Origin of the sequence: Tessaracoccus coleopterorum (assembly GCF_011174705.1) — a bacterium.
Classification (GTDB): Bacteria; Actinomycetota; Actinomycetes; order Propionibacteriales; family Propionibacteriaceae; genus Arachnia; species Arachnia coleopterorum.
Map to the genome: position 1 here is coordinate 276,787 of NZ_JAANIJ010000001.1, position 54,569 is coordinate 331,355.

General features: G+C 70.2%; 58 protein-coding genes, 25 pseudogenes and 2 riboswitches (2 of these 85 only partly in view). Of the genes and pseudogenes, 27 read left to right on the top strand and 56 right to left on the bottom strand.

Annotated features, from left to right (window positions below):
* A protein-coding gene (locus tag G7085_RS23330; protein ID WP_331715413.1) for an FAD-dependent oxidoreductase crosses the window boundary here: on the bottom strand, window positions 1-77 show its start. The gene continues 949 nt to the left of window position 1, outside the view; 77 of the gene's 1,026 nt are visible here — the first part of the coding sequence; it begins with the start codon at window positions 75-77; the stop codon falls past the left edge of the window.
* 127 nt (window positions 78-204) lie between these two features.
* Window positions 205-462 (bottom strand): annotated as a pseudogene (locus G7085_RS33815) (FAD-dependent oxidoreductase); the annotation flags it as partial.
* A gap of 174 nt (window positions 463-636) precedes the next feature.
* Between G7085_RS33815 and G7085_RS01805 the strand changes: the two are divergent.
* From G7085_RS01805 to G7085_RS23335, 4 genes and pseudogenes are all read left to right on the top strand, one after another.
* Window positions 637-786, top strand: a complete 150-nt coding sequence (locus G7085_RS01805; RefSeq protein ID WP_197509777.1) for a hypothetical protein — start codon at window positions 637-639, stop codon at window positions 784-786.
* A complete protein-coding gene (locus G7085_RS01810; RefSeq protein ID WP_231979131.1) occupies window positions 786-1,025 on the top strand; it encodes a hypothetical protein in 240 nt (79 codons plus the stop codon). The genes G7085_RS01805 and G7085_RS01810 overlap by 1 nt, the downstream gene beginning before the upstream one ends.
* Window positions 1,026-1,102: 77 nt before the next feature.
* Window positions 1,103-1,429, top strand: a pseudogene (locus tag G7085_RS33820) (glutamyl-tRNA reductase); the annotation flags it as partial.
* Between the two features lie 64 nt (window positions 1,430-1,493).
* The gene (locus G7085_RS23335) at window positions 1,494-1,856 is read left to right on the top strand and encodes a glutamyl-tRNA reductase (protein ID WP_331715414.1); all 363 of its coding nucleotides are present in this window, start codon (window positions 1,494-1,496) and stop codon (window positions 1,854-1,856) included.
* Between the two features lie 6 nt (window positions 1,857-1,862).
* On the opposite strand, the pseudogene G7085_RS01820 reads toward G7085_RS23335, so the two are convergent.
* From G7085_RS01820 to G7085_RS23340, 16 genes and pseudogenes are all read right to left on the bottom strand, one after another.
* Window positions 1,863-2,461: pseudogene (locus G7085_RS01820) on the bottom strand (histidine phosphatase family protein).
* 54 nt (window positions 2,462-2,515) lie between these two features.
* A pseudogene (rsfS, locus tag G7085_RS01825) lies at window positions 2,516-2,851 on the bottom strand (ribosome silencing factor); the annotation flags it as partial.
* Window positions 2,852-2,876: 25 nt separating this feature from the next.
* Window positions 2,877-3,441, bottom strand: a pseudogene (gene nadD / locus G7085_RS01830) (nicotinate-nucleotide adenylyltransferase); the annotation flags it as partial.
* Between the two features lie 53 nt (window positions 3,442-3,494).
* Complete coding sequence (locus G7085_RS29085) at window positions 3,495-3,623, bottom strand: hypothetical protein (protein WP_257787354.1); 129 nt, start codon at window positions 3,621-3,623, stop codon at window positions 3,495-3,497.
* Between the two features lie 46 nt (window positions 3,624-3,669).
* Window positions 3,670-4,910: pseudogene (locus G7085_RS01835) on the bottom strand (glutamate-5-semialdehyde dehydrogenase).
* 59 nt (window positions 4,911-4,969) lie between these two features.
* Window positions 4,970-5,566, bottom strand: a complete 597-nt coding sequence (locus G7085_RS01840; RefSeq protein WP_197509780.1) for a PQ-loop domain-containing transporter — start codon at window positions 5,564-5,566, stop codon at window positions 4,970-4,972.
* Window positions 5,567-5,576: 10 nt separating this feature from the next.
* The gene (gene proB, locus G7085_RS01845) at window positions 5,577-6,614 is read right to left on the bottom strand and encodes a glutamate 5-kinase (RefSeq protein ID WP_331715903.1); all 1,038 of its coding nucleotides are present in this window, start codon (window positions 6,612-6,614) and stop codon (window positions 5,577-5,579) included.
* A gap of 81 nt (window positions 6,615-6,695) precedes the next feature.
* A complete protein-coding gene (gene obgE, locus G7085_RS01850) occupies window positions 6,696-8,192 on the bottom strand; it encodes a GTPase ObgE (protein WP_197509781.1) in 1,497 nt (498 codons plus the stop codon).
* 31 nt (window positions 8,193-8,223) lie between these two features.
* Window positions 8,224-8,400: a hypothetical protein gene (locus tag G7085_RS01855; protein ID WP_197509782.1), complete on the bottom strand. Its 177-nt coding sequence runs from the start codon at window positions 8,398-8,400 to the stop codon at window positions 8,224-8,226.
* Window positions 8,397-8,969 (bottom strand): hypothetical protein, encoded by a 573-nt coding sequence (locus G7085_RS01860; protein ID WP_197509783.1) that lies wholly within the window; start codon window positions 8,967-8,969, stop codon window positions 8,397-8,399. Before G7085_RS01860 ends, G7085_RS01855 begins: the two co-directional genes overlap by 4 nt.
* Window positions 8,966-9,640: a hypothetical protein gene (locus G7085_RS01865; protein WP_231979132.1), complete on the bottom strand. Its 675-nt coding sequence runs from the start codon at window positions 9,638-9,640 to the stop codon at window positions 8,966-8,968. The genes G7085_RS01860 and G7085_RS01865 overlap by 4 nt, the downstream gene beginning before the upstream one ends.
* A 15-nt stretch (window positions 9,641-9,655) precedes the next feature.
* A complete protein-coding gene (locus G7085_RS01870; RefSeq protein WP_197509785.1) occupies window positions 9,656-10,156 on the bottom strand; it encodes a SigE family RNA polymerase sigma factor in 501 nt (166 codons plus the stop codon).
* Between the two features lie 122 nt (window positions 10,157-10,278).
* Window positions 10,279-10,533, bottom strand: a complete 255-nt coding sequence (gene rpmA, locus G7085_RS01875) for a 50S ribosomal protein L27 (protein WP_197509786.1) — start codon at window positions 10,531-10,533, stop codon at window positions 10,279-10,281.
* A 10-nt stretch (window positions 10,534-10,543) separates the two neighbouring features.
* The gene (gene rplU / locus G7085_RS01880; protein WP_197509787.1) at window positions 10,544-10,852 is read right to left on the bottom strand and encodes a 50S ribosomal protein L21; all 309 of its coding nucleotides are present in this window, start codon (window positions 10,850-10,852) and stop codon (window positions 10,544-10,546) included.
* Between the two features lie 132 nt (window positions 10,853-10,984).
* Window positions 10,985-12,572 (bottom strand): annotated as a pseudogene (locus G7085_RS01885) (ribonuclease J).
* A 179-nt stretch (window positions 12,573-12,751) separates the two neighbouring features.
* Window positions 12,752-12,964 carry a hypothetical protein gene (locus G7085_RS23340; RefSeq protein ID WP_231979133.1) on the bottom strand — a complete coding sequence of 71 codons (213 nt, stop codon included), beginning with the start codon at window positions 12,962-12,964 and terminating at the stop codon, window positions 12,752-12,754.
* 66 nt (window positions 12,965-13,030) lie between these two features.
* On the opposite strand from G7085_RS23340, the gene G7085_RS23345 reads away from it, so the two are divergent.
* From G7085_RS23345 to G7085_RS31810, 3 genes are all read left to right on the top strand, one after another.
* Window positions 13,031-13,219, top strand: a complete 189-nt coding sequence (locus G7085_RS23345) for a hypothetical protein (protein WP_331715415.1) — start codon at window positions 13,031-13,033, stop codon at window positions 13,217-13,219.
* A gap of 516 nt (window positions 13,220-13,735) precedes the next feature.
* The gene (locus tag G7085_RS01895) at window positions 13,736-13,945 is read left to right on the top strand and encodes a hypothetical protein (protein ID WP_197509788.1); all 210 of its coding nucleotides are present in this window, start codon (window positions 13,736-13,738) and stop codon (window positions 13,943-13,945) included.
* A 55-nt stretch (window positions 13,946-14,000) separates the two neighbouring features.
* Entirely contained in the window at window positions 14,001-15,185 is a 1,185-nt protein-coding gene (locus G7085_RS31810; RefSeq protein ID WP_331715416.1) for an HNH endonuclease signature motif containing protein, read from the top strand.
* Here the strand turns inward: G7085_RS31810 and G7085_RS33825 are convergent.
* From G7085_RS33825 to G7085_RS23360, 5 genes and pseudogenes are all read right to left on the bottom strand, one after another.
* Window positions 15,139-16,129, bottom strand: a pseudogene (locus tag G7085_RS33825) (aldehyde dehydrogenase family protein). The gene G7085_RS31810 and the pseudogene G7085_RS33825 sit on opposite strands and share 47 nt — an antisense overlap.
* Entirely contained in the window at window positions 16,075-16,326 is a 252-nt protein-coding gene (locus G7085_RS31830) for an aldehyde dehydrogenase family protein (RefSeq protein ID WP_331715418.1), read from the bottom strand. The pseudogene G7085_RS33825 and the gene G7085_RS31830 overlap by 55 nt, the downstream one beginning before the upstream one ends.
* 168 nt (window positions 16,327-16,494) lie before the next feature.
* Window positions 16,495-16,842, bottom strand: coding sequence for a zinc-binding dehydrogenase (locus G7085_RS23350; RefSeq protein ID WP_331715419.1), 348 nt, complete (start codon window positions 16,840-16,842; stop codon window positions 16,495-16,497).
* A complete protein-coding gene (locus tag G7085_RS23355; protein WP_231979135.1) occupies window positions 16,839-17,018 on the bottom strand; it encodes a hypothetical protein in 180 nt (59 codons plus the stop codon). Before G7085_RS23355 ends, G7085_RS23350 begins: the two co-directional genes overlap by 4 nt.
* A 50-nt stretch (window positions 17,019-17,068) precedes the next feature.
* On the bottom strand, window positions 17,069-17,617 hold the full coding sequence (locus G7085_RS23360; RefSeq protein WP_231979136.1) for an alcohol dehydrogenase catalytic domain-containing protein: 549 nt from the start codon (window positions 17,615-17,617) through the stop codon (window positions 17,069-17,071).
* Between the two features lie 163 nt (window positions 17,618-17,780).
* Between G7085_RS23360 and G7085_RS01915 the strand changes: the two genes are divergently transcribed.
* Entirely contained in the window at window positions 17,781-17,996 is a 216-nt protein-coding gene (locus G7085_RS01915; RefSeq protein WP_197509789.1) for a hypothetical protein, read from the top strand.
* Window positions 17,997-18,011: 15 nt separating this feature from the next.
* Here G7085_RS01915 and G7085_RS01920 read toward each other — a convergent pair whose 3' ends face one another.
* Entirely contained in the window at window positions 18,012-18,266 is a 255-nt protein-coding gene (locus tag G7085_RS01920) for an MBL fold metallo-hydrolase (RefSeq protein ID WP_197509790.1), read from the bottom strand.
* Between the two features lie 19 nt (window positions 18,267-18,285).
* Complete coding sequence (locus G7085_RS01925; RefSeq protein ID WP_197509791.1) at window positions 18,286-18,609, bottom strand: MBL fold metallo-hydrolase; 324 nt, start codon at window positions 18,607-18,609, stop codon at window positions 18,286-18,288.
* 486 nt (window positions 18,610-19,095) lie between these two features.
* Here G7085_RS01925 and G7085_RS01930 point away from each other — a divergent pair, with 486 nt between their 5' ends.
* From G7085_RS01930 to G7085_RS01940, 3 genes are all read left to right on the top strand, one after another.
* Window positions 19,096-19,725, top strand: a complete 630-nt coding sequence (locus G7085_RS01930; RefSeq protein WP_197509792.1) for a GAF domain-containing protein — start codon at window positions 19,096-19,098, stop codon at window positions 19,723-19,725.
* A gap of 190 nt (window positions 19,726-19,915) precedes the next feature.
* Complete coding sequence (locus G7085_RS01935) at window positions 19,916-20,341, top strand: hypothetical protein (protein ID WP_197509793.1); 426 nt, start codon at window positions 19,916-19,918, stop codon at window positions 20,339-20,341.
* Window positions 20,342-20,505: 164 nt separating this feature from the next.
* Window positions 20,506-20,766 (top strand): helix-turn-helix domain-containing protein, encoded by a 261-nt coding sequence (locus tag G7085_RS01940; protein WP_197509794.1) that lies wholly within the window; start codon window positions 20,506-20,508, stop codon window positions 20,764-20,766.
* 125 nt (window positions 20,767-20,891) lie between these two features.
* Here the strand turns inward: G7085_RS01940 and G7085_RS23365 are convergent, their stop codons facing one another.
* The 11 genes and pseudogenes from G7085_RS23365 to dapB form a co-directional block, all read right to left on the bottom strand.
* Entirely contained in the window at window positions 20,892-21,191 is a 300-nt protein-coding gene (locus G7085_RS23365) for a hypothetical protein (protein WP_231979138.1), read from the bottom strand.
* An 80-nt stretch (window positions 21,192-21,271) separates the two neighbouring features.
* Window positions 21,272-21,421, bottom strand: a pseudogene (locus tag G7085_RS33830) (alpha-L-fucosidase); the annotation flags it as partial.
* A gap of 283 nt (window positions 21,422-21,704) precedes the next feature.
* Window positions 21,705-22,061 (bottom strand): annotated as a pseudogene (locus G7085_RS33835) (alpha-L-fucosidase); the annotation flags it as partial.
* Window positions 22,042-22,179 carry an alpha-L-fucosidase gene (locus G7085_RS33840; protein ID WP_408647165.1) on the bottom strand — a complete coding sequence of 46 codons (138 nt, stop codon included), beginning with the start codon at window positions 22,177-22,179 and terminating at the stop codon, window positions 22,042-22,044. The pseudogene G7085_RS33835 and the gene G7085_RS33840, both read right to left, overlap by 20 nt.
* A 200-nt stretch (window positions 22,180-22,379) precedes the next feature.
* Complete coding sequence (locus G7085_RS01950) at window positions 22,380-22,967, bottom strand: carbohydrate ABC transporter permease (protein ID WP_197509796.1); 588 nt, start codon at window positions 22,965-22,967, stop codon at window positions 22,380-22,382.
* Window positions 22,968-23,093: 126 nt separating this feature from the next.
* Window positions 23,094-23,861 carry a carbohydrate ABC transporter permease gene (locus G7085_RS01955; protein WP_231979139.1) on the bottom strand — a complete coding sequence of 256 codons (768 nt, stop codon included), beginning with the start codon at window positions 23,859-23,861 and terminating at the stop codon, window positions 23,094-23,096.
* A gap of 241 nt (window positions 23,862-24,102) precedes the next feature.
* Window positions 24,103-25,095 (bottom strand): ABC transporter substrate-binding protein, encoded by a 993-nt coding sequence (locus G7085_RS01960; protein ID WP_197509797.1) that lies wholly within the window; start codon window positions 25,093-25,095, stop codon window positions 24,103-24,105.
* Between the two features lie 652 nt (window positions 25,096-25,747).
* Complete coding sequence (locus G7085_RS01965; protein ID WP_197509798.1) at window positions 25,748-26,362, bottom strand: LacI family DNA-binding transcriptional regulator; 615 nt, start codon at window positions 26,360-26,362, stop codon at window positions 25,748-25,750.
* Window positions 26,356-26,580, bottom strand: coding sequence for a type 1 periplasmic-binding domain-containing protein (locus G7085_RS01970; RefSeq protein WP_197509799.1), 225 nt, complete (start codon window positions 26,578-26,580; stop codon window positions 26,356-26,358). The genes G7085_RS01965 and G7085_RS01970 overlap by 7 nt, the downstream gene beginning before the upstream one ends.
* The gene (locus G7085_RS33845) at window positions 26,562-26,771 is read right to left on the bottom strand and encodes a LacI family DNA-binding transcriptional regulator (RefSeq protein ID WP_408647022.1); all 210 of its coding nucleotides are present in this window, start codon (window positions 26,769-26,771) and stop codon (window positions 26,562-26,564) included. Before G7085_RS33845 ends, G7085_RS01970 begins: the two co-directional genes overlap by 19 nt.
* A gap of 244 nt (window positions 26,772-27,015) precedes the next feature.
* Window positions 27,016-27,755 (bottom strand): annotated as a pseudogene (dapB, locus tag G7085_RS01980) (4-hydroxy-tetrahydrodipicolinate reductase).
* 340 nt (window positions 27,756-28,095) lie between these two features.
* Between dapB and G7085_RS29090 the strand changes: the two are divergent.
* The 3 genes and pseudogenes from G7085_RS29090 (at window position 28,096) to G7085_RS31835 (ending at window position 28,799) form a co-directional block, all read left to right on the top strand.
* Entirely contained in the window at window positions 28,096-28,365 is a 270-nt protein-coding gene (locus tag G7085_RS29090) for a cobalt-precorrin-5B (C(1))-methyltransferase (protein WP_331715420.1), read from the top strand.
* A pseudogene (locus G7085_RS29095) lies at window positions 28,316-28,627 on the top strand (cobalt-precorrin-5B (C(1))-methyltransferase); the annotation flags it as partial. The gene G7085_RS29090 and the pseudogene G7085_RS29095, both read left to right, overlap by 50 nt.
* 40 nt (window positions 28,628-28,667) lie before the next feature.
* Entirely contained in the window at window positions 28,668-28,799 is a 132-nt protein-coding gene (locus G7085_RS31835; RefSeq protein WP_331715906.1) for a hypothetical protein, read from the top strand.
* Between the two features lie 415 nt (window positions 28,800-29,214).
* Here G7085_RS31835 and cobA read toward each other — a convergent pair.
* The 3 pseudogenes from cobA to cobO all read right to left on the bottom strand — a co-directional run bounded on the left by cobA (window position 29,215) and on the right by cobO (window position 33,059).
* Window positions 29,215-29,956, bottom strand: a pseudogene (cobA, locus tag G7085_RS01990) (uroporphyrinogen-III C-methyltransferase).
* Window positions 29,941-32,468, bottom strand: a pseudogene (locus G7085_RS36155) (cobyrinate a,c-diamide synthase). The pseudogenes cobA and G7085_RS36155 overlap by 16 nt, the downstream one beginning before the upstream one ends.
* Window positions 32,462-33,059 (bottom strand): annotated as a pseudogene (cobO, locus tag G7085_RS02005) (cob(I)yrinic acid a,c-diamide adenosyltransferase). Before cobO ends, G7085_RS36155 begins: the two co-directional pseudogenes overlap by 7 nt.
* A gap of 23 nt (window positions 33,060-33,082) precedes the next feature.
* Between cobO and G7085_RS31845 the strand changes: the two are divergent.
* Window positions 33,083-33,670: a bifunctional cobalt-precorrin-7 (C(5))-methyltransferase/cobalt-precorrin-6B (C(15))-methyltransferase gene (locus G7085_RS31845; protein WP_197509801.1), complete on the top strand. Its 588-nt coding sequence runs from the start codon at window positions 33,083-33,085 to the stop codon at window positions 33,668-33,670.
* On the opposite strand, the pseudogene G7085_RS02015 reads toward G7085_RS31845, so the two are convergent.
* From G7085_RS02015 to G7085_RS02070, 14 genes and pseudogenes are all read right to left on the bottom strand, one after another.
* Window positions 33,642-34,465 (bottom strand): annotated as a pseudogene (locus G7085_RS02015) (energy-coupling factor ABC transporter ATP-binding protein). The gene G7085_RS31845 and the pseudogene G7085_RS02015 sit on opposite strands and share 29 nt — an antisense overlap.
* Complete coding sequence (cbiQ, locus tag G7085_RS02020; RefSeq protein ID WP_331715421.1) at window positions 34,462-35,082, bottom strand: cobalt ECF transporter T component CbiQ; 621 nt, start codon at window positions 35,080-35,082, stop codon at window positions 34,462-34,464. Before cbiQ ends, G7085_RS02015 begins: the two are co-directional and overlap by 4 nt.
* Window positions 35,083-35,211: 129 nt before the next feature.
* Entirely contained in the window at window positions 35,212-35,406 is a 195-nt protein-coding gene (locus tag G7085_RS02025; RefSeq protein ID WP_197509802.1) for an energy-coupling factor ABC transporter substrate-binding protein, read from the bottom strand.
* A complete protein-coding gene (locus G7085_RS29105; RefSeq protein WP_269451746.1) occupies window positions 35,403-35,537 on the bottom strand; it encodes a hypothetical protein in 135 nt (44 codons plus the stop codon). Before G7085_RS29105 ends, G7085_RS02025 begins: the two co-directional genes overlap by 4 nt.
* Window positions 35,530-36,211: pseudogene (locus tag G7085_RS02030) on the bottom strand (energy-coupling factor ABC transporter permease). The gene G7085_RS29105 and the pseudogene G7085_RS02030 overlap by 8 nt, the downstream one beginning before the upstream one ends.
* 9 nt (window positions 36,212-36,220) lie before the next feature.
* Window positions 36,221-36,356: riboswitch (adenosylcobalamin (AdoCbl) riboswitch) on the bottom strand.
* Window positions 36,357-36,533: 177 nt separating this feature from the next.
* A pseudogene (locus tag G7085_RS02035) lies at window positions 36,534-37,183 on the bottom strand (precorrin-8X methylmutase).
* A pseudogene (locus G7085_RS02040) lies at window positions 37,180-38,401 on the bottom strand (CbiX/SirB N-terminal domain-containing protein). The pseudogenes G7085_RS02035 and G7085_RS02040 overlap by 4 nt, the downstream one beginning before the upstream one ends.
* Window positions 38,398-40,781 (bottom strand): annotated as a pseudogene (gene cobJ, locus G7085_RS31850) (precorrin-3B C(17)-methyltransferase). The pseudogenes G7085_RS02040 and cobJ overlap by 4 nt, the downstream one beginning before the upstream one ends.
* 31 nt (window positions 40,782-40,812) lie before the next feature.
* Window positions 40,813-41,612, bottom strand: a pseudogene (cobM, locus tag G7085_RS02050) (precorrin-4 C(11)-methyltransferase); the annotation flags it as partial.
* Between the two features lie 82 nt (window positions 41,613-41,694).
* Window positions 41,695-42,348 (bottom strand): precorrin-2 C(20)-methyltransferase, encoded by a 654-nt coding sequence (gene cobI, locus G7085_RS02055; RefSeq protein WP_331715422.1) that lies wholly within the window; start codon window positions 42,346-42,348, stop codon window positions 41,695-41,697.
* A gap of 31 nt (window positions 42,349-42,379) precedes the next feature.
* A riboswitch (cobalamin riboswitch) is annotated at window positions 42,380-42,506 on the bottom strand.
* Between the two features lie 186 nt (window positions 42,507-42,692).
* A pseudogene (locus tag G7085_RS02060) lies at window positions 42,693-44,136 on the bottom strand (cobyric acid synthase).
* Window positions 44,133-44,465 (bottom strand): cobalamin biosynthesis protein, encoded by a 333-nt coding sequence (locus G7085_RS29110; RefSeq protein ID WP_269451993.1) that lies wholly within the window; start codon window positions 44,463-44,465, stop codon window positions 44,133-44,135. Before G7085_RS29110 ends, G7085_RS02060 begins: the two are co-directional and overlap by 4 nt.
* Complete coding sequence (locus G7085_RS23430; protein WP_231979145.1) at window positions 44,407-44,955, bottom strand: cobalamin biosynthesis protein; 549 nt, start codon at window positions 44,953-44,955, stop codon at window positions 44,407-44,409. Before G7085_RS23430 ends, G7085_RS29110 begins: the two co-directional genes overlap by 59 nt.
* A 338-nt stretch (window positions 44,956-45,293) precedes the next feature.
* Window positions 45,294-45,857, bottom strand: a complete 564-nt coding sequence (locus G7085_RS02070; protein WP_197509803.1) for a histidine phosphatase family protein — start codon at window positions 45,855-45,857, stop codon at window positions 45,294-45,296.
* 54 nt (window positions 45,858-45,911) lie between these two features.
* Between G7085_RS02070 and G7085_RS23435 the strand changes: the two are divergent.
* Window positions 45,912-46,698, top strand: a pseudogene (locus G7085_RS23435) (cobalt-precorrin-6A reductase).
* A 390-nt stretch (window positions 46,699-47,088) separates the two neighbouring features.
* On the opposite strand, the gene G7085_RS02085 reads toward G7085_RS23435, so the two are convergent.
* Both G7085_RS02085 and G7085_RS02090 read right to left on the bottom strand, forming a co-directional pair.
* Window positions 47,089-49,290, bottom strand: a complete 2,202-nt coding sequence (locus G7085_RS02085) for a polyribonucleotide nucleotidyltransferase (RefSeq protein ID WP_197509806.1) — start codon at window positions 49,288-49,290, stop codon at window positions 47,089-47,091.
* Between the two features lie 215 nt (window positions 49,291-49,505).
* Window positions 49,506-49,994 (bottom strand): hypothetical protein, encoded by a 489-nt coding sequence (locus G7085_RS02090; protein WP_197509807.1) that lies wholly within the window; start codon window positions 49,992-49,994, stop codon window positions 49,506-49,508.
* A gap of 29 nt (window positions 49,995-50,023) precedes the next feature.
* On the opposite strand from G7085_RS02090, the gene G7085_RS02095 reads away from it, so the two are divergent.
* From G7085_RS02095 to G7085_RS02135, 10 genes and pseudogenes are all read left to right on the top strand, one after another.
* On the top strand, window positions 50,024-50,212 hold the full coding sequence (locus tag G7085_RS02095; protein ID WP_197509808.1) for a hypothetical protein: 189 nt from the start codon (window positions 50,024-50,026) through the stop codon (window positions 50,210-50,212).
* A complete protein-coding gene (locus G7085_RS02100) occupies window positions 50,143-50,598 on the top strand; it encodes a proline dehydrogenase family protein (RefSeq protein WP_197509809.1) in 456 nt (151 codons plus the stop codon). The genes G7085_RS02095 and G7085_RS02100 overlap by 70 nt, the downstream gene beginning before the upstream one ends.
* Window positions 50,535-50,720, top strand: a pseudogene (locus tag G7085_RS33855) (proline dehydrogenase family protein); the annotation flags it as partial. The gene G7085_RS02100 and the pseudogene G7085_RS33855, both read left to right, overlap by 64 nt.
* A gap of 158 nt (window positions 50,721-50,878) precedes the next feature.
* Window positions 50,879-51,310 carry an aldehyde dehydrogenase family protein gene (locus G7085_RS29115; protein ID WP_331715423.1) on the top strand — a complete coding sequence of 144 codons (432 nt, stop codon included), beginning with the start codon at window positions 50,879-50,881 and terminating at the stop codon, window positions 51,308-51,310.
* A gap of 49 nt (window positions 51,311-51,359) precedes the next feature.
* Window positions 51,360-51,812: pseudogene (locus tag G7085_RS33860) on the top strand (aldehyde dehydrogenase family protein); the annotation flags it as partial.
* Window positions 51,813-52,029: 217 nt separating this feature from the next.
* A complete protein-coding gene (locus G7085_RS02115) occupies window positions 52,030-52,497 on the top strand; it encodes an aldehyde dehydrogenase family protein (RefSeq protein WP_197509811.1) in 468 nt (155 codons plus the stop codon).
* A 73-nt stretch (window positions 52,498-52,570) separates the two neighbouring features.
* Complete coding sequence (locus G7085_RS02120; protein WP_197509812.1) at window positions 52,571-52,819, top strand: hypothetical protein; 249 nt, start codon at window positions 52,571-52,573, stop codon at window positions 52,817-52,819.
* A 78-nt stretch (window positions 52,820-52,897) separates the two neighbouring features.
* On the top strand, window positions 52,898-53,251 hold the full coding sequence (locus G7085_RS02125) for a hypothetical protein (protein WP_197509813.1): 354 nt from the start codon (window positions 52,898-52,900) through the stop codon (window positions 53,249-53,251).
* Complete coding sequence (locus G7085_RS02130; RefSeq protein WP_197509814.1) at window positions 53,248-53,460, top strand: hypothetical protein; 213 nt, start codon at window positions 53,248-53,250, stop codon at window positions 53,458-53,460. The genes G7085_RS02125 and G7085_RS02130 overlap by 4 nt, the downstream gene beginning before the upstream one ends.
* Window positions 53,436-53,870, top strand: coding sequence for a hypothetical protein (locus G7085_RS02135; RefSeq protein ID WP_197509815.1), 435 nt, complete (start codon window positions 53,436-53,438; stop codon window positions 53,868-53,870). The genes G7085_RS02130 and G7085_RS02135 overlap by 25 nt, the downstream gene beginning before the upstream one ends.
* A gap of 64 nt (window positions 53,871-53,934) precedes the next feature.
* Here the strand turns inward: G7085_RS02135 and rpsO are convergent, their stop codons facing one another.
* On the bottom strand, window positions 53,935-54,198 hold the full coding sequence (rpsO, locus tag G7085_RS02140) for a 30S ribosomal protein S15 (RefSeq protein WP_197512703.1): 264 nt from the start codon (window positions 54,196-54,198) through the stop codon (window positions 53,935-53,937).
* A 223-nt stretch (window positions 54,199-54,421) separates the two neighbouring features.
* Here rpsO and G7085_RS02145 point away from each other — a divergent pair, with 223 nt between their 5' ends.
* Window positions 54,422-54,569: the 5' end (the start) of a GNAT family N-acetyltransferase gene (locus G7085_RS02145; protein ID WP_197509816.1), read on the top strand. Its footprint extends 332 nt past the window's final position; only the first 148 of its 480 coding nucleotides appear in the window; it begins with the start codon at window positions 54,422-54,424; its stop codon lies beyond the right edge, outside the window.

Genomic DNA, 54,569 nt, shown 5'->3' on the forward strand with positions numbered 1-54,569 from the left:
ACGTCGAGGGCCGGATCGTCGGGGCACCCGGGATGCCCATGATGCCGTCGGCGAGGTGGTGTGCCCCGTCCGACCACCAGATGTACGGATCGGTGACGGGCGCGGCCACCTCGAGCCCGAGTTCGGCGCACAGGTCATGGATGGCACCGCCACGGGTGGTGTAGGCCTCGGCGCCGGAGTCGACGCGCAGCCCTGCCACCTCGACCGGTGCGACCATCCCTCCCCATCGGGGGCGGCCTCGCGGACCGTCACCCGGTACCCCTCCCGCGTGAGCCGGAGGGCGGCGAGCAGTCCGGCGACGCCACCGCCGACGACGACGGCCTTCACAGGGCCACCCGGGATGCGGTGGACGCCTGCGGTCCCTGATCGGTGCCCTGCGGGACGCCGCGGTCGTGACTGATCTTGTGTGATGGTGCCGACATCTTCATTCCCCTCATCTCTCGCCTGCCGCGAGGGTCCCACCGGTTGCGACGTCCCGGAGCGACCCGGGCCGGAGCGGCTATGACGCTACCGCTCCGCCCTCAACGCACGTGGATGTCGGGAAGTCTGTTCCCTTGTCCGCTGTGCGCTGAAAATCATGGCTTCATCATGGACGCAACGGGGAGCACGGGGGCCGATGGTTGAATAGTTTTCACAATGACTGTTCGGATCTTCACCATCTCGCACGACCGGCAGGGGCTCGCCGAGGTCGAGCGGGTCAGCGGCCACCTCCCGGGGCTCACCGCGCGGCTGCGCGCGCAGGCCGGGTCGTGGGGTGCATCGTGCTCGGCACGTGCAACCGCGTGATGGCGATCCTCGACACCGACGACGCGGTCGCCACCACCTCCACGATCCTGGCGACGCTGAACGATTGCACGGACGGCGCGGCCGCGTGGGATGTCTTCCTCGGCAACTCGGCGGTGGCGCACCTGTTCCGGGTCGCGGCGGGGCTGGAGTCGATGGTGGTCGGGGAGCGGGAGATCGCGGGTCAACTCCGCCGGGCGCTGGCTGCGGCACAGGAAGCGGGTATGCGTCGCTCCCGTTGACGATCGCCACCGGGGAAGCCTTGAAGACGTCGCGTCGGGTGGCACACGAGACGACGCTGGAGTCGGCCGGGCGCTCCGTGGTCGCCGCCGGGCTCGACCTGATCGATGCCGACTGGCCCCGCCAGGCGGTGCTGGTCGTCGGCACCGGCGCCTACGCGGGCGCGGTGGTGGCTGGCCTGCGCCATCGCGGCGTCACCCGGATCGCGGTGCACTCGGAGAGCGGACGCGCAGCGGCGTTCGCGGAGACCCACGGTACCGATCATGCACCCGGGCTGGCAGAGGGCCTGGCCGGGGTCGACCTGGTGGTGACCTGCAGCGGTCAGGGCTCCCATCTCGTCCCGGTGACGGACGTCACCGCCCCGGTCACGTTCCTTGACCTCTCGCTCAGGCGGGACGTCGACCCCGCCGTGGCGGGCTGCCCGGCGTCACGCTGGTCGATCTGGCCGCCATCCAGGAGGCCGTCGGGGCGTGATCGCCGAGGACACCATGCGTGCCCGGTCCATCGTCAACGAGGGCATCTCGGAGGCGCTCACCCGGCTCCGCGCCCGCGCCGTCGGCCCCGCCGTGGTGGGGTTGCGCGAGAAGGTGCTCTTCCTGGTCGACGAGGAGGTGGCGCGGCTGCCGCAGCGCACCCTCACATCCGATGACGCCGCCGCGGCGCTGCGCAGGCTCGCGACCCGGCTGCTGCACGTGCCCTCCACCCGGGCCCGCCTTGCGGCCGAACAGGACCGCACCGAGGCGTACCTGGAGGCGATGGCGGAGCTGTTCGGGATCGGGCAGGGCGCGGACCTGCCACTGCCGGAACCGGTGGCAGCCGGGCGGGCCGGCTGACCCGGTTCAGTGGCCGACGTTGTGCGACAGCAGGCGCCAGGCGCCATGATGGAAGCCGAGGCTCGAGAAGTGGGCGTTGCCGAGCCCGCCGAGCACCCGGCCGTGGAGCCCGAGGAGGGCGTGCAGCACCCGGTTCAGGAGCAGCCCGTGCGACACGATGAGCACCTGCGCCCCGGCGTGCCGGGCCGCGATCTCCTCGACCGCCGGCAGCCCACGGGCGACGACGTCGGCCAGGGTCTCCCCGGTCGGTGAACGCCGGAAGTCGACCCCGTTCGCGTACTGCGCCTCGTAGCCCGGCATCTCCTCGACGATCTGGTCCCAGGTCAGGCCTGCCCAGCTGCCGACGTTGATCTCCATGAGCCGGGGATCGACCCGGATGTCGGCCTCGGGGCACACAAGCCTGGCGGTCTGCAGCGCCCGCGCGAGCGGCGACGAGTAGACGGCGTCGAACCGGTGCCCTGAGAGCGCCAGCGCCGCGGCCCGGCCTGCTCGATGCCCCTGGCGTTCAGCGGGATGTCGCTGTGGCCCTGGAACCGGTGTTCCCTGTTCCAGTCGGTCTGGCCGTGCCGCAGCACCACCAGGTCGGTCACGGGGTCCTTCGCCATTGCGGCCCTCAGGCCTCCTCGGCCTCTGCGGGGACGTCGATCGCAAGGGGATCTCGGGCAGTCCTTCCATAGCCGCTCGAGGCTGTAGAGGGTGCGCTCCTCCGTGTGCTGGACGTGGACGACGAAGTCGATGTAGTCGAGGAGCACCCAGCGGTTCTCGCGGTCGCCCTCGCGGCGGACGGGCTTGACCTTGATCTTCAGGAGGGCCTCCTCGACACCGTCGACGATGGCGCCGACCTGGCGTTCGTTGCCCGCTGAGGCGATGAGGAACACATCGGTGATGGACAGATGCTCGGACACGTCGAACGCGACGATGTCCTCCGCCAGCTTGTTCGCGGCGGCCTGGGCGGCCACGCCGACGTGCTGGAGGACGGGAGCGGGAACGGTCATGCAAGAACCTTTGAGTCGTGGTGGGGTAGAGCCCACGTTTCGCGATGTACTGGACGATGCCGTCGGGCACCAGATACCAGATGGGTTGCCGGGCGCGGACGCGCTCACGGCAATTGGTCGACGATATCGCAAGCGCGGGCACTTCGAGCAGCGTGACGCTGCCTTCGGGAGGTGCGCGAGGTCATCCTCGGTCATGGGGACGCCCGGCCGGGTGACCCCCACGAAGTGCGCGAGGTTGAACAGTTCCTCGGCCCCACGCCACGTGAGGATCTGCCGGACGGCGTCGGCACCGGTGATGAAGAACAGGTCGGTGTCCGGGCCGCGTTCCTCCCGCAGGTCACGCAGGGTGTCGACGGTGAAGGTGTCGCCGGGGCGCTCGATGTCGACGCGGGAGACCGAGAACCGGGGTTCGAGGCCGTCGCGATCACCGTCATCAGGTACCGGTCCTCCGCCATCGACACGTCCCGGTCGCGCTTCTGCCACGGTACGCCCGTCGGAACGAAGACGACCTCGTCGAGGCCGAACTTCGCAGCCACCTCGGAGGCGGCGACGAGGTGGCCGTGGTGGATCGGGTCGAAGGTGCCACCCATCACGCCCAGCCGGTAGCGGCCGGGGCGACCCGCCCGCGCCAGCGCTGTGGACGTCACTTGGACTGCGGGCGACCGGACCCCATGCCCACGATCCACAGCAGGGCGAACAGCAGGATCCCCAGCACGATGGCACCCATCACCCAGCTGGGCACGAGGGGCGCGGTCTCCAGAAGAAGGCTCATGGCACGCGATCTTAGCAATCCATCGGCGCCGGTAAGGGCCGTTGCCTCAGGCGCGGACCTGGCCCTCTCCCTCGACGACATACTTGGTGCTCGTCATCTCGGGAAGCCCCATCGGCCCACGGGCGTGCAGCTTCTGCGTCGAGATGCCGATCTCGGCGCCGAATCCGAACTCCCCGCCGTCGACGAACCGGCTGGACGTGTTGACCAGCACAGCGGCGGCGTCGACGCCGGCGACGAAGCGGTCGGCGGTGCCGCGGTTGCCGGTGATGATGGTCTCCGAGTGCCCCGTGGTGTGGCTGCGGATGTGCTCGACGGCCTCCTCGAAGGAGTCGACGACGCGCGCGGCCAGGTCGAGCGACAGATACTCCTCGTCATACTCGGTGGCGGTCGCGGGGACGACCAGGTCGGAGTAGCCGCAGGTGGCCTCGTCGCCGTGGATGGTGACACCGGCCCCCGTGAGCGCCGCGATGGCACGGGCAGGAACCCGTCGGCCACCGCGCGGTGGACGAGCAGGGTCTCGGCGGCGTTGCAGACCGACGGGCGCTGCACCTTCGCGTTGAGCAGGATGCCGAGCGCCCGGTCGAGGTCGGCGTCGGCGTCGACGTAGATGTGGCAGTTGCCGGTGCCGGTCTCGATCACCGGCACGGTGGAGCCTTCGACGACCGCCCTGATGAGGCCCGCGCCTCCGCGCGGGATCAGCACGTCGACGAGCCCCCGTGCCCGCATCATGTCGCCGGTGACCTCGCGGCCGCCCTCGACGAGGTGCACCGCGTCGGGCGTCACGCCTGCAGCCTCGAGGCCGCGCCGCATGGCCGCAATGGTGACGCGGTTGGTGTTGAGCGCCGACGACGAGCCGCGCAACAGCGCGGCGTTGCCCGACTTCAGGCAGATGCCCGCCGCATCCGCGGTGACGTTGGGTCGGGCCTCGTAGATGATGCCGACCACACCGAACGGGACCCGGATCTGCGTGACGCGCACGCCGTTGCCGACGCGCCAGCCGCGCACCACGTCGCCGACCGGGTCGGGAAGGGCCGCCAGATCGCGCAGGCCCTGCACCATCCCGGCGATGCGCTCCGGGGTGAGGACGAGGCGGTCGACGATCGACTCCTCGGTGCCCGCGGCGCGCGCCGCTGCCACGTCGACGGCGTTTGCCTCGAGAAGCTGCGGCTCTGCCGCGGCGAGGGCGTCGGCCATCGCCGCGAGGGAGGCGTCCTTCGCGTCCCTGGTGAGGGTCGCGAGTTCGATGGATGCGGTGCGGGCGGCGAGGGCCTGGTCGGCGAAGTCCATGGCCGCGAGTCTATCCGGGACGGTGCGGGGCCCCTGCGCCGTCCGTGCCGTGGCCCGCCTCAGACGGCGAGCGCGACCTTGGCCCGGCGCTGCCTCACCAGGCAGGTGACGAGGTTGATGGAGCCGATGGCGAGCATTGCCGCGGCGCAGATGATCAGGGCCCAGTCGTTGAAGGCGATGCCGTAGACGAACCAGAGGCCCTGCCCCAGCAGGAAGATCGCGAGGAACGGCGCCGAGACACCGGCCGGATCGGCCGTGACCAGCAGGGAGCGCAGCTGTGCGATCTGGCCGACCAGTTGCGGGATGACCACGAGCAGGCCGAACGCGACGGGCCCGAGCCACGCGTCGATCCCGACCAGGATCAGCCCCAGGACAACGGTGACCACGGTCACCCACAGGTATCCCTCCTTCCGGTCGCGCAGCACGAAGACGAGGATCACCAGCGACAGCGTCGCGCCGATGATGTTGGGGTACTGCATCTGCAGCGAGCCGACGAGGAATCCGTGCACGGCCCAGGCCGCGGTGGTGGCGAGGTTGATCTGCCACAGCCGCATCGAGATGCCCGCGCTGGTTCCCGAACGCAGTACCCGCCACATCTGTGGGATGGACGCGGAGATGCCGATGGCTGCGGCGATCCACCCGAAAATGTCAGTCACACACCGGAGCCTACGGACAAGCCGGGCGCACGCCGAATCGTGGGGTTCCGGTCAGGAGAGCACCATGTGGTCGCGGTGGATGACGGGACGCAGGGAGCGGTGCCCGGCCTCGGCGCTCGAGTGGCCGAGCTCGCCTGCCAGTTCGGCGCTGGAGTAGCCGACGAAGCCGCGGCCGACGGGCTGGCCGTCGGGGCCGACGATCTCGACGGGCTCCCCTCGGCGAAGGCACCGCGTGCCTCGGTGATGCCCGCGGCCAGGAGGGACGCCTTCCTGCCGAGCAGCGCCGTCCTCGCCCCTCGTCGATGTGCAGCCAGCCGCGCGGCTCCGCGGCGAACTCCAGCCACAGCAGCCGACGCGGGCGACGCTTCCTGCGGGCCGGGAAGAACGTGCCGACGGCGTCACCGCCGAGGGCGCGCCCGAGGTCGTCGGCGTGCCCGAGCACGACGGAGACACCGGCCTGGGTCGCGATGTCCGCCGCGATGAGTTTGGTGCGCATGCCGCCGGTGCCGACCTTCGAACCGACGCGGGAGGTGTCGACTTCGAGCGCGCCGATGTCGTCGACACGGTCGATCCGGTGGGCCCCCGGAGTGTCCGGGTGCGCCGTGTACAGACCGTCGACGTCGCTCATCAGGAGCAGCGCGTCCGCCCGGACGAGGTGCGCGATCAGGGCCGCCAGCCGGTCGTTGTCCCCGAAGCGGATCTCGTGGGTGGCGACCGTGTCGTTCTCGTTGACGATCGGGATGACGCCGAGGCGGAACAGCCGCGAGATGGTGTTGAGCGCGTTGCGGTAGGTCTTCGGACGCAGCACGTCCTCGACGGTGAGCAGCAGTTGGGCCACCAGGACGCCATGTTCTGCGAACGCATCGGAGTAGGCGCGGACGAGGAGACCCTGCCCGACGGCGGCCGCCGCCTGCTGGGTCTCCAGGTCGCGGGGCCTCCTCCGCAGCCCGAGCGGGGCGATGGCGGCCGCGATGGCGCCGGAGGTGACGAGCACGACGCGCACGCCGCGCTCATGGATGCCTGCGAGCAGCTCGGCGAGCTGCGTGATGCGGGCGGGTCGAGACGGCCCTTTGCGTCGGTGAGCGAGGACGACCCGACCTTGACGACGACGCGCCTGGCGCCTTCGATCTCAGGCCTCATCGTCCTCCGGCTCCTTCTCGTACCCGCTGGCCGCGTAGTCGACGGCCTTTGCCGCGTGGTACTCGGCGTCCATCTTCCTCCGGCGCGACACGGCCGGGCGCTCCGTCTCGAGGCGGACGTCCTCGCCGCGACGGCTCAGGATCTCTGCGCCGATCTCGATCTGCGGGGCGAAGTCGAAGACGACCGCGTCCTCGCCGCCGATGGCCACGGCGTCGCCGGGGCGTGCGCCGATCTCGAGGAGCCTGGTCTCCACCCCGAGCCGGTTGAGCCGGTCGGCGAGGTAGCCGACCGCCTCGGCGTTGGTGAAGTCGGTCTGCCTGATCCACCGCTCGGGCTTCTCGCCGCGGACCCGCCATACGAAGCCGCCCTCACCGTCGCCCTTCTTGACGATGGTGAACTCTTCGACGGACGTCCCCTTGCGGGATGCGACGGGAGCCGGGCGGAGCACCTTGCGGGGCTCGGCCGGCGGCAGCGCGGCTCGGCGCGCGGCGACGATGTCCGCCATGGCGAACTTGAGGGCGCCGAGGCCCTCTCCCGTCTTGGTGGAGATGACGAAGATGGGGTAGCCGAACTTCTCCAGTTCGGGCTTGGCGATCTCGGCGAGTTCGTGGGCGTCGGGCAGGTCGACCTTGTTCAGGGCGATCAGCCGGACGCGGTCCTCGAGACCGCCGTGCGCGGTGAGCTCCGCCTCGATCACCTCCAGGTCCTCGACCGGGTCGCGACCCGGCTCGTAGGTGCCCAGGTCGATCACGTGGATGATGGCCTGGCAGCGCTCGATGTGACGCAGGAAGTCGAAGCCGAGGCCGCGGCCCTCGGAGGCTCCCTCGATGAGGCCCGGCACGTCGGCGACCGTGTAGGTGACGTCGCCCGCCACCACGACGCCCAGGTTGGGCACCAGGGTGGTGAAGGGGTAGTCGGCGATCTTCGGTCTGGCCCGGGAGACGGCCGCCACCAGGGACGACTTGCCCGCCGAGGGGAAGCCCACGAGGCCGACATCGGCGACTACCTTGAGCTCCAGCTGGATCAGGCGGGCCTCGCCCTCCTCGCCGAGGAGCGCGAAGCCGGGTGCCTTGCGCGACGCCGTCGCCAGCGCCGCGTTGCCGAGGCCGCCGCGTCCGCCCTTCGCGACGATCAGCTCGTCGCCGGGGTCGGTGAGGTCGGCCATCAGCTGGCCGGTCTCGGCGTCGGTGACGACCGTGCCCGCAGGGACGGGCAGCACGATCGACTCGCCGCGGGCGCCGTGCTGGAAGTCGCCCTTGCCGGGCTGGCCGTTGGTGGCCTTGCGCATCGACTGGCGGTGGTACTCGACGAGCGTCGAGAGCGAGTCATCGACGCGCAGGGTGATGGATCCACCCTCGCCGCCGTTGCCGCCGTCGGGGCCGCCGAGCGGCTTGAACTTCTCGCGGTGGATGGAGGCGCAGCCGTGCCCGCCGTTGCCGGCCTGGACGGTCAGCTTGACGCGGTCTACGAAGGAAGGAATAGCCATAGCGAGCGTCAGTCTACCGGCCACGCCGGAATCACTCCGGCACGAAGCTCAGGCCGTACTCCTCCAGCGCAATCCTGATGTGGTCGGGCAGGGGCCGGCTGGCTCCGCTTCCCTCCTGGACCAGTCGCCCCGGCAGGGTGCCATCCCAGTAGAGCCGGGTGACCGCCCCGTCGGAATCTGTGAGGACGACGAAGTTCGCACTGTTCATCTGTCCCACTCCTCCCCCGCACCCTCTGCGAACAGCCGGCCGATCTCGCCGGCCAGCGCCGGGTCGAGCTCCGGGCCCTTCGCGGGCAGCGCATCGGGGGGCGCGCAGACGATGCCGCTGACGGCCTTGGCCGGGTCGCCCGTCATGGTGGCGGGGTCGTAGCCGCCGCACACGTCCGGCGGCTGATAGAACGGGGTGACCCGCACCTGGGCGAGCACGCCACTCCACTGCGCGGCGACGTCGTCACCGGCCCGCCAGACCTGTACGCCGTCGGGCTGGTTGACGAACGCCTCACCGTCGTTGCCGAGCACATAGGTGACGGGGTCTCCGAAGCCGTTGACGAGCACGACGTAGGCGGGGCGCAGGCTGGAGGGCTCACCCAACGGGTCCGGGGTGTACGGCTCGAGCGTGGCGGTGGCCAGGTCGCGTACCACCGCGTCGGGCAGCGGCACCGTCACGGTCGGTGCGTCGAGATCGGCAGCGTCGGCCGCGACACCGCACACGACGCCGCGGGTCAGTCCACCGCGGCGGTCGTCGAGGAAGCTCCCGAACCCGTAGGAGTAGTTCATGGCCGCGTCGAGGCTGCGGTTGGCGCAGAGGTCGAGCGCACCGACCGGTGCCGGCGCCGTGGCGCGGGCCTCCTCCCAGAACCCTCGAGGTGGGTGAGGAACCGGGCTCCCCCGCCGATCCGTCCCGCCACGAACTCGCAGTTGACCGTCTCCCCGTCCAGCACCACGGGCCCGTCGGCGTACTCGAGGATGACCGCGTAGGTCAGCCCACCGACGTCGTGGCAGGCGACGGATCCATCGGGGTCCACCTCCGGCATGGCGTTGAAGGCGGCCACGATGCGGTCGACCCCGCTGGTCAGTGGCTCGCGCGGGCCCAGCTGACCGGCGAACGGGTAGGGGTCCTGCGGCCCGCACAGCCAGGCCCGGGTGGCGCCGTCGGGCAGGTCGCCGGAGGGCTCCGCCGCCGTCAGGCGACCCTCCCGCAGGTCGGCGCAGGCCTGGGCCTCGACTCCCGTGTATCCCTCGTCGATCCGCACCGGACCCGACTCGGACGGCGCAGGTGAGGCCACCTGGACCGGGCCCCGAGGAGGGACGCGCTCAACCACACCGCCCGGCCACGACCACCACCCCCAGGGCGCCCGCCACGCCGATCCTGCGGGAGCGCCCCTTCTCCGCACCTCGGGCCCCCAGCCCCCGTCACCGGCGGGGCGGCACCAGTGCGCGCAGATCATCGTGCAGGGACTCGTTCATGGCATGCTCCTCAATTCGGCGACCGCGTCGACGCCACGCAGGGCGGCGAGTCCACGGCGGGTGTGGGAGGCGACCGTGCTGTCCGGCATCCCCAGCAGGCGGGCGGTGTCCACCGCGGTGCGGTCCTCGAAGTAGCGCAACACCAACACGGCCCTCTGTGCCCTCGGCAGGGCCAGCAGCGCACGGCCGAGCTCGGGCGTCAGGTTCACGGCGTCGGTGTGGGCGGCACCATCGTCGCGCACCTCACCGGGCACCTCGGAACGCCAGCTGCGCTTCCTCCACCACGAGATGAAGGTGCGGTAGATCGCCTTGCGCACATAGGCCTCGAAGGCACGGTCCGCATCGAACCGGGGATACTTGGGATAGCACTTCAGCAGCGCACTCTGGACGAGATCCTCCGCGTGGTGGGGGTCCCCGGTCAGCAGCCACGCCGCGGCCCACAGCTCCCCGCCGCGGGCCTCGACAAACCGGTCGAACCGGCTGGCCGCATCCTCCATCGTCGCCTCCATACCTCAACAAACGCGGTGGGTGACATGAACCATTGCACACATGGAAATGGCTGAGGCCCGCACCCGTTCGGGTGCGGGCCTCAGCCGCTCTGCAAAAAAGTTGTTCAGCCTCAGGCGGCGGGAACGATGTTGACGACGCGGCGACCGCGCTTCACACCGAACTCGACGTGTCCCTCGACCAGGGCGAACAGCGTGTCGTCGCCGCCACGACCGACGCCGACGCCGGGGTGGAAGTGGGTGCCACGCTGGCGGACGAGGATCTCGCCCGCGCCGACCAGCTGGCCGCCGTAGCGCTTGACGCCCAGACGCTGAGCGTTTGAATCACGACCGTTGCGCGTCGAGGACGCGCCCTTCTTGTGTGCCATGTCTAACTCCTCAGGCCTTGATGTCGGTGACCTTGACCTGGGTGTACCGCTGGCGGTGCCCCTGGCGCTTCTTGTAACCGGTCTTGTTCTTGTACTTCAGGATCCGGATCTTCGGACCCTTGGTCTGGCCCAGGATCTCGGCGGTGACGGACACCTTGCCGAGGCCCTTGGCATCAGAGGTGATCGTGTCGCCGTCGACCAGCAGCAGCGGCTGCAGGGTGACGGTACCGCCGACCTCTTCGGACACCAGATCGATGTCCAGGACGTCGCCGACAGCAACCTTGTGCTGCCGACCACCGTTGCGCACGATCGCGTACACGACTGACCTACCTTCGTTGTTTCAACTCAAAAAAGCTCAGGGCTACCCGTCCCGATACCCGATTGCACGGGGGCAAAGCACCGATGGACTACTTTACGTGCCAGCGGTAAACCGGTCAAACCGGGGCACCGCTCAGGTGGTGACGACCACCGGCACGATCATGGGCGACGACGCAGCGACTTGGCGATCCACTGGCCGAAGGCCCTGCGCGTCACCTGCTGGAGTCGGTACGGATCGTTGACGCCGTCGCGCATCGCATCCAGGAGCGCGTCCGCAACCCGCTTCTTCGCCTCGTTGAAGACGCTGTCGTCCTCGGCGAGGCCACGGGCCTGGACCTCGGGCCCGGAGACGATCCGCCGGTTGTGGATGTCGACCACGGAGATGACGGAGACGAAGCCCTCCTCGCCGAGGATCCTGCGGTCCATGATCGAGTCGGAGATGTCACCGACGAACGAGCCGTCGACGAAGATGTAGCTCGCGTCGACCGAGCCGACCTTGCGCGCCACCCCGCCCTTCAGGTCGATCACATCGCCGTCACCGGCCACGATGACGCGGTCCTTCGGCACACCCGTCTTCTCGGCGAGCCTGCCGTTTGCGATGAGGTGACGGACCTCGCCGTGGACGGGCATCGCGTTCTTCGGCTTGATGATGTTGTAGCAGTAGAGCAACTCCCCGCCGAGGCGTGACCCGAGACATGCACGAGGGCATTGCCCTTGTGCACGACAGTGGCGCCCAGCTTTGCGAGCCCGTTGACGACGCGGTAGACGGAGTTCTCGTTGCCGGGGATGAGCGAGCTGGCCAGCAGCACGGTGTCGCCCGGGCCGACCTCCACCACGGGGTGCTCCTTGTTGGCGATGCGGCTCAGCGCGGCCATCGGCTCTCCCTGCGAGCCGGTCGAGACGATGACCACCTCGTTGTCGGCGTACCTGTCGATCTCCTTGAGCTCGATGAGCGTGCCGGCCGGCACCTTGAGGTAGCCGAGATCGCGCGCCGTCGCCATGTTGCGCACCATGGAGCGGCCGACGTAGACGACCTTCCTGTTGTGCTTGACGGCCATGTTCAGCACCTGCTGGACGCGGTGCACGTGCGAGGCGAAGCAGGCGACGATCAGCTTGCCTCCGGCCGCGTCGAAGACGCGGGCGATGGCCGGCTCGACGTCGACCTCGGGGGTGGTGAAGCCGGGCACCTCGGCGTTGGTGGAGTCGGCCATGAACAGGTCGACGCCCTCCTCACCGAGGCGGGCGAAGCCGCGCAGGTCGGTGATGCGGCCGTCGAGCGGCAGCTGGTCCATCTTGAAGTCGCCCGTGTGCAGGACTGTTCCCGCATCGGTGCGGATCGCGACGGCGAGCGCATCCGGGATGGAGTGGTTGACCGCGAGGAACTCGAACTCGTAGTTGCCGACCTCGAGGATCTCGCCCTCCTCGACGGCGTCGAGCTTGAAGTCACGGATGCGGTGCTCGCGCAGCTTCGCGGCCAGGAAGGCAAGCGTCAGCTTGGAGCCGAAGACGGGGATGTCGCTGCGGCGCTTGAGAAGGTACGGCACTGCGCCGATGTGGTCCTCGTGCCCGTGGGTGAGGACCAGCGCGACGATGTCGTCCATGCGGCCGTCGAGGTAGTCGAGCGCGGGGAGGATCAGGTCGACACCGGGGTGGTTGTCCTCCGGGAACAGGACGCCGCAGTCGACGAGCGCGATCTGCCCGTCGATCTCGAATGCGGTCATGTTGCGCCCGACGTCACCCAGTCCGCCGAGCGGTACGACGCGCAGAGTTCCGGGGGCGAGCTTGGGGGCATGTTGGCGTCGGTCATGGACCCTAGGCTAATGGATACGATGGGCGCCATGTCCGTCACAGACACCGTGCGCCTGGCCCTGCCCTCCGAAGCCGTCGACCTCGCCCGCATTCAGCGGCGCGTGTGGTCGGAGTCGGCCGACCTGGCCGACGCCGTGCAGGCGACCGGGGCCGACGAGGCCTCCCGCGCCTGGCATGACGCGATCGTGCGTCCACCGCTGGCGCACTTCCGGGTGCTGGTCGCGATCGGGGAGGTCGGCGTCGTCGGGTTCGCCGTCACCGGCCCGAGCGGGGATCCGGACGCCGGGGAGCTGACCGGCGCCATCGGTGAGTTCATCATCGACCCCGGGCGAGGCGGCACGGGCACGGCTCGCGCCTGCTCAACGCCGCCGTGGACACGCTGCGCACCGACGGCTACGAGATGGCGACCATGTGGGTGCCCACCACCAACGACGCGATGCGCGGATTCCTCACCGGCAGTGGCTGGGGCCCCGACGGGGCGCACCAGGAGGTCGGGATCGACGAGGAGGGCACACACCTGAAGCTGGTGCGGCTGCACAGCGACATCAGCCACCGCTGACCCCCGCCGCTCGCCGCATCGGAGGAGCCGCCGGGAGGAGATTCAGGTCCGGCCGGCCGCAATCGGTGGCCTCCGTTCCCACACGCCCGGCCCTGGCCACGGACGCTCCTGCGCGCCACCCGCCGCAGGCGACCGGCCTCGAGGGACGGCCGGCATCGACGCCGGAACCGCCGTGGCGCGCCCGAGAGCATCCGATCGACCCTGGCAAATAATCGAATTGCCGGATCCAGGGCTGAATCACACATGTGACGGCGATTGCTCTCGATCCACGCGTGCGCGTCTGAATGTACAACGGGTTGGCATGGGGTGATGCTGCATCGAACAACACCGGAAAATGTGAAGAAATATGGTCTCGGGGTCTTGAATAGCGTTTGATTAGGGCTATGCTTGGGGGATGGAGGACGTGGTGGTCGTCGAGCGGGTGGGGGTCTTTCGGCCCACGCCGCGGACATCGCCGCGTGGGCCGACCACCTCCCCGACCGGGAATGCGCCGAGGCTGCCGACTCGATCGCGCAGATGATGGACCAACTCGCCGGGCTGCGCCTCTCCCTTCTGCATCGCGCCAGCCTGAGTGCCCCGCCCGCCGTGTTCAACGCGGTCACCCATGTCCATGAGACGAACAAGGTCACCCGCCGCGAGGCCCTGGCCCAGTGCAGACTCTCCGGGGAACTCGCGGACCGGTTCCCGTTGATCGGGCTCGCGTTGCGCGACGGGTCATGTCGTTGACGCAGGTGCAGGCCGTGGTGAGGGTGCTGCGACACTCACTGCTGGGGTCGATGATGTGGTCCGGGCGCAGGAGTTGTTGATCGCGCATGCGGACAAGTTCGACCCCGTCGACCTGGCCGAGATGGCCCGCCGGGTCGCCGAACTGCTGGATCCGGAGGCCGCGGAGGAGCGGGAGGCCGAACGCCTCGACCGCGAGGATCGGATCGCCTCGCAGGAACGGTTCCTGAGCGTGGAGCCCGATCATCACGGATCGATGCGGATCGCAGGGAAAGTCACCCCCGTGGTCGGGGCGACCCTGCTGACCCAGCTGGATGCGTTGATGCCCTCTGCCGCCTCCTACAAGGGTGGCCCGGTGCCGTCGAAAGCGGCGCGCCGGGCAGATGCGTTGGAACGGTTGCTGGGGGTCGCTGCCGCCACCGGCGACCTGCCCGATGATGGCGGCGACCGGCCGCGGGTGATCGTCACCATGTCGTATGACACGTTGGTCGATGGGATCGGGCACGCGACCCTGACCGCGACCGGTGAACAGGTCACCCGGCCAATGTGCGGGCCCTGGCCTGTGATGCGGGATCCTGCCTGCGGTGTTGGGGTCGGTGTCGCAGCCCTTGGATGTGGGCGGGAGAACCGGACAATCCCGAAGCCGATGCGGATGGCGTTGAACCTGCGCGACAAGGGATGTGTGTTCCGTGGCTGTGACGTCGGCTACGCCGCCTGCGATGCGCATCACACGGTTCCCTGGTGGGCAGGCGGTGCCACCAAGCTGACCAACCTTGCCCTGTTGTGTTCCTTCCATCACCGGGTGGCCGAACCCGATCCGAACAAGTCACCGGAGTATCAGTGGCTGCTGGTCATCGATCCCGAGGACGGGCTCCCGGTCCTGTATCCACCGGTCACGATCGACCCACAACGCCGACCACTTCGCCACAAACGACACGAAGTACCCGGCAAGGTCCTGCCCCCACTCCACTGCGAAAGGGTGGAACCGAAGGTGCGGGAACTCTCCGCCGTGTGGCGCCTCGAGAGACCCCGCGACCCGAACCCGACGCTCAAGGGACGAGTCTGCCCCGACCAGGAAACGGGAACCGAACCCCTGGCACCCCGAGGAGGCGCTCACAGGGTGATGCCCAGGTACTTGATCTCCAGGTACTCGTCGAGGCCCTCGTGGGAGCCCTCGCGGCCGAGGCCCGACTGCTTCACTCCCCGAACGGTGCCGCCGGGTTCGACACCACGCCGGTGTTGACCGCGACCATGCCGCTCTCGAGAAGCTCCGCCGCCTTCAACACGCGGGAGATGTCCCGGGAGTACACGTAGGCCATCAGGCCGAACTCGGTCTCGTTGGACAACGCGATGGCGTCGTCGTCGGAGTCGACCGTCACGATGGGAGCGACCGGCCCGAAGATCTCCTCCCGCAGGAGGCGGGCGTCACGCGGCACGTCGGCGAGCACCGTCGGCTGGAAGAAGTGGCCGGGCCCGTTGACGGGGCACCGCCGGTGAGCACGCGGGCGCCCTTCGCGACCGCGTCGTCGACCAGTTCCTGTACCTTCGCGACGGCGTCGGCGTCGATCAGCGGCCCGAGGGTGACCCGGCCTCCATCCCGTCACCGACGACCAGCCCCTCGGCGGCCTCGACCAGCTTGGCCGTGAAGCCCTCGACGACGTCCCGGTGGACGTAGAAGCGGTTCGCGGCGGTGCAGGCCTCGCCGTTGTTGCGGAACTTCGCGGGCATCGCGCCAGCCACGGCCTGGTCGACGTCGGCGTCGGCCAACACGGCGAACGGGGCGTTACCGCCCAGTTCCATGGACGTGCGCAGGACCCCGTTCGCTGCCTGCGCGAGGAGCCCTCGGCCGACCTCTGTCGATCCGGTGAACGTGAGCTTCCGGAGCCTCGGATCGGTCAGGATCGGCTCGGAGACCTGGGAGGAGCGCGAAGAGACGACGCAGTTGACCACCCCGTCAGGCACGCCCGCATCCTTCAGCGTCTGCATCAGGTAGAGCATGGTCAGCGGGGTGGCGCTGGCCGGCTTGATCACGACGGTGCAGCCGGCCGCCAGCGCCGGGCCGATCTTCCGGGTGCCCATCGCGAGAGGGAAGTTCCAGGGGGTGATCGCGTACACCGGGCCGACCGGTTGCTTCATGGTGAGCAGGCGGTTGCCGCCGACCGGCGCCGTGGTCCAGCGACCCTCGATGCGGCACGCCTCCTCCGAGAACCAGCGGAAGAACTCGGCCCGTAGCCGACCTCGCCCCGGGCCTCTGCGAGCGGCTTGCCCATCTCGAGCGTCATCAGGGTGGCGTAGTCGTCGCCGCGCTCGACGATGAGCTCGAAGGCGCGTCGGAGGATCTCGCCCCGGACGCGAGGTTCGGTCGCGGCCCACTGTCCGCCCACGTCGCAGGCGGCATTGAGCGCCGCCCTCGCGTGCTCGGGCCACCGTCGCTGACCTCGGCGAGCACCTCTCCGGTCGCCGGGTTGTAGACGGGCAACGTCGCATCGGTGACGACGAAGCTCCCCCGATGAACTGCCCGGTGGGCACCTTCGCCAGTACCTCGTCGACCGTCATGCGTCCTCCTCGTCGAACATGATCACCTGGCGGATCGCCAGACCCTGGGCGAGCTGGTCCATCGCCTCGTTGATCTGGTCGAGCCGGATCCGCGACGAGATCAGCCGCTCCACCGGGAGCTTACCTTCGCGCCAGAGGTCGGCGTACCTGGGGATGTCCCTGGCGGGGACCGCGGAGCCGAGGTACGACCCGATGATGGTGCGCGCCTCCGCCGTGATCGTCAGCGGCGAGATCCCGGCCAGGGCCGTCGGCGCAGGCAGTCCGATGGTGACGGTGCGTCCCCCGACGGCGGTGGCCTTGAACGCCGTCTCGAATGCGCGCGGGTGCCCGGCGCACTCGATCACGTGGTCGGCCCTGATCCCTCGTCGGCCACCTGCTGGGGCGTGTACGCGGCCGCCGCGCCCCATTCCAGGGCAAGCTCGAGCTTCGATTCCAGCGCGTCCACGGCGATCACCTCGAGGTCGAGACTGAGCGCCGTGAGCAGCGCGGCCATGCCCACGCCGCCGAGGCCGACGATCATGACGGACTCCCCGCCTTGGGGCGGCGGCATTGAGTACCGCGCCCCTCCGGTCAGCACGGCACACCCGAGCACCGCCGCGATGTCGGGGGGCACGTCGTTGCCGACCGGCACCGCGGAGGCCCGGTTGACGACCACCCGGGTCGCGAAGCCGGAGACGCCGAGGTGGTGCCTGATCTCCTCCCGGCCGTCCGGTCCGTCCCTGTGGAGCAGGACCCGGCCCCCATCAGGGTGCCTGCGTTGTTGGCGGCCGAGCCCGGCGTGCAGGGCAGGCGACCGTCCTGTCTGCAGTTGTCGCACTCCTCGCACCGGGGAAGGAAGCACATGGCGACCCGGTCGCCGACGGAGACATCGTCGACCCCCTCGCCGAGCTCCTCCACGATGCCGGCCGACTCGTGACCCAGCAGCATGGGCACAGGCCGGACCCGGTTGCCGTCGACGACCGAGAGGTCGGAGTGGCAGATGCCTGCCGCCTCGATCCGCACCAGGATCTCGCCCGGGCCGGGGCCTGCGAGCTCCAGCTCCTGTACCCGGATCGGCACGGAGGCGGCGTAGGGGCGTTCCCGCCCGATCTCCTCCAGCACAGCCCCGCGGATCAGCATGGTTCCTCCTTACCGAAGGCGCTGCGGGCGACGTCGGCGACCAGAGCGTCGCCTGCCCGGAGCGGCCTACCGGCGAAGGCACCCTCGTGGGCGAGGACCGGTCGCCTGTCCCCGCCAGTTCCGGGTACTTCTCCTCGAGCCGCTCACGCCTCGTCATCGCCGTATGCCAACCCTCAACGTCGACGGGTCGCCGCCACCGGTGCCGCGCCAGGTGGTGGGCATGTCGTCGCGGCTCGGACCCGCGCTGGCCGAGTTGCCCATGTTCAGTCGGCTCGGCACCCGTGAGGTGGTCGCGCCGCATTCACAGGGAGGATTGTCGTCGAACATCGACGCCAGGTGTGCCTCGAAGCGGTGGCCCGCACCGCAGGCCAGGTCGTAGATCACCATGGCGGGCTCAGCTGTAGAAGCCGTTGGGCGCGAGGGTGAGGGACTTCCGCTGCTCCGGGTCGTGCCCGAAGATCATCTCGGCCCCGGTGCGCTCCTGGATGCCGCGCAGCTTGTTGACCGACTCCAGCCACTGGACCGAGTCCCACACGATGCCGGCGCCGATGGCCGGCGGGCCCCAGCTCGCGCCGAGGTAGACGGCGTCTGAGGTGAAGATCTTGGTGCCCGCGTCGGGAGGTCGACCTGGAGGCTCATGGTGCCCCACGTGTGTCCGGGCGTGGAGATCACGGAAACCCCGGGACGATCTCCGTGTCGCCGTGCACGGCCTCGAGCGGGAGGCCCGCGAAGTCGGAGACGATGTGCGCGCCCGCACTGTATCCGTCGATGGTCTTCACGCCCTCGATCTCGTCGGCCTGGGCCAGGATGCGGGTCTTGCCGTTGTCGAACATCCTGGCGTTGGCCGCGTGATCGAAGTGGAGGTGGCTGAGCACGAGGACGTCGATGTCATCGGTGGTGAGTTCGAGGTCGGCGAGCGCCGAGTCGAGGTAGCCGGGCCCGGCCGGGTCCTCCTGCACCGGGAAGAAGTTCTGGAAGCCGGTGGGCCCCACCTCGTCTCCCAGTCGCGTGGGACGCCGGTGTCCCACAGGATGCGCCCCTCGGGGGTCTCGATGAGGACGGCGTGCGTGGGACATTCGGCCCAGACGGCCGGCTTGTCCTTGTGGTGGCGGTCGGTGATCGTGTTGCCTGCCTGGAGCAGCAACCACGTGTGGTCGCACTCCATGACGCCGGTGGAGAGGATGTGGAGCTTCATGGGATCGGCCATGATCGGACACCTTTCGACTCTGGAAGGATTGCCGTCACTCTAGGAAGCACACCTCCCCGGCTCAATGTCCCGATCGCACACCATCGGGGCGCCACATGTGAGAATCGGCCATGCCCACCATCTCGCTGGTTGACCTGTTGAGGTTGGTGGAGGGCGGCGCTGACGCCTCCACCATCGTTGCCGCCGCCGGCCCGACCTGCCATCGGAGGCCGTCTCAGCCCTGAAGCGGCTCGCAGAGCGCTGCAGCTCGGAGTCCAGGTCGCGGCTGCTCGTGGCCACCCTGTCCGAGACGGCGGCCGACCTCGCAGGCATCGCCGATCCCGATTCCGTGCTGTCCGCGATCGTGCAGCGCACGCGCGCCGTGACGGGCGCCGACATGGCCTACGTGTCGCTGAACGACCACGCCACCGGGGAGACCTACATCTGCCAGTCGGACGGGGTCCGCACCCGGGAGTACGCCACCATCCGGATGCCGCTCGGCACCGGGGTGCTCGGCAAGGCCGCCACCGGCATGGCGGTGGTGTCCACCTCCGACTACACGGACGACCCGACGATCGTGCACCTCGACAGCATCGACGCCATCGTCCGGTTGGAGGGGGTCCGCTCCATCCTGGGGGTCCCCATGAACGTGCAGGGCCGGATCCAGGGTGCGCTGTTGATCGCCGACCGCCGCCGCGTCGAGTACCCGGCCGAGACGCGCGAGATCGTCGAGGCCATCGCCCGGCAGGCGGCCGTCGCGATCGACCACAGCGCGCGGCTCGCCCACGTGACCGCGGCGCTGGAGGACCTGGGCGCGCGGGAGGACGCGGGACGCGAGAGGGTCCACGCGATGCAGTCGCTGCTGGAGTTCGATCGCCGTCTCGTGGAGTCGGTCGGCTCACGCGACCAGGGGGCATCCTGACCCTGCTCGGAAACGTCTATCACGCCCGTGCCGAGTTCCTCGGTCCGGACGAGCGTCCCGCCGACCCGCGGTTGAGGGCGGCGCTGCCACCGCCCTCTCCTCGGGGTTGCCGTTTCCCGTGGCGACGGGCGAGGGCCATGTGACGATCTGCGCGGCGCGGATGGTCGGGAGACATCTAGGCACGGTGGTGGTGCACCGGGCCATCCCCGTCGGCGAGCGGGAGGCGCTCGAGCATGCCGCACTGCACCTCGGGCTCGCCGCGTTGATAGAGCGGATCGAGGCCGACGCGGAGCAGCGCTCCCAGTTTGAGCTGCTCGACGACTGCATCTCGGGACGGGCGGTGCCCGGGGCTCCGCTGCGGGCCCGGATGGAGCGCCACGGCGTCGATCCGAGGCGCCCCCTCGTGGTGCTCGCGGTCCGGACCGCGTTACGGGTTCCCGATGCGCTCGCGTGCGTCAGGCGCGCGGTGCAGGCCCCGCGCTCGTCGCCGAGCACGGTGACCACGTGTGCGCGCTCGTGCAGACCGACCGCCCATGCGCAGCCCAGGTGCAGGCGGCCCTCGAGGTCGATGATCCCTCCGCGCGGGTCGGCTCTTCGCGGGTGCAGGGTCCGCTGACCGACATCCCCGCGCCCACCGCAGCGCCGGGATCGCACTGTCCACGCTGCTGCTGCTCGGGGCAGGGTGCTGGACGGTGACACCGTCGGAGCGCTCGGTGCCCTGCTCGAGGCGGAGGCCGAGGGGTCGCTCCCACGGGGGTCCGTGCCCCTGCCGCGCCGCTTGTGAGCTACGACGCCGCGCACGGGACCGATCTGGTGCGCACGGCGTGGGCGGTGCTGGAGTTCGGCCCGCAGTTGCCGCCCGTGGCGGCCGCCCTGTTCATCCACCCGAACACCCTGCGGCAACGCATCGGCCGGATCTCCACCCTGCTCGGTGAGGGGTGGGGCGTCGGCGCGGGCCGGCTCGATCTCCACATGGCTCTTCGCGCCCTCATGCTGCAGCGCGGCCCGGACTTCCCGAATGACACCGGGCCGCCGCGCTGACGCTCCGCCGTGTCCCACGCGCAGTTCAGGCGCATCTCGCAGAGGTAAGACCTGCACCGTCCGGAGCTCGTCGGGTTTGCCGGCGAGCCTCGGACGGCGTGAGAGCGTCCCGACCCCAGCCGCGCTCAGGCCAGCCGGAGCACCGCAGGCCCTGGACGATGGGCGTCCATGCTTAGGACCCCGTCGGTCAGATGCCCCCATTCCGGCGTCAGCAACTCACTGACAGGCACGGTGACGGGTTCATCACTGTCGACGAATAGGAGCGTCTGGTCGGCCGCGGACGCGACCCGCACCCAGGCACCCGGAACCTCGACGATGCGATCGGTCGGCCCGATGTCATTGAGAAGCTGACCCGCCGGTTGCATCCATCGCGCAATCTCGGCGACGATCTCCGACTGCCACTCGGGAAGCCGTCCGTCGGCCATCGGGCCGACGCCGAACAGTAGACGCCCCCACGGGAGGCAACATCGATGAGGTGGCGGACCGCCCTGCGACCGGTCAATGCATGCTCCCTGCCTTCCGCCCGGTTGTAGGCGAAGGAGAGCCCCACACCGCGGCAGTTTTCCCATGTAGCGGCGTCCTCGGAGCTCAACAGGTGCTGGTACTCGCTGGTCGTGTAGTCCGAGTGCGGCACGTGCCAGCGATCGTTGACCACGCCATCGGGGTTCGCAGCGTAGTACTCCTCGAAGACGCGCCCGATCCCGCTCTGCCTGAAATCCTTCCCTCATCGGGCCATTCGATGTCGTTCCAGAGCACGTCGGGCCGGTAGCGCAGCACGAGGTCGCGCAGGTGGTCCGCCGCGTACGCGGCATACTCGCGGTCCAGGGCCTGACGCCGTCGAAGCTCCAGGAATCGTCCAGACCGATAGGCGCGAAGGGCCGGACATGCCAGTCAAGGCCGCCGGAGTAATACGCACCGAACCGGACGCCGTGCTCTCGGCAGGCGTCTGCGTAGGCGCCGACGAGATCCCGCTTCGGGCCTCGGGCCACCGTGTTGCGGCCCTCACTTCCCGGAGCGTCCCAGAGGCAGACACCGTCATGATGCTTGGTCGTGAGGACGACGTATCTGCCACCCGCCGCGGCGAGCTCACCCACGAGCGCGGACGGATCGAAGCGCTCGGCGCGCCAGTCATCGATGAAGTCGTCGTAGGGCCTGTCGCCATACACCCGTCGGTGGTGCTCTTGCGCAGGGCTGCCCTCGATCCGGATGGTGTTGTAGTACCACTCCGAGTACGGGTTGTGCGTGTACCACTCCCGCGGAGGAATGGTGCCCAACTCACCCTTCGGCTCCCCCATGCGGGCACCGAATAGGGCCCCAGTGGATGAAGAACCCCAACCTCGCTCGCCTGAACCAGTCAGGCGTCGGACGCCGAAGCGCCTGCCAGCGGAGCTCATCTTGCTCGTCGTCGCCCATGGGCGCGCTGTTATCTACCACCGAATCCTCCAATGTTCATTCCTCGGGAAAGTTGACGCTGCATGAGAATCACGATCGCCATGCTCGCCAGCACTGCAACCGTGCAGGCCGCCATCAGCGGACCCCAATCGGTTCCCCGCTCCCGGAGAACATGCTGAGGCCGAGCTGCAGTGGCGCCTTGGCCGGGTCCGTGATGACGATCAGCGGCCAGAGGAAGGCATTCCAGTAGTCGATGAAGGCGAAGGCCGCCACGATCGCAATCGGCCCGCGCAGCAGGGGACGATCACGTGCCGGAGCAACTGGAACTGGCTCGCACCGTCGATTCGCGCCGCCTCCTCGTAATCCGGCGGCAGCGAGAGCAGGTACTGGCGCAGCAGGAACGTCCCGAAGGCACCGAATGCGAAGGGCAGGATGACCGCGGAGTAGGTGTTGACCATGGCGAGTTCGTTCGTCCCGATGAACAGGGGGATGACGAGCACCTCGACGGGCAGCATCAGGGTTGCGATGAAGACGGCGAAGAGCGCGTTCCTTCCCCTGAACTCGAGCCGCGCGAAGGCATACGCGCTGAGAACTGACACAGTCACGGCGATCAGAGCCCCGAGCCCCGCGATCCAGAACGTGTTGAAAAGGATCCGGCCGAACGGAAGCGTCGTGAAGACGTCGAGGTAGTTACCCCATCTCACCTCGCTACCCAGAGGGCTGGCACCTCCAAGGAGCACCTCGTTACTCGGCTTGAGCGAGGAAAGGAACATCCAGAGGAAGGGAACGAAGAAAAGGAACCCCAACAACACCAGGAGGGCTCTGCTGACAATCCCGGTCCACCTGATTCTCGGGGTTTCCGCCTTGACACGAAGATCAGGCATCGTAGCTCACCCACTTCCGCTGACCCACAAACTGCAGGGCCGTAAACAGCATCACAATGACAAAGAGAACCCACGCCATCGACGACGCAAACCCGAGCCTGTCGTAGGAGAAGCCGGCCCGGTAGAGGTAGAGCACGAGGGTGTTCGTTGAGTCCCCGGCCCGCCTCTGGTGAGCATGTACGGCTGGGTGAAGACCTTGAATCCACCGATGACGGTCATGACGCTGGCGAAGAACATCGACGGCGACAGCATGGGGAAGGTCACCTTCCAGAAGCGCGACCACGCGCTCGTGCCGTCGATCCGGGCGGCTTCGAGGACTGAAGGATTGATGTTGTTGAGCCCGGCTGCAAGCACAACGATGTTGTATCCGATGCCCTGCCAGAGCGACATCGCGATGAGCGACAGCATCGCCCAGTTGGCGTCACCAAGCCAGGATGGACCATCGATCCCGAGCGTGCCGAGCATGGAGTTCACCACTCCGTTGTCCTGCAGCATCAGACGCCAGATGAGCGCGTTGGCCACCATCGGCGTGACAACGGGGATGAAGAAGAGGACACGGAAGGTGGGCGCCCAGCGTGGCAGCGAGTGCAACCACACGGCGATCCCGGTGCAGATGACGAGGTTCGCAACGGTGTACCCGACCGCGAAGACGGCGGTGTTTCGCAGCACCGTATAGAACGCCGGGTCGGCGCCGCTCAGCAACTGGACATAGTTACTGAGCCCCACGAACTCCCGTTCGCCATACAGCGGCCAGTTGTACAAGCTGATCACCAGGGAGGCGATCAGGGGAATCACGATGAAGATCAGGAAGCCACCCATGCCGGGCGCCAGGTGGAGGAATGCCAGCAGCCCTTGGCGCATGCCGGGCCTGCGTGACCTGTTCCCACCGGAGCGCCGTGTTCCGGCTGCGACAGAGCCCACAGCCCGGCTGGTCGTGAGCGTCATCCCACGGCCTGATCGATCGCGCCGAGGATGTCGGCGGCAGACCGGGCGCCTCTCGCACCCTCGGACGAGTACTGACCGAACTGGGTCACCACCTGGTTCCAGGTCGGGGTGGTGATCAGGGGCAGCCCGAGGCGAGCAGCGTCTCGACGACGGCGACGTCTGCCTCAGGCTTCCCCTCTGCCCAACCCTTCAGTGCGGAATCGATCGACGGAACGGTTCCCCGGTGGCTGCCGACGTAGCCGACGACCTCGGGCGTGGTCATCTTCATGATGTTCTGGAAGGCAGCGGCCTTATCGGGGCAGGAGTCCGCGATCCCGAAGCCGGATCCCTGGATCATCCCGATGCTCTCGCCCGAGGTCGACGGAGGCACGGCGATGCCGACCTCGAAGTCCGAGCCCTCCTGGTAGGTCGAGTAGAACCAGGGACCGTCGATGACCATCCCGATACCACCGGCCATGAACGCCTGTCGGGCAACCTCGTCGGTGTCGCCCGGGTTGGGCGCTGCGGCCACCGCCTCGGAGTGCACCAGATCCATGCCCCACTGGATGTCGGACACGAAAGCCTCATCGGTGATGGCCAGCTCTGTGTCGGCAGTAGGGACGTTGCCTTCGGCGAAGGCGAGCGGAAGGTACGGGTATGAGATGTCCGCGCTCACCCCGAAGCCGTACGTGTCGCCATCGGTCAACTCCTGCGCGTCGGACAGGAACTGATCCCTGGTGTACGTGGTTCCCGGAGCCTCAAGGCCCTTCGCCTTGAAGAGGTCGGCGTTGTAGAACAACAGCATCGGTTCAGCGTCATACGGAATTGCCCGGACGGTACCGTCGACAGTGAGGCCCTGCATCATGGCCTCGTTGTACTGAGAGAGGTCCAGCCCGGCATCCGCGGCCAGTTCGTCCAGCGGCGTCAGGAGTTCCGACAGCTCCTGCGCCCGGGCGGCCTGGGTGGTCATGATGCAGGGCGCGTCAGAGGCCGCCATGCGCGTCTTGACAAGGGTCCAGTACTCCTGGAAAGACGGACCCTCCAGCTCGAGCGCGAAATCCTCCTCCCCGAACGCCCGAACGCCGGCGACGAACGTCTCCCACTGCTCCCGGTCGGACTGGTTGGACACCCAGGTGTACATCTGGTCGGCCCGGTCACCCCGGACTCAGTCGCGGAGCCGCCGCAGGCGCTCAACCCCACGGCAAGGCCAGCAGCCAGGACCGCGAGGGAAATTCGATGGATAGACATAGTGTTCTCCTTAATTAGGCATAGGCCTCGTTGGACATCCGCAACGGCGTTACGATGTGTCCTGCCTTCACTTCTAGTCAGCGTTGGCAGTCTGCTTGTGAACATCACGCGATGAATGCATGCCAAGCGTCACGAGATATGGATCGTGAGCATTGGGGGACGCCTTCTGGCGCCTTTCCGGAACCACGCTTGGAACCGGGCAATGTGGATTTGGGCGTGCACCCATCACTGGGTGCAGGCCGCGACAGACCAGGCAAGAGGTCAAGCACGCCTGGCCTTTATGTGAATTTGGGGTCGCGCAGCCACATGGAACATTGGCCAAGGTCCACGTGGATGCGGCTTCTCACAGGAGAGAAGTCACTACTTTGATACTCTGCGCATCACGTCGGGTGCCATCGGTGCGCAGAGCGCGCAGGCCACATCGACGGAGTCTCGAGTTGACGGCGGGAACCAAACCGACGTTGTTCCAACCCGCCCGGTACCGGGCTTCACCATGGACAGAACGCGCCGCAGTGAAGCCGGATCGCGATCTACTATGCCATTCGCTCCTCCCGCTCCTCGCCAGAGGGCGCCCGAAGCACCGTGGTCGGCGTGGATGTGTCGCGCACAATGAGCATAGGCTCGAGGAGAATGGTGCGCGGCGCTGCAGTCGGGTCAGCAATCCGTTCGCGCAGAAGATTGGCTGCACTCTTTCCGATCAGGTCGGTAGGTTGGCGGACGGTGGTGACGGACGGCGCAGCGATCGCCATCCAATCCTCATCGTCGTTGGCGACGAGAGCCACGTCACGGGCCCCTTGCTCCTGCAACGCAAAGTACGCGCCCATGCTGAGCGGACCGCTGGCACAGTAGACGGAGTCGAGGTCCGGTTGGGCGGCCAGCAGTGCCGACATGGCCTCATTGCCGTCGCGGATCGTCAGTTCCACCTCGCGGACGGCTTCACCCCGCAGGACGACGCCCCCATCAGCCAGCGCAGCGGCGAAGCCCTCCGCGCGGATCCTCACGGGCACGCCCGGCTCGCGGCCTGTTATGCAGACGGGACGGGAGCGGCCCAGGTCCAGGAGGTGTTCGCCGGCGAGTTGACCCGCCCTGTGATTGTCGAGCAGGACGGCATCCCAGGTGTCATCGAGGTATCGGTCCACGATCACCACAGGGATGCGTACGTTCTGAAGCAGCTCGGCCGCGATGGGGACCCCGCGATGATGAGCCCCGAGCAGTGCTGGCTGAGTGCGGACTCGATGAGTCGCATCCCCTGGTCGAGGTCATAGTTGGTCACGCCCAGGTAGACGCTCGTTCCAGTCTCGGCAGCCTCCGCCTCCACCGATGCGACCACCTGGGCGAAGAACGCATTCAGCTCGGGGATAAGCACTGACCACGTGTTCGCCGTCTGCTGACGCAACGCTTGCCCCACCCGATTCGGAACATAGCCCAGTCGCTCCGCGGTGGAGCGCACGCGTTCCGAGAGCTCCTGGCTGACGACCCCTTCTCACGGAGCACGCGCGAAACCGTGGCGATGGAGACTCGCGCCTCACGCGCCACATCGTGGACCGTCACACCCATCTCGCCCCTCCTCTCGCTTCTCGACGTCACGGCACCGGAACCAGTGAGCCCATCTCCGACCCGCAGGGCCGATCGATGTCGGGGATCTCAGCGCCGATGCTGCGATGTATACGTTTACACGCACTATGTAAACGTATACATCCGGGAATTGCAAGACCAAGAGCTAGGCCGTTATCAAACCGTTATAAATCAGGCATCGTGACGCACCCCGCCCCGATGGTCGCGGCGGGCGGAGCGACCTGCACTAGATGCCCAGGACCTGCTCCATCTCGAGCGTCAGCCCGGGCCTGTCGACGATGTAGCGGATGCCCGCGATCACGCCCGGCATGAAGGAGACCCGGTCGAACGAGTCGTGGCGGATCGTCAGCGTCTCGCCGGTGTCGCCGAACAGGACCTCCTGGTGCGCGACGAGGCCCTGCAGGCGGACGCCGTGGATGTGGATGCCGTCGACCACCGCGCCGCGGGCGCCGTCGTCGTGCACCGTGGCGTCGGGGACCGGCCCGAGCGCGGCCGCCGCCCGTCCGGCAGAGATCCTGCGGGCGGTGGTGGCGGAGGTCCCCGAGGGGGCGTCGGCCTTGTTCGGGTGGTGCAGTTCGATGATCTCGGCCGACGGGTAGAACCGCGCCGCCTTCTCGGCGAACTGCATCATCAGGACCGCACCGATGGAGAAGTTCGAGGCGATCAGGACTCCGACCTCGGGACGGTCGGCGAGCAGTGCGCGGACCGCGTCGAGGCGCTCGGGGGTGAATCCGGTGGTGCCGATCACCATGGAGATGCCGCGGTCGACGCACCAGGCGATGTTGTCCATCACCGCGTCGGGATGGGTGAAGTCGACGACGACCTTCGCCCGCTCGACCTGCTCGCGGGCTCGCCGAGGTCGCTCCCACCGACCACGGTCATGCCGTCGGCACGACCGACGGCCCGCACGACCTCGCTGCCCATGCGACCGCTGACCCCGAAAACCCCGACCTGAATGTCGCTCATCACTCGCCCTCCCGCACTTCTGATTCCCCACCAGTCAACCAGCCAGGGCGCCAGGGGCAACGGCGCGCGCCGCCGGTCACGGGTTCCGGGATCGGGGCCACTGTTTCCGGGGCCATGGGCTCTCCGCAGATGCCGACGACACCGAGCGGCACGCTTGCCGCTCATCGAGGTGGACAGACACCGGTGCACTGAGGGGTGGTCGGCGGGAGCGGAGGTTGGCTGGATAGGGTGACGGTGTGACGGACGCGGAGGGTGGAAGACGCGGGCAGTTGAGGTCCTCCGGGCTGCGCCCGGGTGGACGACGGGTGCCTGCGCCGCGGCGGCCGCGACCGCCGCCTGGGTGGCGCTGCACACCGGCGAGTTCCCGGACCCGGTGCGGGTCTGCCTCCCGAAGGGGCACGACGTCGCATTCGCGCTGACTCAGGAGGAGCTGGCCGACGGCGTTGCGATGGCCGCGGTGCAGAAGGATGCAGGCGACGACCCCGACGTCACCCACGGAGCCGTGGTCAGGGCGCACGTCCGGCGCGGGGCGTCCGGCGGGGGATCAGGTTCCGGGCGGACCCGGAGTCGGGCGGGTCACACTGCCTGGTCTGCCGCTGGCGGTCGGTGAGCCCGCCATCAACCCCGGCCCGCGCGGGTACATCGCAGACAACCTGGCCCGCGCCTCCGCGCGCCTCGGTGTCGCGACGGATGCCGTTGTCGAGATCTCGGTCGACGGCGGGGAGGAGCTGGCGCGCCGGACGTGGAACCCGCGGATCGGCATCGTGGGCGGCATTTCCATCCTCGGCACCACCGGTGTCGTTGTCCCGTACTCGTGCTCGGCGTGGATCGACTCGATCCGGCGCGGCGTCGACGTCGCCCGCGCCGCGGGCTTACCCACCTGGCGGGTGTACCGGGTCGACGTCGGAACGGGTGGCAACGGAACTGTTCGGACTCCCCGAACTCGCGCTCCTGGACATGGGCGACTTCGTCGGCGCCGTGCTGAAGTATGTCTCGCGTCATCCCGTAGAGCGGCTCACCCTGGTGGGGGCTTCGCGAAGCTGAGCAAGCTCGCCGCTGGCCACCTCGACCTGCACTCGCACCGCACCGCCGTCGACACGACGCACCTGGCCGACCTGGCCTCCTCTGCCGGTGCCTCACCCACCCTCACCGAGGAGGTGCGGGCGTCGAACACGGCGATGCGCGCGCTCCAGCTGTGTCATGCCGCGGGCGTCCCGCTGGGTCACACCATCGCCGCCGCCGCCCGCGCACGGGCCGAGAGGGTGCTCCGCGGCGCGCCGGTGAGTATCGGTGTGGTCTGCATCGACCGCGCGGGATCAGTCGTCGGGTCGGCGTGATTTCCACAGAGACCCAGCCTCCCGACGCTGAACCGGGCCAACCGTGCCTTCCGACACAGAAGGATCGTCACGCGCCATCCCTCGTCCGCCGGGCACACCCCGTCAAGAACTACAGGTGGAAATCACGTGAGTCGGAGGCCCGCGACGTCGCCGATCACCACGATCGCGGGCGGACGCACGCTGCTGGCCTCGGAGATGGCGGCGATGTCGGCGAGCGTGCCGGTCCACGACTGCTGCCTCGCCGTCGAGCCTTCGGCGACGATGGCCGCGGGCGTCAAGGCGGGGAGGCCGCCGTCGATGAGGGCCTCGGTGATCTCCGGCAGGCACTTCACGGCCATGAGAAGGACGAGGGTCGTGCGGGTGGCGGCGAGGGCCTTCCAGTCAAGCTGGCTGCGCGGATCGCCGGGCGGGACGTGTCCCGAGACGACGGTGAAGCCCTGCGACAAGGTGCGGTGGGTCACGGGAATCCCGCGAGGGCGGGCACTGCGACAGCCGAGGTGACGCCGGGGATGACGCGCACGGGCACGCCCGCCTCGGCGCAGGCCTGCCACTCCTCTCCGCCACGGCCGAACACGAAGTTGTCGCCGCCCTTCACACGCACGACGCGCAGCCCCTCCTCGCCCGGTCGATAAGGATGCCGTTGATCTCCTCCTGCGGCGTGAACGCTCCACGCGGGATCTTGCCGACGTTGACGAGCTCCGCGTCGGGGTTCACCTCGCCCAGCGAGCTGACCGGCCCCAGTCGGTCGTGGACGACAACGTCGGCCTGCTGGATGGCACGCAGCCCCGCGACGGTGAGGAGATCGGGATCGCCGGGGCCTCCTCCCACGAGCACGACCTCGCCGGGCTTCAGTTCTTGCTGCATTGGCGTTCCTTGATGTCTGAGAGGGCCGCGACGAGCCCTGCGTGGTGGTCGGGGGTGCGGGCGGCGAGTCGCAGCCACGACGGGCCGAGGCCGGGAACGACTCTCCGCGGCGGACAGCGTAGCCGCGCGCGGCGAGCGGCTCCCGGAGGGATCCGGGAGCGATGCCCGACGTGTTGACGAGGACGAAGGGGCCGCGCCGTCGATGGGTCTCAGGCTCGCGGCGCGGAGGCGGTCGGCCAGGTCCGCGCGGGCGGCGACGCCCTCTGCGGCCAGGCGCGCGGCCTCGCCGCGGCGCTCGGGTGAGAGGCAGGCGAGAGTGGCCGCGATGGCGGGCGTGGACACCGACCACGGCGGCTGTTGGGCGCGCAGCCGGGCGATGAGGATCGGATCGCCGACGACGTACCCCACCCGGATGCCTGCGATCGCCCACGTCTTGGTGAGGGAACGCAGGACGAGTCGGCCCGGCATGGCATCGGCGATGATCGTCTGGGCCCGTGCGGGATCGTGTCGAGGAAGGCCTCGTCGACGACGAGGGTCCGGGCACGCAGGGCGAGCAGGTCCTCGCGCCGGTGCAGCACGGCCGTGGGATTGGTGGGATTCCCGACGATGGCGAGGTCGACCGGGGAACCGAAGCGGGGTCGAGGCGGAAGCCATCGTCTGCGGCGAGGAGGTGGCGTCGTGGGGTGCGTCCGGCGGCGAGGAGGGCCGCCTCGGGCTCGGTGAACTGCGGATGGACGACGACGGCGTCGCCGTGGATCGCACGAGCGATCAGCGTGAATGCCTCGGCCGCCCCGCGACGGGAGGACCATGTCCTCCCCGACCCGTGATGCGCGGCGATCGCGGCTCGCGCCGGCGCAGGATCGGGGTAGGAGGCCCAGTCGGCTTCGCGGAGGATCGCCTCGACGAGCCACCCGGGCGTCCGCGGTTGGCGTACGTTGACCGCGAAGTCGATCAATCCGGGCGCGAGATCCCTGTCCCGTGGTGCGCCAGATCCGCTCCCGGATGTTGTTGACTCGGCTCGACGCGGACGACGGCCGAGGGCAATCGGGCTTGCCTGATCGCCGACGCAGAGGAGGTCGTTTCAGCGCGAAGTGCGACCCCGAGGTCAGCGGTCGCCTCCTGCGGCGCGGTCCGGCTCAGCCAGCGGTGATGGACCGCATCTGTGAAACGCCGGGCCAGCTGCGGGTGGCCGGCCCAGTGGACGTGAAGGTAGGACGCGTGCAGCGTCGGGGACGAGACGCCGTCGCGGCGGCCGTCGAGGACCCAGGCGGCGCGCTCGCCGGGGTCGGCGGTGGTGCGGTGGAACTCGTGCCCGGTGATCGTCTCGCCGACCCGGCCAAGCAGCGAGTCGGCCTCCGCGGTCGCCTCCCGGTAGCCCATGGTCAGCTTGGCGGTCATCGCCGAGGTGCCCGGCAGCGCCCCGACCATCGGCTCGCCGTCGAGCTCCCGGCACAGATACAGCAGCCCCGCGCACTCGGCGACGGTGGGCACGCCGTCTGCGATGGCGTCGCGGATCGCGGCGAGAAGGGGCTTGTTGCCCGCGAGCTCCTTGGCGTGCACCTCGGGGAAGCCTCCGCCGAGCCAGAGCCCCGCCGTTCCCGCGGGAAGCTCGGTGTCCGTCAGCGGGTCGAACACCACCGGTTCACACCCCGCCGCGATCAGGAGCTCGTCGGTTTCGGGGTACCGGAACGTGAACGCGCGTCCGCCCGCGATAGCGACTCTTGGCTGGGCGAGCCCTGCTCGATCTGCTCGTGGCGACACGATCACGGCGCTCCGCTCCGGGGATCGGGTCAACAGGTGGTGGGGATCCCAAGGCTTCGCGTCAAGCGGGCCGGCCGTGCGAGCGATGGCCAGCAACGCGTCGAGGTCGACGTGCCCGGCGACCGCCCTGCCCATGGCGACGATGCCCGCGTCGTCGCGCTCCGCAGCGGGGACCAGGCCGAGGTGCCGCGAGGGGCCTCAATCTCCAGATTCCGCGGCAGCACGCCCAGCACCGGCACGCCGACGCCCTCGACCGCCGCGCGCGCCTCCGCCTCGTGACGCGGGCTGCCGATCTGGTTCAGGACAACGCCGGCGATCCGGACGTCCGGGTCGAATCCGGCCATGCCGAGCGCCACCGCGCCGACACTGCGCGAGGTGTGCCGGGCATCGACGACTAGCACCACGGGGGCGTCGATCAGGCGCGCGACGTGAGCCGTCGAGGCGAAGCCGTCGGTGCCGAGGCGCCCGTCGAACAGGCCCATCACGCCCTCCACGACGGCGACGTCGGCACCCTTCGCGCCGTGCAGCAGCAGCGGGCCATCAGCTCCTCGCCGCAGAGGAACGGGTCGAGGTTGCGGCCCGGCCTGCCTGAGGCGAGTGCGTGATAGCCGGGATCGATGTAGTCGGGGCCGACCTTGAACGGCGCCACCTCGACACCGCGGCCGTGTAGGGCGGCCATGACGCCGGTCGCCACCGTCGTCTTGCCGTGCCCGGAGGCGGGCGCGGCGATCACGAAGCGTGGGATCACCATTCGATGCCCGCCTGCCCCTTCTGCCCCTTGTCGAAGGGTGCTTGACCTTTGTCATCTCGGTGACGAGGTCGGCAAGGTCGAGGATGGGCTGCGGGCAGCGTCGCCCCGTGATGACCACGTGCTGGGTCCCGGGGCGTTCCCGCAGCGTCGCGGCGACCTCGTCGACATCGACCCAGCCCCACGCCATCGGGTAGGTGAACTCGTCAAGCAGCCAGAAGCGGTGCCGCTCCTCCGCGATGCCCTGCCTGACGTGCGCCCAGGCGGCCCTGGCCGCGTCCTCCGCGCTCACCTCGCCGCCGTGGGCCGAGCGCATCCAGGTGCAGCCGGTGCCCATCCGCTCGAAGGTGACGTTGCCGTCGAGCTCGCCGAGCCTCGTCAGCGCCTGGTACTCCCCGTCGTCCAGGACGCGGACTTCACGAACTGGTAGACGCCGACGGGCCAGCCCTGCGCCCATGACCGCAGGGCCGTGCCCACGGCGGCGCTGGTCTTGCCCTTGCCGTCTCCGGTGTAGACCAGCAGCAGCGGACGGCTGCGCCGCTCCTTCGTCGTGAGGCCGTCGCCGGGGTCGACGGTGGTGCGTCCTCTGGTCACGCTTCCTCCAATACGATGCGGGCATGATTGTCGATCGAGACGCGGCCCTGCTCGGGCGCATGCCCGGGCTGCCGGACGAGGTTTTCGCAAGCGATGGCCTCATCACGAAGCGGGTGATCCGCGCGAGCGCCCTGGCACATCTGCGGCCGCTGCCCGGGCAACTGCTGTGGGACGTCGGCACCGGCGCGGGTTCGATCGCCGTCGAATGGTGCCGGGCAGCCGAGGGGCTCGCGCCATCGGCGTCGAACGTCGGTCCGACCGGGCGTCGCGGGCCCTCGGCAACGCCGAGCGTCTCACCCGCGAAGGAGCCTTCCGGCTTGTCGAGGGGACGCCGCCGAGGTGCTGGGCGGTCTGCCCGCCCTGATGCCGTGTTCGTCGGCGGCGGCGGCACCCTGGAGGTGCTGGAGCTGGCCATGGCGGCGCTGCGCGACGGTGGTCGACTCGTCGTCCACGGCATCACCGTCGAGGCCGAGCAGCTGTGCGTGGCCGCTCACGAGCGCTGGGGCGGCCACCTGTCGCGGATCCAGGTCGAAAACGTCGAGCCGCTGGGATCGCTGCTCGGCTGGAAGCCGCTCCGCACCGTCACCCAGTGGGCGGTGGCGAAGGCCTAACACTGGATCGCTCGCGCCACGTCGTCGACGGTGCGGGCAGCGGGCTTGCGGGCAGCCCGAGCCGGTGCAGGAGTTCCAGCTGCCAGGGGCGGCGCAGGCGGGCGGAGGCGAGCAGGCCCTCGTCGCCGAGAATCGAGGGGTCCCCTGCCTGACGCGACGATCTCCGACCACCGCCACCTCGTCGGCCCAGCTCAGCGCAAGGTCGACGTCGTGCGTGGCCAGCATGACCGTGGTCTCGAGGCCGTCCAACGTCGTCATCAGCTCGGCGACACCTGCCGGGTCGAGCCCGGCGGTCGGCTCGTCCAGCAGTAGCACGGAGGGGCGCATCGCGACGGCGCCGGCGATGGCGACGCGCTTGCGCTCGCCGTAGCTCAATTGATGGGTGGGACGCTCGGCGAGGTGCGTGACGGCCAGCAGTTCGAGCGCCTCTTCGACGCGGGCGCGCGCGTCAGCCTCACCGAGGCCGAGGTTGAGCGGGCCGAAGGAGACGTCCTGCGTGACGTCGGCGCAGAACAGCTGGTCGTCCGGGTCCTGCAGCACCAGTTGCACCCGCCGCCGGTGCGCGCGCAACGAGGCCCTGTCGTGCGCCAGCGCCGTGCCCTCCGCGCGGATCGTGCCGCGGATCGGCGGGAGCGCGCCAGCCAGGCAGCGCAGCAGGGTCGTCTTGCCGGATCCGTTCGGGCCGAGCAGCGCCATGCGGACGCCGCGTCGGATCGAGACACCCGCGCCGTCGAGCACCGGTGCGTTCCCGGGGAATCCCGCTGTGAGGTCGACGGCACCGAGGATCTCGGTCATGCCGCCGCCCAGCAGAGGAGCCACACCCCGGACACGCCGGCCGCGGTCATCCCGACGAAGGACCAACTCCGGCGGCGGACGGGCGCCAACGTAACCAGCGAATCCTCGTAGCCACGGCCCTCGAGCCCGCGCTGCAGGCGCGCGGCGCGGTCCCACGTGCGCAGGATGATGCTCCCCGTCGTCGAGGCCACGGTGGCCCAGCGACGTCGGAACGTGGCCTCGTCGCCCAACCGCGCGTGCTGCGCGCCTCGCACCGCGATGGTGGCGGCCAACAGCAGGAACAACAGTCGATAGGTCAGCGACGCGATCTCCAGGAGCGGGTCCGGAAGGTGGAGTCCGCGTAACCAGGTCAGGACGTCGATCATCGGCGTCGTCGTGGCCAACACCATGATGGCGAGCGTGCCCGCGATGCCGTGGACGAAGAGCCCTGCCGCGGTGGTCAGCCCCTCCTGCGTGAGCCGCAACGGGCCGACGCCCCACCCGTCGCCACCGAACTGAAGGACGACGGGAAGGGTGCCGAGCAACAGGAAGGTCAACGGCGCGACGAGCACAGTGGCAAGCAGGGATGGTCGGATGCGGGCCGGGCCGATGATCAGGAAGACGGAGACCAGGGCCACGGCCACGCATCCGGGCCAGGGGGTGTGAGCAGCGCGGTGAGCACGAGCGCAAGACTGAGCAGCACCTTCTCCCCACTCGACGGCGCCGCCACGGGCTGGCCCAGGCGGCGTCGTCGATGGAGTAGGTGGTCACTGTCGTGCCGACTCCGGCTCGCGCCGGGCCGCAGCCCTGCCGCGGAGCTGGCCGAGGGCGAAGCCGAGAACTCCCGCACCGAGCGCCGCCTGGACGGCGAACAAGCCCGACTCGATCTCGCCGCTGCCGGGCTCGAAGATCGGGGAGAACCAGGGCAGGGCGCCGTGCTCATCCTCGAGGATCGCGGTCACGGCCGCGTCGCTGCCCCGAATGCCTCCTCGCCTTCCGCGGGCTTCGGGGCCATGGTCAGCGAGAACGCGAAGATCGCGACGATGACGGCCACGAGGGCCAGCCCGATGAACCAGTCCTTGCGCTCAAACATGAACGACCTCCTTGTCCGACGCGGTGACGCCCAAGCGAGCCAGCTCGGCCGGCGCGACGCGGGTGAAGAACCCGAACAGAAGCACCCGAGGACGCCTTCGGCGATGGACAGCGGGATCTGGGTGACGGCGAAGACGCCGAGGAACTTGGCGACGGCGCCCAGGAAGCCCGTCGTGGCGTCGGGGTAGGCCAGTGCCAGTTGCAGCGACGTGACGCAGTAGGTGAACAGGTTCGCCACGGCCATGGCGAAGAACACGCCCAGCCAGGTGGGGGCCTTCGCCGCCTTGAGCAGGCGCCAGACGCCGTAGCCCGCCCAGGGCCGGCGATCGCCATCGAGAACACGTTCGCGCCCAGCGTCGTCAGGCCGCCGTGCGCAAGCAACAGGGCCTGGAACAGCAGCACGACCGTGCCGAGGAACGCCATGACGGGCGGTTTGAACAGGATGGCCCCGGCTCCGGTGCCGGTGGGATGCGACGAGCTACCGGTCACCGACGGCAGCTTGATGGCCGAGAGGACGAAGGTGAAAGCACCCGCGGCGGCGAGCAGCAGCTTGTTCTCCGGGGATTTCTTCGCCTCGCGGAGGACGGCGCGCGCGCCATGAATCACGAATGGGGTGGCGACGGCGAACCATGCCGCGCATTGGAGGGGTGGGAGAAACCCTTCAGCGATGTGCATCTGCACTCCTTCCGCCGGGATTCAGCGTCCCGGGCGTCGGTCCGCGCAGGCCGAGTTCCTGACTTCCCCTGAAAGGGGCTCACAGTGGCGCGACCGTCCCGGACAACTCCCGGGTTCCTGTGCCTGCACGAAGCGGTTTTCTTGTTGTGAGGCCAGTCTTCCAGAGCCCCTCGCGCCTCCGGGGCCGGGGTCGCGTAAGCGGGTCGAGCGTCATGGAGGCGGCCCGCACCGCGTCGAGGATGACGCCGTGCCCTGTCCCATGGGCAACGGAAGCGAGCGCATCGACGAGCTCGGGCTCGCTCTGGTGCGGCCGAGAGAAGCGTCAGTCCTGGCGCGAGGTGTTGGTCAGCTCGTCGGTGCTGGCGATCGCGTTGACCGCCGCGACCGTCATGGCGCTCCCGCCGCGACGCCCCGGACCACCAGGTAGTCCAGGCCGAACGGGTTGGCGACCAGCGCCTCCTTTGACTCCGCAGCGCCGACGAAGCCGACCGGGATGCCGATCACAGCCGCGGGCCTGACCCCCGTCTCACCCACGATTTCCAGCAGGCGGAACAACGCCGTCGGGGCGTTTCCCACGGCGACGACGGCGCCCTCCAGCCGCGGCAGCCACAGGTCGACGGCGGCCATCGTCTTCGTGATGCCCTTCGCGGTCGCCACCTCGGCGAGCGCGGGGTCCTTGATGTGACAGACCACCTCGTTGTCACGGGGCAGCCGCGAGACGATGACGCCGGTGGCGACCATCGACGAGTCACAGAGGATGGGGGCACCGGCGCGCAGTGCGGCGTTGGCGGCCGCCACCACGTTCGGGGTGAACGCCACGTCGTCGGCGATGTCGGTGGCGCCGGCGGCGTGCACCATCCGCACGACGGCGCGGCTGACATCGGCCGGGAAGCGCGCCAGGTCGGTCTCGGCGCGGATGATCCGGAACGATTCCTCGTAGATCTCCTCGCCGGTCCTGAGATAGCCGGTCATGACGCCTCCCTGGACAGTGCGGAGCGGACGGATGCGAGTAGCGCGTCGCGGACGCCCCGGGAGCGGACGGGGTCGCGGCTGCCGAGCACGCCGACGGTGACGCCGTCGGAGTTCATGGTGATCGCGGTCCAGGCGCTGCCGCCCGTGGCGTCGTCGGCCCGCACACAGAACGTGCGTCCCTCCTCCGCCTCGGCAGCGATGAGGGCGTTGACGCGCGGGTCGTCGGTCTGGGCCAGGACGTACCAGGCGCCTGCGACATCGCCCTGGGCGTAGCCGCGCCGCTCCCAGGCGAGGCGCCCATCCGCGGCAAGCGCCTCCAGCACGGGCGTCACCGTCGGGGAGATCAGCGTGACGTCGGCGCCGGAATCAAGCAGCCGCGGCACCCGGCGGGTCGACACGGCGCCTCCCCCGACGACGACAACCCGGCGGCCCCCAGCCGCAGGCCGCTGAGGTAGGCGGGGCGCCCGCCCCGGGGCGTCCAGCAGCGTCTCCCGGTAACGGTCGGCGACCACGTGGGCCAGCTCGTCACAGGCGCCGATCACCTCGGCGACGCGCACCTGCGCATCCGGGTGGGCGGCGGCCCAGGCGGCCGACTGCTCGTGCGTCCACGTGCGCAGCCGTCCCGGGAACAGCCAGTGCCCCATGACGACGATCCTCCTGCCCCGGCCGCGTAGGTGCGGTCGAGCGCCTCCGGCAGGCTGGGCCGAGTCACCTGGATGAAACCGGGCTCGACCCCTGCCAGCCTCCCGTCTCGAAGTGCAGCCGGGCGAGCCGGACGTGGTCGGCGTTGGCGTCGGGCACCAGCGCGCCACGCCCCACGAGGACGACCGTGGTGTCGGCGGGAACCCAGTCCCCATCACCGCCGCGATCCGGTGGCGGACGGCATCGACGAGGCGCGGATCGGGCCCAAGGTGCGTCGCGTAGTCGATCGTGGAACCGGGCACGGCCTCCAGCGCCTCCGCGATGAACTGGGGGATGTCGACGCGGACGTGGCCGCCGGTGCCGAGCATCAGGGGACGACGACGGCGCGCGGATCCTCCTGGTGGCGGAGCACGTCGACGAGCGCTTCAGGGATCGACGGCGAGCTGAGCTCCACGAAACCGATGGCGACGCGCCTGTCCGGCAGCAGGGCCTGCACCCGGTCGGCGAGTTCCCGGCTGACGGCCTCCCCTGCGCGTCGCGGGTGCCGTGGGCGGCGATCACGAGTGGGGTGGTCATGCGGTGGGCTCCGTCGTCTCGGTGGGCTCCGTCGTCTCGGTGGGCATCCAGGCGTAGTCGCGGGGCGTGACGATCCGGGTCTCCCGCCGCCGGTGGTGACGAACCGCGTCGTGGACGAGCCGACGACCACCAGGGAGTTCATGTCCACCCATTCGGGGTTGAACTCGGCGAGTGTGCTGGTGATGACCTTCTGCCGCTTGCGGCAGGCCTGCTGCACCACGGCGACCGGCGTGTCGGGCGAGCGTCTGGTGCCGAGGATCTCGATGGCCCGCGGCAGGTGCCGCAGCCGGGTGCGGCTGCGGGGGTTGTACAGGGCGACGACGAAGTCGCCGTCCGCAGCGGCGAAGAGCCGCTTCTCGATGTTCTCCCAACTGGTGTGCAGGTCGGAGAGCGAGAGGGTCACGTGATCGTGGCCGAGCGGCGCACCGAGGATCGCCGAGGCGGCGAGGCTGGCGGTGACCCCGGGCACGATGTCGACGTCTATGCCGTCGGTGCCCTGTTCCAGGACGGGGCTGGCCATCGCATAGATGGCGGGGTCGCCGCCGCAGACCAGCGCGACATTCTCGCCGCCGCGGGCGGCTTCGATGGCTGCGGAGGTGCGCATCTCCTCGGTGCCCATCTTGGACGCCAGCACGCGGGTGCCGGGCCGGATCAGGTCGCGGATCTGCTTCACGTAAGGCCCGTAGCCGACGACGAAGGTGGCCTGGCGGAGCCGCTCCACGGCGCGGGGGTGAGCAGGTCGCGGGAGCCGGGGCCCAGGCCGACCACGCTGAGCCTCCCCCGCACGGGATCCGTCCGACGGCGCACGTCGCGTCCGCGTTGCGCTGCTTCGGCACGAGCAGCTCGGCGCCCTTGGCGAGGACGGAGGCCTCCGCCACCGACGGGGTGCCCACGTGCCCCTGCACCAGCGCGCTGGGCGTGGGCACGTCCTGCTCGGTGAGCGTCTCCGGCGTGAAGTCGAGCAGCGGCACCCCGAGTTGCTTCACGAGTTGCAGCAGGCCGATCTCACCGGCCTTGAGGTCGACGGTGGTGATCGCCGTCACGGATTCGAGGGCCAGGTCGTGCGCGGCCAGCGTCTCGGTGAGCAGCGCGCGCAGCGTCTCGAAGGGGGTGCCGCGGTTGCAGCCCATGCCGACCACGAGGCTCTTGGGGTGCAGCACCACCGTCGGTAGCTCCGACTCCGACACGCTCACGTGGTCGGTGACGACGATCCGCGCAGCCGCGTCGGCGGCGTCGACGGACACGTTCGCGGGCAGCGGGGCAGCGGCCAGGGGTGGACCTGCTCGACCCGCACGGGGTGCCGTTGATCAGCGCGCGGGTGACGCCCGCGACGTCGCCCGTGTAGGCCCAGCCGAGGGTGTCGAGCGCCGGGAGGTCGAGCGCGTCGGTGGCGGTGGTGAGGACGGGCGTGGCGCCGAGGCCGTCGGCGATGCGCCGCGCCAGGTCGTTGGCTCCGCCCGCGTGGCCGCCGACGAGCGGCACGGCGAACCGGCCCGCCTCGTCGATGACGACGACGCCGGGGTCGGTCTTCTTGTCGCGCAGCAGCGGCGCGATGAGTCGCGTCGTGGCGCCGAGCGCGAGGTGGCTGACGATCAGGTCGCACTCGGCCAGGCCCGGGGAATCAACTCAGAGGCAGGCCCGTCGTAGCGGATCGATGCCACGCCGAGCACGCCGTCGATCTGGTCGGCGTGCCTGCGCGCCGCCTGCGAGTTGGTGAGCTGCCCGACGACAGGCTCGTCGTGCTGCGTCCGCGCCGGGGATGCGCCCGAGATCAGCGCGCGGGTGTCGGGTGTGCCTGCGAGGATCAGGACGACGTTGGGCTCGGCGACGTCGGCGAGGGCCGCGGCCTCGAGAGCGGTCACCACGCGCACGCGCTCGTCCGCCTCGCCGAGCCGCTCGGCGAGTACGAAGGTGCGGCCGAGGTGGCCGACGGCGGCGGCGAGCTCGGCGATGCCCGCCCCTGCGAGGTGAGGACGGCCACCTTGGGGTGCCATTTCGCGGCGGCGGCGGCCTCGTCGATCGATGTGCCGTGCGCGGAAACGACCAGCGCATCGTCCCACGGCAGCGCGACGGCGGCGAAGGTGGCGGCGACGGAACTGACCGCCGGCCGGACCTTTACCTGGTGGCCCGCCAGGCGGATGCGGCGCACGATGCCGTGGAAGCCGGGGTCGCCGCTGGCGACCACCAAGGCGTCCTGATCGGGCCGCAGCGCGCCGAGGCGTTCCAGCGCCGGGGTCAGCGGGCCGAGCACCACCTGGCGCTCGGGGTCCACGCCCAGGTCGGCGAGGTGGCGGCGGCCGCCGACGACGAGTGCGGCGGCGCGGGCGAGGGCACGGGTGTCGTCGGAGAGCTCTCCGAGGTAGCCGTGAACGTGGATCATCGCGTCGTCTCCTGGGTGTGGACCGCGCCGGCCCGTGGGCGCGCAGGTCGCGTTGGGCGCCCGCCTCGGCGGAGCGGTATTCGTGTCGGAATCCGGGGTGATACAGGTGGCTGCGGGTGCCGCTGTGTCCCTCGGCGAGCGCGGGGCCGACCATGACGATGGTGTGCTTCCACAGCTTGTGTTCGCGCATGGTGGCCGACAGTTCGTCGAGGCGGCAGCGCAGCATCATCTCGTCGGGCCAGGTCACGCGGTACCCGACGATGCACGGCGTCTCGGGCGGGTAGCCACCGGCCAGCAGCTCCGCCTGCAGCTGCTTGTTGCGGGCCGCCGACAGGTAGAGCGCCATCGTCGCCCCATGCTGCGCGAAGCCGCGGACGGTCTCGCGCGGCGGCATGGGCGTGCGCCCTCCTCGAGCCTGGTGAGGATGAACGACTGGCAGACCTCGGGGATGGTGATCTCGGCGTTCATGCGGGCGGCGGTTGCCGAGTAGGCCGAGACTCCGGGGATCGTCTCGTAGTCGAGGCCCAGCTGGCGGCACAGCTCGTACTGCTCGCCGGTGGCGCCGTAGATGGACGGGTCGCCGGTGTGCACGCGGGCCACCAGGAGCCCCTCCTCGGCGGCCCGCCGGTAGTGGGCCTCGGTGTCCTCCAACGCTTCGGCCGCGGAGTCGACGATCAGGGCACCGGGCTTGGTGGTGGCCACGATCCCGGGGTGGACCAGCGACGACGCCCAGATGACGATGTCGGCCCCGGCGATCACGCGGGCACCGCGGACCGTGATCAGGTCGTCCGCGCCGGGGCCGGCGCCGACGAACACGACCCTGCCCTTCACAGTCGTCCCCCGGTCGTCTCCCGCGGCGGGCGGGGCAAGGACGGTGCTGAAGTACGGGCGGCCCGGTCGTCGTCGAGGTCGCTCAGCCGGTGCAGTTCCTGGTGGTCGAGGCCGATGTTGACGCCGAGCACGGCGTCACGGCCCTTGCCGCGGATGGTGGCCGCCACCTCGGGGAGGCGTCGTCCCCCTTGTACGCGACGACGGTGTCGACGGCGTCGAGCAGCTCGGCGACCTTCTCCATGCCGGCGGTCACGGGGACGAGCGCGAGCGTCTCGGTCCCCTCGACCAGCGGGGTGCGGCTCTCGGCGGCCAGCGCCTGCATGGCGGTGATGCCCGGCACCACCTTGATCTCGACCTCCGGCAGCAGTTCTGCGACGTGCGCGGCGAGATAGGAGAAGGTGGAGTAGACGCTGGGATCGCCCACCGTCGCGAACGCGACGAGAACCGCGCCGTCGCGGAAGGCACCGACGGCCGCATCGGCAGAGGCCTGCCAGGATGCCTTGCGCTTCTCACTGATACCGCGCTTGCAGGCCATGGAGAACGGGATGCGCACGATCCGCGCGTCCGGGCAGTTGAGGGTCACGATCTGCTCGGCCCTCCCGGGTCCGTCGCCGGATTCCTCCGTTGCCGGTACAAGGACGGCGTCCGCGGCGGACAGCAGCCGCATCGCCTTGAGGGTGATGAGTTCGGGATCGCCGGGGCCTACGCCTACGCCGACGAGAAGGGGATGCGCCACTGGGGCCGCCTTTCTGGGTGTCCTCGCCCGTGGAAACGACTTGCACGAGACGAGTTCCTGACTTCCCCTGGCGGGGTAACAGTGGCGGGACCGTGCCGGACTCTCACCGGCTTCCTCGGATCCTCGTGCGCTGCCCAGTCTTGCAGGCGACGCCTGAGCCACGCGCCCGGGGTCGCCTAACCGGCTACCTGACCTGCAGCAGCCGGTTGCGCGGGCCCCGCGCATCAGTGTGTCCGTTGCCTGTGACCGGCACGCAACCATGCCCGGTGCGACGTCGGTCCTCGGCCCTGCGATCCATCCTCCGAAGCACCACCGCTGATCGACGGACCTCTGACACAGAAACGCTAGCGGGCCAGCCCGAGGAGGGCGTCGGCGTCGATGTGGGTCTCGATGGCGTCGGCCGTCGTCTCGATCATCTGTTCGCGGAGCGCCGCGAAGCCGCGGCCGCTGTCGCGCGGTTGCCAGGGTGATCCCGCCTCGCGGGCGACCTCCCACAGCCAGGCGCGGCGGAAGTCGTCGCACTCCAGGGAACCGTGCCACATGGTGCCCCAGGCGGAGCCCGTGTGCGCGCCGTCGAGGAACGGCTCGGCACCGGGATCAACGGTGGGGCGGCCGTGGTGGATTGTGTAGCCGTCGACGGCGTGCCCGCGCCACTGGCCGGTGGGGCGGCCGAGAACCTTCTCGGCGTGGAAGCGGATGTCGACGGGCAGGAGACCGAGGCCGGGCGCGCCGCCGTCGCCCTCGACGTCGTCGTCGATGGTGCGGGCGAGCATCTGGAAACCGCCGCAGACGCCCAACACCGGACGCCCGGCGGCGGCGCGGCGGACGATGACGTCGGCGATGCCCGTCTCTCGAAGCCAGGCCAGGTCGCTGAGCGTGGACCGCGAGCCGGGGAGGACGACGACGTCGGCCCGCTCGACCTCGCGCGGGTCGACGGTGACAACGACCCTGACCCCGGGTTCCTGCGCCAGAGCGTCGATGTCGGTGGCGTTCGAGATGCGCGGGAGGCGGACGGCGGCGACGGTGAGGTCGTCGGCGGCGTCGGCGGCGACGCCGTCGCCCCTCCATCGCCCCACCTCCAGAGCATCCTCGCCATCGACCCATACCCCGGCCAGGTACGGCAGCACCCGAAGTTGGGCATCCCCGTGCGGCTGGAGATGTCGTCGAGGCCGGGGGCGAGGATGGACCGGTCACCGCGGAACTTGTTGATGACGTAGCCTGCGAGCAGCGCGCGGTCGGCGTCGTCAAGCAGCGCCCAGGTGCCGAAGAGGGAGGCGAGGACCCCACCGCGGTCGATGTCGCCGACGAGCACAGTCGGGAGGTCGAACCTTCTGGCCAGGCCCATGTTGGTGTAGTCGCCGCGGCGCAGGTTGATCTCCGCCGGGGAGCCTGCTCCCTCGCAGATGACGAGGTCGTGCGTGGAGGCGAGCTCCTCATAGGCTGCGTACGCGGCGTCGGCCAGGTGCGTCCGCGAGGTCGCATACTCCCCGCCTCGAGCGTCCCGTGCGGCTGCCCGCGGAGCACCACGAACGACCTCCGGTCTGTGCCGGGCTTCAGCAGCACCGGGTTCAGAAGCGACGACGGCACCACGCCCGCGGCGGTCGCCTGCAGGTACTGCGCGCGCCCGATCTCGGAGCCGTCAACACACACCATCGAGTTGTTGCTCATGTTCTGCGACTTGAACGGCGCGACGTCGATGCCGCGCCTCCGCGCCACCCGGCACAGCCCGGTGACGAACAGGCTCTTGCCTGCATCCGACGACGTCCCCGCGATCAGCAAGCCGGTCATCGCCTTCCCTTCCGTCGATCCTTGCGCGCACAGGTCCCTGCCCCGGTTGAGGACGGCCTGTATCGCCACACGTTCAGGCGTACCACGACATGTACACAGGCGATGGCCGAGGCCGAGGCGAGTGTCACCGCGGTGACCAGCCGTGACGCCTTGCGGAGGGCGCGCGCGGTGGGGCGGGGGCCGTCGCCGAGGAGGCCGCGCTCCTCCACCCGGCTGAAGTAGACGTTGCGGCCGCCGAGTTGGACGCCGAGCGCGCCCGCCCACGCGGCCTCACACCAACCACCGTTCGGGATGGGTGGTCCCGCGCGTCGCGGTGCATGATCCGCCAGGCGTCCCGGGTGCGCCCGCCGACGAGGGGGCGAGGAGACAGGCCAGCGCGCCGGTGACCCGGGCGGGCAGCCAGTCGGCGGCGTCGTCGAGCCTGGCCGCGGCAGTGCCGAAGCGGCGGTAACGGTCGTTCCTGTGCCCGACCATGGCGTCGAGCGTATTGAGGGCCCGGTGCACAACCATGCCGGGGATGCCCGCCGTCGCTCCCCAGAACAGTGAGGCCACGGCAGCGTCGGCGGTGTTCTCGGCCATCGACTCGACCGCGGCGCGGGCCAGCTCCGACTCGTCGAGGCCGGACGGATCGCGCCCGCACAGGTTGCCGAGCCGGGCGCGCGCGCCGTCGAGGTCGCCGTCGTCGAGCCGGTCGGCCATCAGCTCGCCCTCGCGCGCGAGGCTGCGGGCGCCGAGCACGGCCCAGGTGGTCAGCGCCGTCGCCGCCGCGTGGGCTATCGCGTTGCGGCGCGTGGCGCGCTCGAGGACGATCCCGGCCACGGCGACGGGGGCGACGGTGGCCGCGGCATAGGCCGCCCGCGGGACCGGTCGTCGGCGTAGAGCGGCCGTTCGACACGAGAGGCCCAGGTCCCGAACCACGCCACGGGATGGTGCCGGTGTGGGTCGCCGAACAGCTGATCCGCCACCACCCGAGGCCGATCCCGATGGCACGGCTGAGGGTGTGAGACATGAAGGCGAGGGTATCAGTGGCGCTGTCGGCGCCCGTTGGCAGGCTCATCGGTTTCGAAACGCAGACTCCACCGACGCCTCGTGCGGCGGAGCAAGCGGCGCGGGCACGACACCGGCGGAGGCGGCGGCCGTGGTTGGTGGTGCCGGGCTCACCCCACGTCAAGGGCGCGGGTCTCGACGTGACCGTTGGGCCAGGTGCTGTAGGTGACCCAGTCGACGTCGCGATGACCGCCACCATCCAGGATCGCCAACAGGATGCGCAGAGTGTCACCGTGCGAGACGAGCAGGACCTGGTCGGCGTCGGCGAACTCGGCGCGTAGCTCACCGACCAGGACGCGGAGCCTCGCCGCGACGTCGGCCATCGACTCTCCCCCGCCCCACCGCACCTCCGAGACGTGCACGCCCTCGGGTGTGGCCTCCTCCTCCAGCTCGCCGTAGTGCCTGCCCTCCAGCGATCCGAGTCCCTGCTCGCGCAGCAGTTCCGTCTCGCGCACTGGCAGGCCGTGCGCGGCGGCGACGACGTCGGCGGTCTGCCGGGCGCGCACCTGATCGCTGCTGAGGACGGCGACGAGCGGGAGCCCGGCCAGCCGGTTGCGGGCGTCCTCGGCCTGGCGGACGCCGTCGGCAGTCAGGGGCACATGATGCGTCTGGCCCTGCACGCGCTCCTCGACGTTCCACACCGACTGGCCGTGGCGGAGAAGGTGCAGGATCACGACAGCAGCCTACACGTCGGCCCGGCAACCCATCCGCCGGGATAGCCTTGCCCCGTGATCCTGGTACTCGGCGGCACGACGGAGGGGCGCGAGCTGTGCGCCGAACTCGACCGGCGCGGCGTCCCCAACCTGCAGTCGCTGGCGGGACGCACCGCCGACCCGCTGCTGTCGGAGTCCGTCCGGGTCGGCGGGTTCGGCGGGGCGGAGGGCTGCGCCGCTTCCTCACCGAGAGCGGCGTCACCGCCGTGGTCGACGCCACCCACCCCTTCGCCGCCGGGATCACGCGCAACGCGGCGGAGGCGTGCGCCGATCTGGAGGTTCGCCTGATCCGGGTGAACCGCCCCGGGTGGGCCTCGCATCCGCACGCCGATCGGTGGGTCTGGGTCGACGACCATGCGGCGGCCGCGGCGGCGGTCGTTGCGCCGGGGTCGGGAGATGCGGGTCGGGTCACCGGTTTCGACACCGCGGCTCCCTTCGCTCGGCGTCGACGCAACGAGCGGTCATCTCGCGCGGTGCTGCTGACAGTGGGCAGGCAGCACACGCTGGACTACTCCCCGCGCTCGACGACCGCTTCGTGCTCGCCCGCGTCGCCGAGCCGCCGGCGGGCGCCCTGCCGACCGGATGGAGGCTGGAACTGGCCCGCGGGCCGTTCACGCTCGACGGCGAACGGCGCCTGTTCGCAGAGCACGGCATCGACTGCCTCGTCACGAAGGACTCCGGAGGGGAGGCGACGGCGGCGAAGCTCCGGGTGGCGGACGAGGCCTGCGCCCGCGTCGTCATGATCCGACGACCCGCGCCCCCGACGGTGTGGAGCTGGTTCCCGACGCGAAGGCGGCGATGAGGCTGCTGCGCGAGGGCTAGCGTGCCGCGTCGGATACGCGTGGCGCTCTGCGGCCCGGCGCTCTACCCTCTTCCCTGCCCGCGGCATTCGAGCAGGTTCCGGCCCCCGGGCCTCGGTGAGGTGGGCGTCGTGACGACGAGCACCGCCGCAGCACGCGGATCGGGGAACTGCCCGTCGGCACCTGGGCAGGAGCCGTCTCCCCGACCGGCATTTCGGGCTCAACCGCAGGCCGACCAGCGTCGGGACGCAGCAAAGAGGCGCCGGGACCCAATGGGTCCCGGCGCCTCAGCGGATCCGGCACGGGCGTGTGCTCAGCAGGCCCCGTCTCCGCCGGATGCGAGCCAGGTCGTTGCGCGCAGCGCGGCGCCTGTCATCGACATCAACCAGCGGTCACTCGGCCGCGGCCTCGGTCTCCTCGATCACCGGAACCAGCGACAGCTTGCCGCGGTCGTCGATGTCGGAGATCTCGACCTGCAGCTTCTGGCCGACCGACAGCACATCCTCGGCGGCCTCGACGCGCTGGCCACCGGCCAACGGACGCAGCTTCGAGATGTGCAGCAGGCCGTCCTTGCCCGGCATCAGCGACACGAAGGCACCGAAGTTGGTGAGCTTCACGACGGTGCCGAGGAAGCGCTCGCCGCGCTCCGGCATGTGCGGGTTCGCGATCGCGTTGATCTGCGCGACGGCCGCATCGGCCGCCTCGCCGGTCTCGGCACCGACGTACACGGTGCCGTCGTCCTCGATCGCGATGTTCGCGCCGGTCTCGTCCTGGATCTGGTTGATGATCTTGCCCTTCGGGCCGATGACCTCACCGATCTTGTCGACGGGGATGCGCAGCGAGATGATCCGCGGCGCGTAGGGGCTCATCTCATCGGGCACGTCGATGGCCTCGTGCATGACGTCGAGCAGGGTGTGACGCGCGTCACGGGCCTGCAGCAGCGCCTTCTGCAGCTCGACGGCGGGGATGCCGTTGAGCTTGGTGTCGAGCTGGAGGGCGGTGACGAAGTCACGGGTGCCCGCCACCTTGAAGTCCATGTCGCCGAGGGCGTCCTCGGCTCCGAGGATGTCGGTCAGCGCGATGTACTTCGTCTCGCCGTCGACGTCTTCGGACATGAGGCCCATCGCGATGCCCGCGACGGCGGCCTTGAGGGGCACACCGGCGTTGAGCAGCGACAGGGTCGACGCGCAGACCGAGCCCATCGAGGTGGAGCCGTTGGAGCCCAGCGCCTCGGACACCTGACGGATCGCGTAGGGGAACTCGCTGCGGGAAGGAAGCACGGGCACGAGGGCGCGCTCGGCGAGGGCGCCGTGGCCGATCTCACGACGCTTCGGCGACCCGACGCGGCCGGTCTCACCGGTCGAGAAGGGCGGGAAGTTGTAGTTGTGCATGTAGCGCTTGGTCGACTCCGGCGAGAGCGTGTCGATCTTCTGCTCCATGTCGAGCATGTTCAGCGTGGAGACGCCCAGGATCTGGGTCTCGCCGCGCTGGAACAGCGCCGATCCGTGCACGCGCGGGATGACCGCGACCTCGGCCGACAGTTCACGGATGTCGCTCGGGCCGCGGCCGTCGATGCGGATGCCCTCGGTGAGGGTCCGGTGGCGGACGATCTTCTTGGTCAGCGCCTTGACGGCGGCCGACACCTCGTTCAGACGGTCGGCGAACCTGTCGCTCAGCTGCTCGGTGACGTCCTGCCGGATGGCGTGGGTGGCGTCGTCGCGCTCCTGCTTGCCTGCGATGGTCATGGCCTCGGCCACGCGGTCAGAGGCGAGCTCGGAGACGGCCTCGAACACGTCGTCCTGGTAGTCACGGAAGACCGGGAAGTCGTAGGTCTCCTTGGGCAGCTTGGCCGCCAACTCGGACTGCGCGTCGCAGAGAGCCTTGATGAAGGGCTTCGCGGCCTCGAGGCCGTGCCCGACGACCTCTTCGGTCGGGGCGGTCTTGCCCGCGCGGACGTTGTCCCACGTGGCGTCGGTGCCGCCGGCCTCGACCATCATGATCGCGACGTCACCGTCGGCGAGCACGCGGCCCGCGACGACCATCTGGAAGCTGGACGAGGCGACCTGCTCGACGCTCGGGAAGGCGACCCACTGGTCCTCGATGAGGGCGACGCGGACGCCGCCGATCGGGCCGGAGAACGGGAGGCCCGCGATCTGGGTCGACATGGACGCCGCGTTGATCGCCACGACGTCGTACATCACGGTGGGGTTCAGCGCGAGGACGGTCACGACGACCTGGACCTCGTTGCGCAGACCCTTGACGAACGCGGGGCGCAGCGGGCGGTCGATGAGGCGGCACGCGAGGATCGCGCCCTCGCCCGGGCGTCCCTCACGACGGAAGAACGAGCCGGGGATACGGCCCGCGGCGTACATGCGCTCCTCGACATCCACGGTGAGTGGGAAGAAGTCGATCGCGTCGCGCGGGGTCTTCTGGGCGGTGGTCGCCGACAGAAGCATGGTGTCGCCGTCGAGGTAGACGGCGGCGGAGCCGTCGGCCTGCTGGGCGAGGGCACCCGCCTCGAAGCGGACGACGTGCTTGCCGTACTTGCCGTTGTCGATTACGGCCTCGGCGAATTCGATGCCTGGTCCTTCCACGGACAGGCTCCTTTCGGTTGGGCGCAGCCCAACCCGGGGCAGGATCTTGTTACCTGCCGCATCTGCCGGTCTTCGATCGAGACCTGCGGGGCGCACTGGGCACCCGAAGGTCACTACCGAGGACCAGACGGACATCGGGTTGGGCGGCTGGACTGAAGAACACAATCCAAGTCGATATGTGGTTGTGCGGCCACCATCCTACCGGTTCCCACCAATCACCGGCGCCACAGCGTGCGCTGGGCCACGATGGTGTCATGCGGATGAGTTCGCCGGCGGAACATCTCGACGACGCGGTCGCGACCGCGAGGAGGTGGGCCGAGGCCTGCCGCACCCTCCCGGAGCCGCGCGCGGCGACCCTGCTGGCGGACGTGCTGCGTCACGAGGACGGGCTGCGGTTCACGCTCGACTTCGTCGACCTGGTGCTGCGCCCCGAGGATCCGCGGGTGTCGGCCGCGGCCCTGCGCCGTCTGGCCCACACACCCGCACCGTTCCTTCCGGCCCCGCTGCGGCTCGGGCTGCGCGGCGTCGTCGCCCGGGCGCCGCGGCCGCTGCTTCCCGTGGTGCGGCGCGTGTTCGAGGCCCTGGTCGGCGACCTGGTGGTGGACGTGGGCCGCTCGCTCGGCCCGACGCTGGGCCGGCTGCGCTCCTCGGGCGCCGACCTCAACGTCAATCTGCTCGGTGAGGCGGTGCTGGGCGACCGCCACGCCTCCGACCGGCTGGGGCGACCATCGCGTTGCTGGGGCGCGACGACGTCGACTACGTGTCCATCAAGGTCTCCTCCGTGCTGGGGCAGCACGCGGCATGGGGTCATGCGTCGGCGGTCGACGACGCGGTCGCCCGCCTCCGTCCCTCATGCTGCTGGCGGCCCGCACCGACAAGTTCGTCAACCTCGACATGGAGGAGTACCGCGACCTGCACCTGACCCTCGACGTGCTGGAGCGGCTCACGCTCGACCCCGACCTGCTGGGGCTCCGCGCCGGCTTCGCCGTCCAGACGTACCTGCGGGAGTCGCCCCTGGTGCTCGACCGGGTCGACGACCTCGCCGCGCGTCGCGTCGCAGCGGGAGGCGCCCCGCTGAAGGTGCGGCTCGTCAAGGGCGCCAACCTCGCCATGGAGCGGGTTCAGGCCGAGGTGCACGGCTGGGCGCTTCCCGTCCACGGGTCGAAGGAGGCAACCGACGCCTCCTTCCTCGCCGCGCTGGACCGCTGCCTGACCCGGAGCGGGCGCGGCGCGTCCGGGTCGGTGTGGCCAGCCACAATGTCTTCTCGCTTGCCGCAGCCTGGGAACTCGCGAAGGCCCGGGGCGTGACCGACGCCGTCGACCTGGAGATGCTGTCGGGCATGGCCGTGCCGCTGCAGCGGGTCCTGCTGCGGGAGGTGGGCCGCCTGAGGCTGTACGTGCCGGTGGTGCCGCGCGCCGAATACGACTCGGCCGTCTCCTACCTGGTGCGCCGCCTCGAGGAGAACGCTGCGCCCGAGAACTTCATGTCGGGGCCGCGGCACTCGGCACCGACAGCGCGTTCCTCGACCTGGAGGAGCGACGGTTCCGGGCGGCGGCCGCGCACCGCCTCCCGGAACCCACCGGCTGGGTGGAGCAGACCCGACCCGCCGTCGGCCCGGCCTTCGTCAACACCCCCGACTCCGATCCTGCGCTCCCGACGAACCAGGCCTGGGCCGACGCGATCCGCGACCGGCTGCCCGCGGGCGCGCCGGGCACCGATGCGGTGGCCGGGGCCCGGCTGGGTGACGCCGACGGCGTGCGGGCCCTCATCGCCCGCACCGCGGAGGCGGGCCGGGCATGGGCACGGAGGCCCGCCGCGGAAAGGGCCGGGCTGCTGCACCGGCTGGGCGCGGAACTCGAGGCGGCCCGTGGCGACCTCATCACCGTCGCGGCCGACGAGGCGGGCAAGCTGATCGACCAGGCCGACGTGGAGGTCTCCGAGGCCTGCGACTTCGCGCACTACTACGCGACCCTCGCCGGGTCCGGTCCCGAAGGCGCCGTCCACGTGCCCCCGCGGTGACGGTGGTCGCGTCGCCCTGGAACTTCCCCATCGCCATCCCTCTGGGGGCGTGGCCGCCGCCCTCGCCGCCGGGTCGGGCGTCATCCTCAAGCCGGCGCACGCGACCCGGCGCACCGGGGCCCTGCTCGTCGACGCGTGTCACCGGGCCGGGTTTCCGCCCGGCCTCGTCTCGCTGGCGGTGGTCGACGACGGCAGGCTCGGACGCGCCCTGATCACCGACGGGGAGGTGGGCCAGGTGGTGCTGACCGGCGCTGCCGAGACGGCGGAGCTGTTCCGCTCCTGGCGCCCCGACCTGCCGCTGCTCGCCGAGACCTCCGGCAAGAACGCCATCGTGGTGACCCCCTCGGCCGACCTGGACCTCGCGGCCGCCGACCTGGTGGCCTCAGCCTTCGGCCACTCGGGCCAGAAATGCTCCGCAGCGTCGCTGGGGATCCTGGTGGGCCCGGTCGCCCGCTCGCGCCGGTTCCTGGACCAGGTGGTCGACGCAGCGGCCTCCCTCGTCGTCGCGGGTCCCGGAGACCCGGCCGCCCAGCTCGGCCCGCTCACCGAGCCGCCGGGCGACAAGTTGCTGCGGGGGCTCACCCGGCTCGGCCCGGGAGAATCCTGGCTGCTCGCCCCCGCCGGCTCGACGAGCGCCTCTGGACGCCCGGCATCCGCACCGGCGTCCGCCCCGGCAGCGAGTACCACCTGGTCGAGTACTTCGGCCCGTCCTCGGCCTGATGTCCGCCCACTCCCTCGAGGAGGCGATCCGGTGGCAGAACGGCACCGCATTCGGGCTCACCGCGGGGCTGCACTCGCTGGACGCGGCAGAGATCCGGGTTTGGCTCGACGCCGTCGAGGCGGGAAACCTGTATGTCAACCGGACCATCACCGGCGCAATCGTGCGCCGCCAGCCGTTCGGCGGCTGGAAGCGCTCGGCGGTCGGTCCCGGCGCAAAGGCGGGAGGGCCCGGGTACGTCCGCGCGCTCGGTGCGCTCCGTCCCGCGCCGCCGTCTTCGCGGACAGTCACGGTGTCGCTCCCCCGCCTCGCCCGGCTGCTCCGGGACGCGGCGCCGCTGGCAGGCGAAGACTTCGCCGCGGTGGTTGCCGCCGATGAGGCGGCCGTCCGCACCACCGTCGGGGTGCCGCACGACCCCTCTGCCCTGACCTCTGAGCTGAACGTGCTGCGCTACCGCCCCGTCCCGTGACGGTCCGGGTGGAGACCGACGAGGTGGCAGCGGTGCTGCGGGAGCTGTCGGCCGCGGTGGCGACGGGGCCCCGGTGCGGTTCTCGTTCGCGGCCCGACCCGCAGATGACCTCGCCGCCCTCATCGGCTCGGCGGGCGCCACGTGGGAGGTGACAGACGACGCAGCGTTCGACGGCGCCGCCACCGGCCGGATCCGGTACCTGGGCGGCCGCCCACTCACGGCGCTGCTCGGCACGGACATCGACGCCACCGTCCATCCCGGGCCGCCCCTGCCCGGCCTGGCGGGGCTCCTCCCTACGTGCGGGAGCAGTCCGTGTGTGTGACGAATCACCGGTTCGGGCATCCCAGCCCGGCCACGGAGACGCTCGGCCTCAGGGAGACGACATGGTGACACCGGCGCGTTGGCTGACGGGCGTGCGGCATCCGGAGGCCTTCCACGGCCGAGGCGTGCGCGGCGGCTACTTCGAGGGTGGTACTGCAAGCTCATCTCCCCGACCTCAACCAGCGCTGGGCGGTCATCCCCGGGTGTTCCGGGCACCCGGGACCCGGCCGGGGAGGCGTTCGTGCAGGTGCTCGACGGGCTCACGGGCCGCTCCTGGTACCACCGCTTCCCGGCCGCCGACTTCCGCGCCTCCGACCGGGCGTTCGCCGTCGAGGTGGGCCCCAACCGGTTCGACTCCACCGGTGTGCAGCTCGACCTGCCGCAGCTGACGGCCGGATCACCTACCCCGGCGGGATCGACCCGTATCCGGTGACGGCGCGGGTGCCGGGCATCATGGGCTGGTACGGCTACGTGCCGGTCATGGAATGCAGGCACGGCATCGTGTCGTTCGGCCACGATCTCGAAGGCACCCTCATCGTCGAGGGCCGGCCGACGTCCTTCCAGGGCGGCAGGGCTACCTGGAGACCGACTGGGGAAGGTCGTTCCCATCGGGCTACGTGTGGGTCGCCAGCAACCATCTGAGCGACCTGGAGGGCGCACCGGATGACGGCTCGCTGACGGCGTCATGCGCCATCATCCCGGTGTCGGACGCACCTTCCGCGGCTCCATCGTGGCGCTGCGGCGGGCGGGCCGGATCAGCACCTGGGCGACCTGGAACGGGTCGCGCGACACCGTCCTCGAGATCACCGACGACCACGTCACCTGGCGCATGCAGGGTCCCGACGGCGTGCTGGCACTCGGAGCGACCCGGCCCGGGCGGGTTGCTGCACGCCCCGCTGCGCACCGCGATGCACCGTCGCGTCGAGGAGACCCTCGACGCCCGGGTCACGATCCACCACACCGGCCACGACGGCTCCATGCTCTTCGCGGGCACGGGGGCGGCCGCAGGGCTCGAGGTGTTCGGCGACACCGATCGGCTCATCGCGCTCTGACGGCCGACGAAAAGAGGCGGGGCACCCCCGAAGGGATGCCCCGCCTGAAGCGATTCGAGCGAGCTCAGCGACGCAGGCCGAGGCGCGCGATCAGCTCACGGTAGTGCTCGACGTCGTTCTTGGCGACGTAGTTGAGCAGGCGGCGGCGCTGGCCGACCATGAGCATCAGGCCGCGACGGCTGTGGTGATCGCCCTTGTGCTGCTTCAGGTGCTCGGTGAGGTGAGCGATCCGCTTGGTCAGCAGAGCGATCTGCACGTCGGGCGAACCGGTGTCGCCAGGCGTGGTCGCGTACTCTTCGATGATCGTCTTCTTCATTTCAGCGTCCATCTTCGGGACTCCCTTCGTCCGCTGCACGGCGCCCCACTCGCGGATGCTTTCGGGCTCTTACGAGGCCGTGGCCGATCTGACGGCAACCTCTGCACTTTAGCATCGGGGCCGGACGGCGGCCTAATCGGTGGGGCGTGGTTCCGGGTATCCCAAACCTCGCGCTGCCCCGCCGGGGTGCCACAGCCGCTAGGCTGGGACCGACGCTACGTCACGAAGGAGAGACATGGCCATCACGGTACGGCGGGTCACCGCGGATGATCTCGCATTGCTCCGCGCCCGACAGGCACGACCCGACCTGGGCCTCGTCGACAAGCATTTTGCGGCGCAGGAGGCCGGTTCGCTGATCTTCGCGGTCGCGTTCAACGACGGCG

Bases quoted from the DNA above. Each gene is read 5' to 3' on its own strand.
- G7085_RS01805 (WP_197509777.1), top strand. From the start codon at position 637: ATGACTGTTCGGATCTTCACCATCTCGCACGACCGGCAGGGGCTCGCC.
- G7085_RS01810 (WP_231979131.1), top strand. From the start codon at position 786: ATGGCGATCCTCGACACCGACGACGCGGTCGCCACCACCTCCACGATC.
- G7085_RS29085 (WP_257787354.1), bottom strand. From the start codon at position 3,623: ATGAGCCTTCTTCTGGAGACCGCGCCCCTCGTGCCCAGCTGGGTGATG.
- obgE (WP_197509781.1), bottom strand. From the start codon at position 8,192: ATGGCTATTCCTTCCTTCGTAGACCGCGTCAAGCTGACCGTCCAGGCC.
- G7085_RS01855 (WP_197509782.1), bottom strand. From the start codon at position 8,400: ATGAACAGTGCGAACTTCGTCGTCCTCACAGATTCCGACGGGGCGGTC.
- G7085_RS01860 (WP_197509783.1), bottom strand. From the start codon at position 8,969: ATGAACTACTCCTACGGGTTCGGGAGCTTCCTCGACGACCGCCGCGGT.
- G7085_RS01865 (WP_231979132.1), bottom strand. From the start codon at position 9,640: ATGATCTGCGCGCACTGGTGCCGCCCCGCCGGTGACGGGGGCTGGGGG.
- G7085_RS01870 (WP_197509785.1), bottom strand. From the start codon at position 10,156: ATGGAGGATGCGGCCAGCCGGTTCGACCGGTTTGTCGAGGCCCGCGGC.
- rpmA (WP_197509786.1), bottom strand. From the start codon at position 10,533: ATGGCACACAAGAAGGGCGCGTCCTCGACGCGCAACGGTCGTGATTCA.
- G7085_RS23340 (WP_231979133.1), bottom strand. From the start codon at position 12,964: ATGGCGCCGGTCAGCTCCCCGGCGTCCGGATCCCCGCTCGGGCCGGTG.
- G7085_RS01895 (WP_197509788.1), top strand. From the start codon at position 13,736: ATGATGGACCAACTCGCCGGGCTGCGCCTCTCCCTTCTGCATCGCGCC.
- G7085_RS23355 (WP_231979135.1), bottom strand. From the start codon at position 17,018: ATGATCGTCGGCCTCGGCGGCGTGGGCATGGCCGCGCTGCTCACGGCG.
- G7085_RS23360 (WP_231979136.1), bottom strand. From the start codon at position 17,617: ATGCTGATCCGCGGGGCTGTGCTGGAGGAGATCGGGCGGGAACGCCCC.
- G7085_RS01915 (WP_197509789.1), top strand. From the start codon at position 17,781: ATGCCAACCCTCAACGTCGACGGGTCGCCGCCACCGGTGCCGCGCCAG.
- G7085_RS23365 (WP_231979138.1), bottom strand. From the start codon at position 21,191: ATGGCCGACGGACGGCTTCCCGAGTGGCAGTCGGAGATCGTCGCCGAG.
- G7085_RS33840 (WP_408647165.1), bottom strand. From the start codon at position 22,179: ATGGGCGACGACGAGCAAGATGAGCTCCGCTGGCAGGCGCTTCGGCGT.
- G7085_RS01955 (WP_231979139.1), bottom strand. From the start codon at position 23,861: ATGGGTGGCTTCCTGATCTTCATCGTGATTCCCCTGATCGCCTCCCTG.
- G7085_RS33845 (WP_408647022.1), bottom strand. From the start codon at position 26,771: ATGGGTGTGACGGTCCACGATGTGGCGCGTGAGGCGCGAGTCTCCATC.
- G7085_RS31845 (WP_197509801.1), top strand. From the start codon at position 33,083: ATGATTGTCGATCGAGACGCGGCCCTGCTCGGGCGCATGCCCGGGCTG.
- G7085_RS29105 (WP_269451746.1), bottom strand. From the start codon at position 35,537: ATGTTTGAGCGCAAGGACTGGTTCATCGGGCTGGCCCTCGTGGCCGTC.
- G7085_RS02100 (WP_197509809.1), top strand. From the start codon at position 50,143: ATGCTGCTGGCGGCCCGCACCGACAAGTTCGTCAACCTCGACATGGAG.
- G7085_RS02115 (WP_197509811.1), top strand. From the start codon at position 52,030: ATGTCCGCCCACTCCCTCGAGGAGGCGATCCGGTGGCAGAACGGCACC.
- rpsO (WP_197512703.1), bottom strand. From the start codon at position 54,198: ATGGACGCTGAAATGAAGAAGACGATCATCGAAGAGTACGCGACCACG.